This is a genomic window from Alteromonas sp. H02, assembly GCF_059682525.1.
Map to the genome: position 1 here is coordinate 172,751 of NZ_CM185021.1, position 57,671 is coordinate 230,421.

Sequence of the window (57,671 nt, forward strand, 5' to 3'; positions counted from 1 at the left end):
TTGGTACTGAAATCCGCAATGAGATATGTGAAAGCCCTTACCTCAACATGTTGCATGTTCAAGTGATGGTCTGTTTTTTGTGCTTCATGCGCCAAAATCGAAGTCGCGTTGAATGATGTAGTCACTGAATGAGGCTGTGGCTGGTGGAGCTCGAAGTGGCGGCATTAGAGAATCGTTTTTTGCTTCAAGAAGAGTCTGCTTGTCAAGGTGCGCCAAAATCTTATGGATAACAGCCGGATCCGTAATACAAGTAATAATTTTGACGTTGGTTTTTTCACAAGCCTCACAGACTGTGATGTCAATATTGAATACTCTTTTTAACCTTTGTGCCCACGACATGCTTCGCGCATGGTATGGTTTATCTGAATCTTTCAGATGCTCTGCTAAGCGAGGGCTATTCTTACCGCGTTGTGAAGCCGTTACCTCGGCACGCACCTTAGCATTGGGAGCAGTAAAGATACAGATGATCGTTTGGGGGCTCTCTATTATTCACGCCCTGAAGAGATGTGTGCACGAGCCTTTGAGGCCTATATTGAGGATTCAGTACCAAGGAATAAATTTTTAGTTCGAGGCTCTCTCCTCTCGGATGAAGCTCAGCTCGGGCTTTACCCGAAGGGGGATCAGCGACTTATTATTAATGAAATGTTTAGCCAATACTTTGGTGTCCTTGGCGCCGCTCTTCAACGTGAACATGTGACATAAAAAACCTAGTAGTTGGAATGTCCAACTACTAGGGGTCAGTTCAGCCAGCTTTTTTAAGCAGCTTTTTACTTTTTAGACAGAATGCAAAGTAGGGTAGTCGACGTAACCCTCAGGACCTGATGTATAGAAAGTATCTTGATCCGGTGTATTCAACTCGGCACCTTTATGAGTACGTTCTACAAAATCTGGGTTCGCAAGGATCGGCGTACCGAAAGCAACCGTATCAGTGTCTTTGCTTTCAATGGCAGCACTGGCTTCTTCTGCAGAATATCCCATATTGACCATTAAATGGCCTTTGTAATTTTCTCGTGCAACACGAACCACATCCGCTTGTTGCACACCCAAGAAATCTGCACGCATCAGATGCAAGTACGCCAGATTATATTGGCTCAGGTGCTTCGCTAGAAACTCTGTCAAACCAACAGGGTCACTGTCTTTCATGCTTTGAAAGCTATTAAGTGGTGATAAGCGTAAGCCGACACGTCCTGCACCAAATACACCAATAACAGCTTCAATGACTTCGGTTAAAAAGCGGGCTCGGTTTTCCATAGAGCCGCCGTATTCGTCAGTGCGCTGGTTAGAGCTATTACGAAGGAACTGGTCAATTAAGTAGCCATTGGCACCATGAATTTCAACGCCATCAAAGCCAGCAGCCTTGGCATTCTCAGCACCTTTACGGAAATCCTCAACGATCGCCGCGATACCTTCTGTTGTTAATGCTTCTGGTGTAGCATGCGGAACCTTGCCTTCAGGTGTATGAATCTCGCCATCAATTGCAATAGCGCTGGAAGATACAGAAGGCTTACCGTTGTTTAAGGCTGGATGTGCAGCTCGGCCTGGATGCCATATTTGCATGAAAATCTTACCACCCGCTGCGTGTACCGCGTCTGTGGTTAGCTTCCAGCCATCAACTTGCTCAGTGCTGTAAATGCCTGGGTCATTACCGAATGCAGAAGTACCTTCGGTAACCATTGTACATTCTGTGATCAACAAACCGGCAGAAGCGCGCTGAGCGTAATATTTAGCCATCAGCTCATTAGGTTGATGATTAATCGCTCGACAGCGTGTTAGCGGCGCCATGACAAAACGGTTTGGTAGTTCAAGTTCACCAAGACTGACTGGTGTAAACAAAGCTTCAGCTGAGTTAGACATTCTAAAATCCTTTGGAAGTTAATTTATCAATGACTACTAGATAGCACCGCAGTAACGTAATTCAACTCACTGCAAGATTTATCCTAAGTCTGTAGGTGAGTATAAGAAATATTAACGCTATGTACTACCCACTGTGTCAGCTGTATTTAAGGCCAGTTGCACGTGTGTCAAATGGGTACTTTTCAGGAATCAGTGAAGTAGTTGTCATCAAGATAGATGCAATATAACTGGTCTTTGGTACTGAAATCCGCAATGAGATATGTGAAAGCCCTTACCTCAACATGTTGCATGTTCAAGTGATGGTCTGTTTTTTGTGCTTCATGCGCCAAAATCGAAGTCGCGTTGAATGATGTAGTCACTGAATGAGGCTGTGGCTGGTGGAGCTCGAAGTGGCGGCATTAGAGAATCGTTTTTTGCTTCAAGAAGAGTCTGCTTGTCAAGGTGCGCCAAAATCTTATGGATAACAGCCGGATCCGTAATACAAGTAATAATTTTGACGTTGGTTTTTTCACAAGCCTCACAGACTGTGATGTCAATATTGAATACTCTTTTTAACCTTTGTGCCCACGACATGCTTCGCGCATGGTATGGTTTATCTGAATCTTTCAGATGCTCTGCTAAGCGAGGGCTATTCTTACCGCGTTGTGAAGCCGTTACCTCGGCACGCACCTTAGCATTGGGAGCAAACACGCCATAAAACCTCGTAAGGTTTAGCCTCGGCACTGGCACCAGTGCCGCGAGCTTGCCTATGAAATCCAAGGGAGTAAAAAAGACATGTGTGGTACCGTCTTGATAGGGAGTTTTCAGTTGATATCTTACTTTTCCTGAATCGGTTAGACTCAATCGTTGCTCGCTTAACGCTGGCCTTGAGATATATCTGCATAGCCTTTCCAGTTTGTCAGTTTGATGGCTGTCTGCAAACACCCCAGCGTGTAAGCTAAAACCGTTTATTTGAGCTAATTGACCGTAATGTTGTTCGTCTTTGGCAGGTAAGGTTTGCAAGGCAAAGACTTTTTTGCCTGTATCTGGTCCTACAGCAATGCGGTAATTGACAGAGGCTGCTTGCAAGGGCAGTAAACTATCTTCGTCATCCATGGGTAAATCGAGAAATGTGTTGTCCATATCCCGTTGAACGAGCCCGGCCTTCTCCAAGTAGGTCGCGATGCGATGGCTAATGACATTCACGAGGGTTTCCATATCATTGTGGTTTGATTATAAGAAATATTAACGCTATGTACTACCCACTGTGTCAGCTGTATTTAAGGCCAGTTGCACGTGTGTCAAATGGGTACTTTTCAGGAATCAGTGAAGTAGTTGTCATCAAGATAGACGCAATATAACTGGTCTTTGGTACTGAAATCCGCAATGAGATATGTGAAAGCCCTTACCTCAACATGTTGCATGTTCAAGTGATGGTCTGTTTTTTGTGCTTCATGCGCCAAAATCGAAGTCGCGTTGAATGATGTAGTCACTGAATGAGGCTGTGGCTGGTGGAGCTCGAAGTGGCGGCATTAGAGAATCGTTTTTTGCTTCAAGAAGAGTCTGCTTGTCAAGGTGCGCCAAAATCTTATGGATAACAGCCGGATCCGTAATACAAGTAATAATTTTGACGTTGGTTTTTTCACAAGCCTCACAGACTGTGATGTCAATATTGAATACTCTTTTTAACCTTTGTGCCCACGACATGCTTCGCGCATGGTATGGTTTATCTGAATCTTTCAGATGCTCTGCTAAGCGAGGGCTATTCTTACCGCGTTGTGAAGCCGTTACCTCGGCACGCACCTTAGCATTGGGAGCAAACACGCCATAAAACCTCGTAAGGTTTAGCCTCGGCACTGGCACCAGTGCCGCGAGCTTGCCTATGAAATCCAAGGGAGTAAAAAAGACATGTGTGGTACCGTCTTGATAGGGAGTTTTCAGTTGATATCTTACTTTTCCTGAATCGGTTAGACTCAATCGTTGCTCGCTTAACGCTGGCCTTGAGATATATCTGCATAGCCTTTCCAGTTTGTCAGTTTGATGGCTGTCTGCAAACACCCCAGCGTGTAAGCTAAAACCGTTTATTTGAGCTAATTGACCGTAATGTTGTTCGTCTTTGGCAGGTAAGGTTTGCAAGGCAAAGACTTTTTTGCCTGTATCTGGTCCTACAGCAATGCGGTAATTGACAGAGGCTGCTTGCAAGGGCAGTAAACTATCTTCGTCATCCATGGGTAAATCGAGAAATGTGTTGTCCATATCCCGTTGAACGAGCCCGGCCTTCTCCAAGTAGGTCGCGATGCGATGGCTAATGACATTCACGAGGGTTTCCATATCATTGTGGTTTGGTGCTTTAACGCACTTGAATTTGGACTGTCCACACTCCTGAGTGATAACGCCTTCCAAAAAGAGCATGTGAAAGTGAATATTGAGATTCAGTGCACTACCAAATCGCTGAATGTAAGTCACCGCTCCTGTGTTTGCTTGCTTCTTAAGATACCCAGCCCGATGCACAATATCGCAAGAAATAGCACGATGAATGATTTGCATGATTTTACTTAAGTGTTTGGGATACCTAGCTAGAAGTAGACGAAGCGGGATGGGTAAACTCAATACCCATTGGCGTACAGGGTAACCGTGAAGAACATCTTCAACTAACAACTTGGCACTTTCTGCCATCCTTCTTGCACCGCAACTTGGGCAAAATCCCCTGCGTTTGCAGCTGAACGCCAGCAGTTTCTCATGCTTGCAGTCGTCACAAACTACACGCAAAAAACCATGCTCAAGCCGACCACACCTAAGAAACTCTTCAAACTCTTTTACCACATGAAGTGGTAACGACTTCCCTTTTTGTGAAAGCTGCTTCTGAAATTCTGGGTAGTGGCGTTCGACCAATTGATACAGTAACGTCTGCTCTGGACGATGTCGTTTATAGGTATGAGAGTGAGTTACTAGCAATGGCGCCTTTATCTTGAATTGGCATCACAGTGTGTATATGATTTTAATGTAAATCTACTGATCAATAGGGTGGGAAATTTATAGTCTCAAGGTCCGAAAAACGTACAAAGCTGTCCTTAGACCGTAATCCAGCTAACGTCCGCGGCTGTTTAGATTATCAGTTATCTGCCCTCCATTCAGATCCACCTTGATGTCCTACTCTCGGGCAGATATCAGATAATCTTCGGTGGACGAAACCGCGGGATGTTACCCCTGTGGTTTGGCTATGGGGATTTCGATGGTGGATATGAGTCTGCTGTAGAGGATGATCGCCAAGATCACGTGTTTCCAGTGGTGCTTTGTTTCTATTTGCATCTGATTTTCACGTTTTTATTCAGCTCGGTTGTCTCGTTCTATTCATTGTCATGGGGTTTATAGCGTTTCAGGTAAAGCATCATCCTCACCAGTAAAGGCGCTTTTTTTATCTCTTTAAGCACCCCGCCTATTTAGGGGGCGCTCTTGGTAAGTATGCAGGTAGCCTGAGCCCCGACACCTTCATCGGTGATTGACATTGCCTGCACACGAAGGGGGCTGAGTCTGCCTTCGATTCATTGGCAGGATTTTTGATTTCTGGTGGCGGTGCTACGTGCAAGGCTTGTCTGGCCATATTGAGTTTGGCTTTACTGGCCAGTAACCCATAATGCCGGATACGATGAAACCCGGTTGGCAAGACATGCAATAAAAATCGACGCATGAACTCGTCACACGTCAGTTGCATCGTCCGGTGCATGTTGTTTCCTTTGCGCCGGTAATCCTTATAGGTGAACGAGACATGTGTTTCATCAATGGATTGGAGTCGGCGATTCGCAATCGCTACACGATGCGTATAACGCGACAGGTACTTCAGCACCGCTTGTGGTCCTGCAAACGGCGGTTTGGCATACACCACCCATTCCATGGATTGTTGCTGTTTGCACCATGCCATAAAGTGCCCGGCGTGTTCAAAGCCACTGGTCTGCGTCAACTCCCCGAAGCACAGTAACTGCGTCGATTCGTATAACTCACGTACGCCTTGCATATACAAACGGCGGAACAAGCGTGATAACACTCTGACCGGCAAGAAGAAGCCCTTTTTACACGCTTTCCATTGCTTAGCCTTATCCAGCCCGCCACCGGGCACAATGCAATGCACATGAGGATGATGCATCATCGAGGAGCCCCACGTATGCAACACCATAGTGGTGCCAACCTCAGCGCCTAAGTGTCGCGTATCACCGGCAATGGTCAGTAGCGTTTGTGATGCGGCTTTAAACAACAACTGATACATCTGTGCTTTATTGTAAAAGGCCAGTTGTGCTACCTCACCAGGTAAGGTAAACACCACATGGTAGTACTCTACGGGTAACAACTGCTGCTCTCTGGCTGCAAACCAGCGTTTGGCGCTTGACCCCTGGCACTTCGGACAGTGACGATTACGGCAGGAGTTATATGCGATGGCATCGGTATGACAGTGTTCGCAGTGCAGGTGATGAGCACCTAATTGGGCACTTCGACAACGCTCAATGGCTGACATCACTTTCAGTTGCGCTAAGCTTAAATGCCTATGCTGAGCGCTTTTATACTGCGTACCAGACAGACGAAACACATCCGCCACCTCAAGCGGTGGCCGTGAACAACTCGACATAACGTCACGCTCACAATGCCAGTGTATCTAACGGACTCACCACCTCACGCAAGAGTTTACTGGCGACTTGTGCATACAGCGCAGTGGTTTCCAGTTTACTATGCCCCAACAGCGTTTGAATGATACGAATATCGACTTTATCTTCCAGTAAGTGCGTGGCGAAACTGTGCCGTAAGGTGTGCATGGAGACTTTTTTATTCAGTCCTGCATCCAGACACGCAGATTGGCAGGCCCGACTGAGTTGGCGGGTGCCAATAGGGTTTAACGGATTCTGCCCTGGGAACAACCACCCTCCCGGTAGCATTAGGTGATGCGCTTTGGCATGTTTGTACCATTGGCGAAGTGTACTCAACAGCATTGGCGATAACATTGCCATTCTGTCTTTCTTCCCTTTACCTTGCTCAACGCGCAATAGCATGCGAGAACTGTCGATATCCGTCACTTTCAACATCGCCACTTCGCCAATCCGCAACCCCGCCCCATAAGCGACCGAGAAGGCAGCTTTGTATTTGATGCTATGTGTGGCATCAATCAGTTGCTTGACTTCCTCTTTACTCAAGACCGTCGGCAACTTCCTTGGCACCGGCACGGTGCTGACTTTGAGCATCACATCAGGTCGATTCAAGGACTTATGGAATAAGAACGTTAAACCCGATAACGTGGCATTGATGGTGATGTTAGATGTACCTTGCTCGGCCAATGCGAGTTGGAATTGGCGCAATTCTTCAGCCGTGGCATCCTCTGGCGAGCGTTTCAAAAAGGTAGCGAGTTTCTTCACGCCTCTGATGTAGCCTATTTGCGTTTTAGGACTGAGCCTACGCATGGTCATATCTTCAATCATGCGTTGGCGTATGGGGTTGGATCCTTCAAAGTAACTCATGGTTTCACTCCTGAGTGAATTCAGGGCGACATTGCCCTTCCTTCAGCTTAGAAGCGGAGAACGAGATCAGAATATAATTAATGAGGTGGGGGCGGCACTACTACCGCGGAGCGGTTTAGTCCAGTGACCATTATCAGTTTAGAGCTATATCGCTCTCTGATATTGGCTATTCTGCTTGCAGAGATAGGCAGACATAAAAAAGCCAGCGCAGAAGCGCTGGCAACACTGATTATTGTAATTGTAAACAGTGCGGGAGTGGGTACTGCTATCCCTGCATTTGTTCCAGTTCTTTGCCTTTGGTTTCGTTGATAAACTTCACAACAAAGATAACCGAAAGGAACGCGAAGATGGCATAAATGCCATATGCGCCACCTAAACCAATACCGGCAAGCAGTATCGGGAAGGTAATGGTAATGATAAAGTTAGCAGTCCACTGCACCAAGCCACTCACTGCAAGGCCTGAACCACGGATTTGGTTGGGGAACATTTCGCCCAGCATAACCCACATTACCGGTCCCCAGGACATGTTAAAGAAGAACACGTAAAGGTTTGCCGCTACCAGAGCTGTTGTACCCCAGTCTCCGAGGATCAGCTTGCCGTCCGGTCCTTGAGAGGCGTTTAAGAACGCTACAACCATAATCCCAAGGGTGACTGTCATGCCGATGGAGCCCCACTTAAGCAGTGGCTTTCGGCCAATTTTGTCGATCACCAGCAAGGTAATAATACAGGCAGCAATACTAATAGCACCGCTCAGTACGTTTATTAACAAAGCATCTGATTCGGAAAATCCGACTGCCTGCCAAAGTACTGCGCCATAGTAAAATACCACGTTGATACCCACCAGTTGCTGAAACGCTGCCAGGCCTAAACCCACCCATACGATAGGGCGGACTTTGTTGTGCGTTTTATCAATCGCTAATTGGCCTACGTTTCCACAGTTGTGGGTAGAAGGTGAGCTTGTTGGTGGTTGCGATATTATTATCGAAATGTTCCAGCAAAATGAACTTCAACCTCTTATTAAAGAAACCGCTGCAAAGTACAAAGAAGCAGAATAAATGAAGTTCTAATTACTTGATTGAAAAGCCGGCTTTTAGTCGGCTTTTTTGGTTAAAACGCCCCGAAAATACCGCACATAAATTCCCGTAAAAACTATATAGACAGGTCACAAATACAAATCCTCTATGCAATGAAAAAATATTTTTATTTTATCGAAAAAGGTTTGTTTTTTAACATCTTGCGTTCTATAAAAAGTCAACTGACGACGTATCAGTCAGTGTTGAAGGTACAAAATAACAACCACTCTCAACCTATGTTTGGCACACAAAAAAACAAGCAAGGTAGAAGAGAAAATTCGGGAAACCACCATGAATACATCCTTGTCTTTATTGACCAAAAACGTGCGCGGCGTACTAGCTGCATCAGCTGCGTTTTCAGTAATGGCTACGGCACCAGTCTACGCGCAAGAAGCAGAAGACAGTGCTAAAGCTGAAGATTATGAGCAAATAGCGGTAGTAGGCTCTCGTGCAGCGCCTCGTTCAGTTGCTGATTCAGCAGTACCAATTGACATTATTTCAGACGAAGAGTTTAAGCAGCAGGGTGCCACTGATATGGTATCTATGATGCAAACCGTTGTTCCTTCGTTCAACGTTAACGACCAGCCAATCAACGATGCATCAACACTAGTTCGTCCAGCTAACCTTCGCGGTATGGCGTCGGACCACACGTTGGTATTGGTAAATGGTAAACGTCGCCACCGTTCTGCGGTAATTACATTCTTAGGTGGTGGTTTGTCTGATGGTGCTCAAGGCCCTGATATTTCAGTTATTCCAGCAGCAGCATTAAAGCAAGTAGAAGTACTACGTGACGGTGCAGCGGCTCAGTACGGTTCTGATGCTATCGCTGGTGTAATCAACTTCGTGCTAAATGATGCGTCTGAAGGCGGTTCATTTGAAGCTCGCTATGGCTCATATTACGAAGGCGACGGCGACATGATTCAGATGGCGGGTAACATTGGCCTACCACTATCTGACAAAGGTTTTGTTAATTTATCTGCGGAATACCGTACAGCAGACGATACGTCGCGTAGTGTTCAGCGTGCAGATGCTGCTGGTCTGATTGACGCGGGCAACACGTTTGTTGCTGACCCTGCGCAAATCTGGGGTTCTCCTGAAATCAAGCACGACATCAAGCTATTCGCTAACCTAGGGTTAGAGCTATCTAACACAGCGGAAGCTTACATGTTTGGTAACTTTGCCGAGCGTGAAGTTGAAGGTGGTTTCTATTTTCGTAACCCTCACAACCGTGGCGGTGTAAACGACGGTGGTACAAACGAAGCAGGCGAACAACTATTGCTTGTTGGCGACTTAACAGGCGATATGTCGGGTAACTGTCCAACAGATATCGTAGTAGGGGACAACGTTTTAGAAAACCCGCGTTACATTAACGAAGTTCAGAATAATCCTGACTGTTTCGCATTTAACGAAATTCTACCTGGCGGTTTCACACCACGTTTTGGTGGTACAGTAACTGACATGTCGTTGGTATTCGGTACACGAGGCGAGCTAGACAATGATATCACCTATGACGTGAGCTTAAACTTAGGCCAAAACGAAGTTGATTTTGCTATTAGCAACACTATCAACCCGTCGTTAGGTCCAGATACACCGTTTGAGTTCAGCCCTGGTCGATACACGCAATCTGAACAAACGCTTGATATTGATTTTACAAAACCGTTCGATATTGGTTTGTACGAACCGCTATTCGTTGCAACAGGTTTCCAGTATAGAAACGAAAGTTACGAAAGCTTTGCAGGCGATACTGCATCTTATGAAATAGGTCCGTTGGCGACACAAGGTTTTGGCATTGGCTCAAATGGTTTCCCTGGCTTAGCGGCCAATAGTCAAGGCCGTGTGTCGCGCAACAACATTGCGCTTTACATCGATGCAGAAGCCTATATCACTGAAAACTTCATGCTTGCTGGTGCATTGCGTTATGAAGATTTCTCTGACTTTGGTGACACCACAAAAGGTAAAATTGCATTCCGCTGGCAGGCCCTTGAAAACATCGCGTTCCGTGGTGCGTTCTCTACAGGCTTCAAAGCACCAACACTTGGCCAAAGCAACGTACGTAACGTTACTACAGCATTCGGTACTGGCGGCCAGTTGATTGACCGTGCAACGCTTCCTCCAACGGATCCCGTATCTCAACTTAAAGGTGGTGAGCAGTTAACACCTGAAGAGTCTGAGAGCATCACATTCGGTGTTGTTGCTGACTTCGATAATGGCCTGTTCATTACCGCTGACTACTACAACATTGAGCTAACTGACCGTATTAGTACAGCGTCGGGTATTGCTCTGACTGAAGAAGATATTGCAACGCTACTTGCTCAAGGTATCAGCGATGCATCTAGCTTCTCTGAAATCAGCTTCTTCACCAACGATTTTGACACTACAACCGAAGGTGTTGATGTTGTAGCAAACTATTCGATGGATATGATGGGCGGTGAAACCAAGTTCTCACTTGCATATAACTGGACATCGACAGAAGTTGACCGCGCGTCGGATAATATCTCTGACTTCCGTATTCGCATGCTAGAAGACAACCTTCCAGCAGTACGTTACAGTGCAACGGCCAACCACACTAATGGCGACTGGCGTTTCCTTGCGCGAATGAACTACTACGGTAGCATCTTCGAAGATCACCTAGATTCTGCATTGCCAATTGACAAAGTAGGTTCTGAAATTACGTTCGACTTTGAAGTGGCATATAACTTTACTGAAGAGTTCACAGTAACTGTAGGTGCGAAGAACGCGTTTGATGAATACCCTGACGAAAACAATACTGATGCAGGTGGTATCACCTATGCACAGATTGCCGGCTCAGCGTATCCGACAACATCACCTATCGGTATTAACGGTGGGTTCTATTACCTAAGAGGTGTTTACACTTTCTAAGTAATAGCAAGGGGGCTTAGGCCCCCTTATATATTTTCGGCCTATGTTTGCGTAATAGCCGCCGATAAAAACGTGAAAAAAAACCAAAACATGGCATTATGAATGCCGTTGTAAGCAAATCGAAACACAAACATTTTAAAATTATGACGAGAAAGTCGACAGTAGCTGAAACCTTTTTAAAATACCGCTCGAAATTAATGCGTGCGGTAGGTTCTATTGTTGGCGCCGACGACATTGAAGATATCGTTCAAGAAGCTTTCATAAAAAGCTACGAGGCCGAATTAAAACAAGAAATACAGTACGAGCGTACTTACATGCTCAAGACAGCGCGCAACTTGGCGCTGAATCATATTGCTAAACATCGTGACTGGTCACAATACCAATGAAACGGTTCTCACTGTTTACCACCAGCATCATACGAACATGAGACTGACGCATAATCGACTCTATTTTCGTCGCTGGAGTTCGAGCATCAATAACGTGTGGTAAGTGCTGCTTAAAGTCAGTGAAGACCGCCATAGCAGATGATTTTACAGTAATGGTGTTTTCAACAACCGGCCATGCCAATGTATCGATAGCTTCGGTTTTATATAGATTTAAGGCGTGCATACCTTTCTCCTAATCAAAAATAAAAAATTCAGTTTTTTAATGATTAAGTGAAAGAAGGTGGCCCTCGAATAATGTTATCGCGCTGCCTAGTAAAGGCTTTTGCATCAATCGTTTTTCCAGCCGAAAACCGGTATTTTTCCAAGCCGCTGGTGATGTCGACAAACGAAATGCCATCATCAATGTCGTCGTCAGATACTTCAAAAGCGGAGCTTTCCCATTCGCTAATGAGGGTTGAGAGCGTATTTGCACTGTTCGACTGCCCCGCAATATTTTGCACACTTCTTCCCTCTCCCAATACGGAGACGGATACTAGTGATGAAAATAACGCTGGCAGAATAACGGCCAACAAAACGTACGAAACGCGCAAAGCGTACAACCTCTACTGAACTAAACAACATTGAAGCAAAGCAGTCACTTTTGTTACTGCCTATTTAAACTATAAGAGTATTTAGCGCGTTTAATAGAGGTGTTTAGCGCATTTTATCGACCATTAAACGACGCGCCTTCGAAAACTAACCGTGTCGCGACTCAGGTTTGGTGGGTTGTTTGCTGTACATTCGTTCTAAAAACAAGAACGAACACTCCCATTAAATGTGATGTTTAGCCAACGTAATTAGAAATACACTAGATTCAACTGATCCATAAGGTGTTTTTTCAGCAGTCATCTAGCGGTTGAGATAACGCGATTAACTGAAGGTCTAACCAACCTGATTGTAAGTAATAACGGAAGTGATATGAAACCAAGATGGTCCAGACCTATAGTTATTTTGCATTGGATATCTGCCATTGCCATTGTCGGCATGTTTGCTTCAGGGCTGTGGATGGTCGACCTCACATACTACAGCGACTGGTATAAGACGGCACCGCATTGGCACAAGAGTGTTGGATTAATTTTGCTTGCCATCACTGTTATTCGCTTAGTCACGCGCGTTGTTACTTCACGGCCGCCGTCACATGGCACCCCGTTAGAAAAAAGGTTAAGTCGCATAGGTCATGGGCTTCTGTACACCTTGATTATCATGCTATTCGCGAGCGGCTATTTAATTTCAACGGCCGATGGAAGAAGCATCGACGTATTTAATTGGTTTTCTGTACCTGCAATGGGCGAGTTCTTTGAAAATCAAGAAGACATTGCAGGAGAGGCCCATTTTTATATTGCGTGGTCAGTGATTGTATTGGCAATCATTCACGCGCTGGCTGCGCTGAAACACCACTTTATTAGTAACGATGACACACTGAAGCAGATGTTACGGCTTCGATGATATTGAGAAGAAAGGAGAAATGATGAAGAAGTTAACACTTGCCCTGGCCGCTGCGCTGTCTTTAAGCACCGCTAACGCCGCAGATTATGTGATTGATAGCAAAGGCGCCCACGCGTCTATCAACTTTAAAATTCAACACTTGGGCTACTCGTGGCTTACTGGTCGCTTCAACGATTTTAAAGGTACTTTTAGTTACGACGACGCAGCACCTGGTGCAGCAAAAATTATGGTGACTATCGATACCGACAGTATCGACTCAAACCACGCAGAGCGTGACAAGCACCTTAAAAGCGACGATTTCTTAAACGTTGACGACTTTCCAGAGGCGAAGTTTGTCAGCACAAAAATTGTCGATAAAGGCAATGGCATGATGGATGTAATGGGTGACTTCACGCTTCATGGTGTAACAAAGCCTATTACAATTGAAGCCAAAAAGATTGGCGAAGGCAAAGACCCATGGGGCGGCTATCGTGCAGGCTTTATGGGCACAACGACGATTGCACTTAAAGATTATGGCATCGACTATGATTTAGGCCCAGCGTCGCAAACGGTAGAATTAGAGCTTCACGTTGAAGGCGTGAAACAATAGCTATTTACATTTAGTCCCAGCGAACTAAATTTATGATTTAAGAAAGCCCCAAACATGGGGCTTTTTTTACATGTGGTTAGTGAAGCTTCAGCTTAGGGCTGATGGCCTGACTTAACTTCTTCACAAGGAGCTTTAGAGCACCTTTAATTTTTCCGTGTACTGCAAACTGGTGCATATTATACAAAGAAACGTAAACCAACTTAGCTAGACGCCCTTCAATGAACATACTGCTGTTTGACAGTGATCCCATTAAGCTTCCAACAGTGCTGTATTCACTCAAGTGAACCAGCGAACCATAGTCTTTGTAAGTGAAGTCCTTTGTACCTTTTTGGGTAAATAACGACGTTATATTGTGCGCAACGATGTCAGCCATTTGGTGAGCAGATTGCGCCCGAGGTGGCACCCACTTTCCATTTTCCTGCTGGAAGCCACAGCAGTCACCTAATACCCAGATATTTTTGTGCGTAGTGCTGCGAAGCTGCTTATCAACAAGAATTTGGTTGGCTCTGTTCGTTTCAAAAAGTTCTAGCTTTGTTATGAAGTCAGGTGCTTTTACCCCTGCAGCCCACACCATTAAATCAGCGTCAATCCGGCCACCGCCTTTGGTGATCAACCCTGTCGCGTCGGCTTCTGCCACCATGGTTTGCTCTTTAATGTCTACGCCCAACTTATGCAGCGCTTTTCTTGCAGAGTTTGCTATACGCTCAGGTAGCGCAGGCAATATACGCTCTCCGGCTTCCACAATAGTAATTTTAAGACGAGAAGCCGACATATCTGGCATTCCGTAAGCCTTAGACAAATTAGCCACATGGTGAAGTTGAGCGGCGAGCTCAGTACCTGTTGCTCCTGCCCCGACGATGGCGACATCAATTCTGGCGTCTTTGTCTTCTTGCTGATTAATGCGGATAAGCTGATTAAGAAGCGCTCGGTGAAAGCGTTCAGCTTGCTTTAACGAGTCGAGAAAGTAGCAATGCTCAGCAACCCCTGGCGTACCGAAGTCGTTACTCACGCTGCCAACCGCCAGCACTAACTGGTCGTAATGAATCTCGCGCTCAGGCAAAACCTGTGTCCCTTCCTCATCGATTAAAGGCGACAAGGTTATAGTTTGCGCCTGCGCGTTAAGCGAGCACATTTCACCTAATTGGAAGCGGTAGTGGTGAGTTGCAGCGTGAATAGCGTAGTCCACACCGTCTGAATGTTTATCAATTACGCCAGCGGCCACTTCGTGTAATAGCGGCTTCCAAATATGAGTTCGACTGCGGTCGACAAGGGTAATTTCGGCTTGTTTGAGTATAAGAAATATTAACGCTATGTACTACCCACTGTGTCAGCTGTATTTAAGGCCAGTTGCACGTGTGTCAAATGGGTACTTTTCAGGAATCAGTGAAGTAGTTGTCATCAAGATAGACGCAATATAACTGGTCTTTGGTACTGAAATCCGCAATGAGATATGTGAAAGCCCTTACCTCAACATGTTGCATGTTCAAGTGATGGTCTGTTTTTTGTGCTTCATGCGCCAAAATCGAAGTCGCGTTGAATGATGTAGTCACTGAATGAGGCTGTGGCTGGTGGAGCTCGAAGTGGCGGCATTAGAGAATCGTTTTTTGCTTCAAGAAGAGTCTGCTTGTCAAGGTGCGCCAAAATCTTATGGATAACAGCCGGATCCGTAATACAAGTAATAATTTTGACGTTGGTTTTTTCACAAGCCTCACAGACTGTGATGTCAATATTGAATACTCTTTTTAACCTTTGTGCCCACGACATGCTTCGCGCATGGTATGGTTTATCTGAATCTTTCAGATGCTCTGCTAAGCGAGGGCTATTCTTACCGCGTTGTGAAGCCGTTACCTCGGCACGCACCTTAGCATTGGGAGCAAACACGCCATAAAACCTCGTAAGGTTTAGCCTCGGCACTGGCACCAGTGCCGCGAGCTTGCCTATGAAATCCAAGGGAGTAAAAAAGACATGTGTGGTACCGTCTTGATAGGGAGTTTTCAGTTGATATCTTACTTTTCCTGAATCGGTTAGACTCAATCGTTGCTCGCTTAACGCTGGCCTTGAGATATATCTGCATAGCCTTTCCAGTTTGTCAGTTTGATGGCTGTCTGCAAACACCCCAGCGTGTAAGCTAAAACCGTTTATTTGAGCTAATTGACCGTAATGTTGTTCGTCTTTGGCAGGTAAGGTTTGCAAGGCAAAGACTTTTTTGCCTGTATCTGGTCCTACAGCAATGCGGTAATTGACAGAGGCTGCTTGCAAGGGCAGTAAACTATCTTCGTCATCCATGCCGATGCCAAAGCGGTTATATTTGACTGACACTTTGGGTAAGATTTCGGCTGTACGAGGAAGTCAGCCTCTTATGATCGATATTTTCAAATGGTCGCCTGATTCAACAATCGAAAGTGGCGAGCATATACTGAACTTTTCCTATAATTATCTGGTTTCACGGGGCGCAAGAGTCACGACCGTAGTCGGATATGACAGATGGGAAGATATCGAGTACGTAAAAGCCCTTGAAGCGATTAGACTTCGATCTGATTCGTTTTGTCTTCGCCTTGAATCATACGCATTTGAGGATATGTATGACGGGGAACACTTTGAGGAAGTAGTAACTGAGATATTAGAAACTTTGCAATTAAATCCAAAAAAATGCAACGTGATTCTGGATTTAGGGGATGTCTCCAATACTTCCGTAGTTGATATTTGTGAGAAAGTAGAGATGGCGAATAGATTATTGCTGCCATTTCAGTTTGATCACATTTCAATGTCAGGTTGCTCGCTGACTTCATTTATAACCGATATGGTTCCAGAGCCGGATACAAACGAGGTGATTTTAAGAAGAGAGTATGTGGCATGGAAAAGTCTTCGGGACTCTATGGATATAGGGTTTTCCGACTATGGAGTGGTGAATCCAAACTCTGCCGAAATTAGAACTCCACACGCGAATGGTAAAATTCGTTATACGATACCAGACAACTATTTTGTTGCGCGAGGGCATTCTCGAATGCATGGTAACAAAGGTGCGCAGATGTACGACCTTTCTCAGGCTGTGATTGATTCGGGGCACTATTTACTTCCTCCATTCAGCTGGGGTGACGGCCGCATAGACGACTGCGCTAACCGAAAAATGAAGGGTAACTTGAAGGATTGGGTTGCTATCGATACTTCCCACCACTTGCAGTTTGTCACAATGAGTGTGACTGAGTTTGAAAGAGAGCTACTTGTTCGTAACGAGGAGGAACATTCGTAACTCTGCAATCTACTCTTGGGTAACTATAGATAACTCCCCCACATCACTTGTGGGGGGAAGATTACATGTTGGATAAGACTTCATTAGGGATAGAAAACTTGGTAAGCATACATGCTATGCGAAACTTATCACCTTTTAAGGGGCCGTGCGTTTTTTCGATTTCACCCCGCTAACTCCAAAAGAAGTCTTAGAGCTTGAGAGTGTCAAGCTACAGATCTCAACTCAAAGTAGAAATGATGTAGTTGAAGCTCTTAACAATGACTCACTAAGTGAATACAATAGCTTTGATTCTTGGTCCCTATAGTTTAACCGGATAAAACCGTGGCCTCCTAAGCCGCTAATCGAGGTTCGAGTCCTCGTGGGGACGCCATTGAAGTATACATTTTTTCGTAAAATAATTTCACCATGCTTAGCCATCCCAAGTGAGATGATTTATTTGAAGCTAATCAGAAAGCTAAAGAACCAATAATGCCCTAAAGTTAGCTCAAACCTGAGCTTACAGTCTTGATGATTAGGTTAATATCTCACATGACATGGAGTTACGAGCGAACAAACGACGCTCGCTGTAGCTCGTTTCTGGACAGGAATGAGTTTCGGGCTTGTTCAACACTAGGGATTCAGTGTTGGCTTTACAGCATCTTAATCCTTACTTGTTATGTATATTTTTAATACAAAAAAGCCCACGTGCAAAAGTGGGCTTTAGATAAACATAACTCTATTAAGCTTCTGCTAACTCAGAGTCGAGTTGTGCAAAATCTGAAAAACTATTCTTCAGGTCTGTCCGCAAGGATTCTATTTCGAATTTCTTCAACGCTTGGGGCTTTCTTGAGGTGTCCTGCTTCACCTTGTGTGAGTTTGTCCACACCAAAGCCAACTTCACTCTTCCACCATTCATCAAGTTCGTCTCCGTGCTTGTTTTGTATTGCTTTGAGCATCGCTTCTTTAATGTTAAGTGAAGCAGCTCCTTCGTGTCCCGTCAAGGCAACTGCCAATATAACGTGACCACCCTTATTCTCTATGTAACCTCTAAGTGAAGCTAAAGTTCCACCCATTGATAAAGTATCGTCCAAGATAACATAATTACGACCTTGCTGTACAGCCCCATCGAAGAAAGGATATTGAGACAGACGATAAAATGCACCTTTACCTGTTCTCTGTGGCTTATTCGCTTGAACGATATCATCGCACAATTCAAGCTTTAGAGTTACGGCTAAATAATAAGCTAGAGCCGCTGGAATTTTATTGGTGCCAAACTCTTCGATAGCATGAACAGGGAGTATCAAGGCATTACTTTCCTGAACAATAGCTCGTAGTTCTGCAATTTTTTCTTTAGGAACAATATCTTTAACTAGTTGCAATGCTGCGTCATTGCTGCCATTTTTCTTTGCATCCTCATACCTTTCATGCTCCTTAGCCGAACCAAGAGGACAAAAGGTGAAAACTGGTGGAAAATTAGCCCATGCAACTCTAGTCTCTTCTTTTTTTAATCGTTCCCGGTATTCTGCGAGAGATACAACTTTACTAGGCATTCAAACTTCTACTACATCAAATCTTTCGGCATTCTACTAAAAAGTACGTTTGATGCATACATTCGGGTACATAACGCTTTCTTTTTAACAAATATGCGCTAATCAATGACTTTTAGAGCTTTTCTGTTTTCGTCAATAATATTGTTTGCATAGTATTCAGCGGCAGTTGTCACCGAATCGCCAATTAAGTCAGCAACTAGTTTGATGTCACCAGTAGCAGCGTAAATTTTAGAAGCAAAGGTGTGTCTGAAATCATAGTATCGCCCCTTCAGCTCAAACTGGGTACAGACCCTGAGGGATCCCCACGAATTTAATTCCATGTGCTTCCGGCCCATGCACTGTCTACTATGGAGCTGTACCATTTGAGTGCAGCTTTCCACTGTCGCATGGTAAACCTTATTCGGCAAGCAATAGCTCTAAGGCCAAGGTAGTGGAATGATAGCACGCTTCTGGTTTCGGTATTCGCTTGGAATTGGCGATGTTTGTTCGAAGAAACAAGCACCATACCCAGTAATATAGCAACCAGTGACGCTAATGTTGTCAGCAATATCAATATTGTAAGACGTTGCTTTTTAATACTTTTGTTTTGTTCATAGCCAAGCCCGAACTTGGTGCTTTTCATGTCCCTAAACCCTTCTTCAATTTGCATCCGCTGTCGATAAATACCGACCACTTGTTTTGATAACTGCCGATGAGAAGAGAGCGATGTTGCCAATAGCCAAGGATCTTTTGCACCCTGAGCATGTTTTTTTGAATGTCCTGAGCGCTTGAGCGAACCATCAGTGTTACGAGCGTGACGGCCTTTACTTTTTTGTTTAAATAAAACAAGCGTGCAGGCAAAAGGATTGCTTCTGACTATCTGGCTATTAGAGTATAAGAAATATTAACGCTATGTACTACCCAGAGTATAAGAAATATTAACGCTATGTACTACCCACTGTGTCAGCTGTATTTAAGGCCAGTTGCACGTGTGTCAAATGGGTACTTTTCAGGAATCAGTGAAGTAGTTGTCATCAAGATAGACGCAATATAACTGGTCTTTGGTACTGAAATCCGCAATGAGATATGTGAAAGCCCTTACCTCAACATGTTGCATGTTCAAGTGATGGTCTGTTTTTTGTGCTTCATGCGCCAAAATCGAAGTCGCGTTGAATGATGTAGTCACTGAATGAGGCTGTGGCTGGTGGAGCTCGAAGTGGCGGCATTAGAGAATCGTTTTTTGCTTCAAGAAGAGTCTGCTTGTCAAGGTGCGCCAAAATCTTATGGATAACAGCCGGATCCGTAATACAAGTAATAATTTTGACGTTGGTTTTTTCACAAGCCTCACAGACTGTGATGTCAATATTGAATACTCTTTTTAACCTTTGTGCCCACGACATGCTTCGCGCATGGTATGGTTTATCTGAATCTTTCAGATGCTCTGCTAAGCGAGGGCTATTCTTACCGCGTTGTGAAGCCGTTACCTCGGCACGCACCTTAGCATTGGGAGCAAACACGCCATAAAACCTCGTAAGGTTTAGCCTCGGCACTGGCACCAGTGCCGCGAGCTTGCCTATGAAATCCAAGGGAGTAAAAAAGACATGTGTGGTACCGTCTTGATAGGGAGTTTTCAGTTGATATCTTACTTTTCCTGAATCGGTTAGACTCAATCGTTGCTCGCTTAACGCTGGCCTTGAGATATATCTGCATAGCCTTTCCAGTTTGTCAGTTTGATGGCTGTCTGCAAACACCCCAGCGTGTAAGCTAAAACCGTTTATTTGAGCTAATTGACCGTAATGTTGTTCGTCTTTGGCAGGTAAGGTTTGCAAGGCAAAGACTTTTTTGCCTGTATCTGGTCCTACAGCAATGCGGTAATTGACAGAGGCTGCTTGCAAGGGCAGTAAACTATCTTCGTCATCCATGGGTAAATCGAGAAATGTGTTGTCCATATCCCGTTGAACGAGCCCGGCCTTCTCCAAGTAGGTCGCGATGCGATGGCTAATGACATTCACGAGGGTTTCCATATCATTGTGGTTTGGTGCTTTAACGCACTTGAATTTGGACTGTCCACACTCCTGAGTGATAACGCCTTCCAAAAAGAGCATGTGAAAGTGAATATTGAGATTCAGTGCACTACCAAATCGCTGAATGTAAGTCACCGCTCCTGTGTTTGCTTGCTTCTTAAGATACCCAGCCCGATGCACAATATCGCAAGAAATAGCACGATGAATGATTTGCATGATTTTACTTAAGTGTTTGGGATACCTAGCTAGAAGTAGACGAAGCGGGATGGGTAAACTCAATACCCATTGGCGTACAGGGTAACCACACCAGACACGACCAACAGCTTGACATTCGACTCCATGAATCACTCACCAATTGCAACATGACTATAGGGATATCGGCCAAGTTGAGAATTATTGATGGGCAATTTGGCAGACAATCAAAGAAAGCCTAGTCCTTGTGCCAGAGGTTTGCCAACGACGATGGATTGCGAGAGTAGAGTTTGTTGCGCGGCCGTTCACCGTTACTGATAATCAGACGTTAGTGGCCGCTAGAAGCAGAGGTGAATGACGACAAGAGGCGCCAGGTCAAAACGATAGAGGCAGGAACGAAGAAACCCCCGATCCAACACTATCGCGCCCTCCTGGCGATCTCGAAGTACAACATTCTGTATAAGAGAAGGGATAAAACCCCTCGTCGAGGGGCTGATCGGGAATACCAAAAAGGCCCTGCGCCAACTCGCCTAGCACGACCGGAGCACTGAGGCTCCTAGCATGGCGGGAGCTTAGCCTATCGGGCGAATACCCACTGATTTTCTGCACTTGGCCAACAAAGGCGAACTGAAAGAACGCGCTTTTTCAGCGCCTTGCTGCAGTTTTTCTTCAATCGCTGCAGGATTGGCCAACAGCTCGTTATAGCGCTCTCGAGCCTCCGCCAGCTCTCCGTTAACCAACTCAAACAATTGCTTCTTGGCTTCACCCCAAGCGATGCCATCGGCAAATGCCTGACGCATATCGACGGTTTGTTGCTCACTGGCAAAAGCCTGCCAAATTTGAAACACCGTGGAGCTATCGGGATCTTTCGGCTCTCCGGGCTCCAGCAAGTTGGTTTTAATTTTGTTGATGTGTTTTTTCAGTTGTTTTTCGGTCAAGAACAGGGGAATGGTATTGCCGTAGCTCTTACTCATTTTACGACCATCGAGGCCTTGCAACACCGCCACCTTGTCATCAACTACGGCTTCAGGAGCCACAAAGTGCTGGCCATAGTGATGATTAAAACGCGCCGCGATATCGCGAGCCATCTCGACGTGTTGAATTTGATCTTTGCCGACAGGTACTTTGTTGGCGTTAAACATCAAAATATCAGCTGCCATCAGCACAGGGTAGCTATACAAACCCATGGTCACGCCGTAATCCGTATCTTCACCCGCCTCTTGGTTGGCGGCAACGGCCGCCTTATAGGCGTGAGCACGATTCATTAAGCCTTTCGCAGCCATACAATTGAGCATCCAGCACAATTCTGGGATCTCTGGAATGTCAGATTGACGGTAAAACACCGAGTATAAGAAATATTAACGCTATGTACGAGTATAAGAAATATTAACGCTATGTACTACCCACGGCTAGCGCATTTTAATCCCAGATTCTAAAAGGGTTGAGCGGTAATCATCATCCAGCGCAGCCATTTTCCTTTTGGCTTTCATACTCGCTGTTTTTGTTTCATCTTGTTTAAATAAGGCCATGGCTATTTTTCGCATGACATTGAAGACCAGTGCGCCGTGTCCTTTACGGATCCTTGACTCGTCTTCTCTGAACGTCATATCCAACACCCAATGCATACTCTCGACTTGCCAATGGCTGCGTACACAATTTAAAGCTTGCTCTGCATTTAAACCCAGAGAGCTCACGTACCAGCGTGTTTCAACGCTATCAGTGTTTGTCGATTTTTCATGTATTTTTGATGTCACTTGAATAACGCTTTTTAGGCCGCTCCATTGATACTGTTTAGTTAGCCAGTTTTTCTGGATGAGTAGTTGCTGACAGGTTCTGGTTTCAATGCGCCCATGGCCTGCATTGATTTCTGTATGCGTCGAGTACACCTCGTCTGATAAGCCCTCCCGCACACTTTTATGCCACCACGCCGCCAGCTCTGCCTGCATACCTGAGTGATTGCCTTTAAGTGCCAAAATGTAATCGGCTTTTTGCTTCACAATTTGCAAGGCTATTTCACGCTGACATCCCATGGCATCCAAGGTAATAATACTGTTTTCTATTTCCAACATGCTCAGCAATTCAGGAATGGCAGTGATTTCATTGGTTTTGTTATCGACGGCCACTTGCCCGAGCACGAGTTGATGCTGACAACTCCAGGCGCTGACCGCATGCAGCGCGTTGTTTCTCTCTTTGGTGGAAAACGAACGACGGGCGGTTTTACCGTCAATCGCAATCACACCACACCCTGTTTCTTCAATAAGCGAGGATATCCACGCTTGAAAGGCTTTCTCGATTTCAGCGGGTTTTAATCGGCAAATCACCCGTGCAATGGTATCGTGACGTGGGATCCCTGCTTCAAAGGGCCGGTATTTGCGTAGCCAGTCAAGCTTGATATGACCAAACTGCTCAATGTCTTCCCAGCCTTCACTGCCTGACATTACCGCACTTATCGCCAGTAACAAGATGTCGAGTAAGTTATGTTTTTTACAGCGTTCAATACGCGGATCAGAAATGGGGGCAAAATGTTTCAGGAAAGTCGGGCTCATCAAAGTGACCAAGTAAGTGATTAGACCTCGATCTGATCGTCACTTAGGCTAAAAGTTCAATTTATAATGATCTTGCCGTGATGTACTACCCACTGTGTCAGCTGTATTTAAGGCCAGTTGCACGTGTGTCAAATGGGTACTTTTCAGGAATCAGTGAAGTAGTTGTCATCAAGATAGACGCAATATAACTGGTCTTTGGTACTGAAATCCGCAATGAGATATGTGAAAGCCCTTACCTCAACATGTTGCATGTTCAAGTGATGGTCTGTTTTTTGTGCTTCATGCGCCAAAATCGAAGTCGCGTTGAATGATGTAGTCACTGAATGAGGCTGTGGCTGGTGGAGCTCGAAGTGGCGGCATTAGAGAATCGTTTTTTGCTTCAAGAAGAGTCTGCTTGTCAAGGTGCGCCAAAATCTTATGGATAACAGCCGGATCCGTAATACAAGTAATAATTTTGACGTTGGTTTTTTCACAAGCCTCACAGACTGTGATGTCAATATTGAATACTCTTTTTAACCTTTGTGCCCACGACATGCTTCGCGCATGGTATGGTTTATCTGAATCTTTCAGATGCTCTGCTAAGCGAGGGCTATTCTTACCGCGTTGTGAAGCCGTTACCTCGGCACGCACCTTAGCATTGGGAGCAAACACGCCATAAAACCTCGTAAGGTTTAGCCTCGGCACTGGCACCAGTGCCGCGAGCTTGCCTATGAAATCCAAGGGAGTAAAAAAGACATGTGTGGTACCGTCTTGATAGGGAGTTTTCAGTTGATATCTTACTTTTCCTGAATCGGTTAGACTCAATCGTTGCTCGCTTAACGCTGGCCTTGAGATATATCTGCATAGCCTTTCCAGTTTGTCAGTTTGATGGCTGTCTGCAAACACCCCAGCGTGTAAGCTAAAACCGTTTATTTGAGCTAATTGACCGTAATGTTGTTCGTCTTTGGCAGGTAAGGTTTGCAAGGCAAAGACTTTTTTGCCTGTATCTGGTCCTACAGCAATGCGGTAATTGACAGAGGCTGCTTGCAAGGGCAGTAAACTATCTTCGTCATCCATGGGTAAATCGAGAAATGTGTTGTCCATATCCCGTTGAACGAGCCCGGCCTTCTCCAAGTAGGTCGCGATGCGATGGCTAATGACATTCACGAGGGTTTCCATATCATTGTGGTTTGGTGCTTTAACGCACTTGAATTTGGACTGTCCACACTCCTGAGTGATAACGCCTTCCAAAAAGAGCATGTGAAAGTGAATATTGAGATTCAGTGCACTACCAAATCGCTGAATGTAAGTCACCGCTCCTGTGTTTGCTTGCTTCTTAAGATACCCAGCCCGATGCACAATATCGCAAGAAATAGCACGATGAATGATTTGCATGATTTTACTTAAGTGTTTGGGATACCTAGCTAGAAGTAGACGAAGCGGGATGGGTAAACACAATACCCATTGGCGTACAGGGTAACCGTGAAGAACATCTTCAACTAACAACTTGGCACTTTCTGCCATCCTTCTTGCACCGCAACTTGGGCAAAATCCCCTGCGTTTGCAGCTGAACGCCAGCAGTTTCTCATGCTTGCAGTCGTCACAAACTACACGCAAAAAACCATGCTCAAGCCGACCACACCTAAGAAACTCTTCAAACTCTTTTACCACATGAAGTGGTAACGACTTCCCTTTTTGTGAAAGCTGCTTCTGAAATTCTGGGTAGTGGCGTTCGACCAATTGATACAGTAACGTCTGCTCTGGACGATGTCGTTTATAGGTATGAGAGTGAGTTACTAGCAATGGCGCCTTTATCTTGAATTGGCATCACAGTGTGTATATGATTTTAATGTAAATCTACTGATCAATAGGGTGGGAAATTTATAGTCTCAAGGTCCGAAAAACGTACAATGCAGCCCCTCATACTTTAGCTTCCAACCAACTGAGCCTTTTCATTGCCTTGGCAGAAAAGCTGATTTCCAACCTTAGAATGCAAATAGCCAAATAAAGGCGCGGTTTTTATTGTCGCGGCTACCAATCGGCTGGATAAACTTGATGAAGCATTATTACGTTCAGGAAGGCTTGATCTTCATGTCCATGTTCCTTTCCTGGATAAAAATGCCCGGCGCTGGTTTATCGAAAAGTTCTTGCAGTACGACGTTTACGAAGAGGCTATAGATGTTGATTTAATCGTATCACTAACGGCTGGTATGAGCGGTGCAGATTTAGAGAAGGTTCATCGGGAGACAGTGCTTCAGGCTCTAAGTAAGAATACTGGCAAAATTGGTCAAAGTACGTTACTGGAAGAAATTAATATTCTTAAATATGGCGCTAAACGGACACTTGATAAGTGCGCAAAAATGCTGGCAGAAACCGCCTTTCATGAGGCTGGTCATGCGGTTATCTCAAAAGTTCTGATGCCAGAGAGAATAATTGAACAAATAAGTATTGTGCCCAGAGAACAAGCTTTAGGAATGGTGGCCTACAACAGGGAACAAGAAATTGATTACACGAAAGCTTTTTGGTTCTCGCAGACATGTGTAGCGTTAGCTGGTCGAGCGGCCCAGGTAAAACAGTTCGGAGATGAAGGATTAGATACCGGTGCCAGCAGTGATTTGAGGCAGGCCATGTGGTCTGCCTGGAATCCTGTTGCCAAATACGGAATGCATCCCGATAGTTACAACTTAGACACCACAGTGTTACATGAATGGAGCGGAGACGTTTACTTTCAATCTCAGACTGAAAAATTAATCAAAGAGTGGCTGGATGAAGCAACCCTGAAAACTGATCAATTAGTTGACCAATACTGGGAGCAAATAAGCAAGGTTGCACAAGCTTTACTGGAAGAAGAAGTGTTATCAGAAGCGCAATTTAAGTCGTTAATAGAGTAGAACAGTAAAAGTGGAACAAGTTCTATTTTTTGAGGCTTTGATAAACCGATATCCAATCATCAACGCTCACTTTGCTGACCAACTCGCCAATTAAGTTGTAGGGAATGTGTTTGGGGTTTTTAAAACGGATACAACTTTTACCCATATCCAGCTTAGTAGGTACCGCTTCGGCGTAACGGACCCGAAACCAGCTTTCGAGCTCAGGCATTGCATAAATGCCCATATGATAAAAGCCATAATGGCTTTTCTGTGCCGCCAGGTTCATAAAGGGTAATGGCAATTCTGGGTTGCAAAGTTGAATCAGGTGATTTTAGGCGGGACTTATTTTATCGCTTAAATGTGTACCCTATTACCATTCCCTGTTTAAAAGAAAGGCAGGGAGATATCCCTTTATTAATTGAGAGTTTCATTGATCAATATAAAGTTAAATATCATAAAGAAGTAAAGGGGGTCACTGATCATGCCATGGTCCAACTAGAGCGGTACGAATGGCCAGGAAATATTCGTGAGCTTGAAAATGTCATAGAGCGGGGTGTTTTGCTTTGCGAAAATGGGGGTTATATTGAGTTAGAACATTTGTTTGCGATGATGAATATTGATGAGAAATCTGAGGCAACAGTCAGTGAGCGTGGTCAGTTGAAACCATTAAAAAAAGGTATTCATAAGCAATTTGTTGATATGTTTTTTGAAACTCAAAATAATTTGTTTGAAATTGAAGAAACGATTCTTAAAGAGGCCGTTAAAAGGTCAAACGGTAATTTGTCTGCTGCGGCTAGAAAGTTAGGGGTGACTCGTCCTCAATTAGCGTACAGGCTTGGCAAAATTGAAGAAGACAAATAATGACTTGGCGGCTGGCGTTTTATTTTAGTGTTTTACTTGTTGATCTCGATATTGTTGAGGGGTCACGCCGAACCACCGCTTGAAACTACGCCTAAAGTTTGCTGGGTCACTGTAGCCAAAAATAACCGATAAGGTGTCTATTGTAATGGCGCTTCTGCGTAAATAACTGCTGGCCTGAAATGCGTAGACATCATCTTTTATTTTTTGAAACGATGTTTGTTGATCTTTCAGTCGCCGGATAAGTGTTCGGGGTGTCAGACTAAATTGCTTCGCAGTCTGTTCAAGTGTTGGAGAGTAACTTAGGTTGGCTGATAGGTAATCATAAATTTCAGTGCTCAGGTTTATGTCACGCTGGAGCTGGTGGTACGCTTCCTGGCATTGCTCTAATGCGATTTCGTACATGTGTTTGTCTGCATTAGGGTTTGGCGTGTTTTTTAATGCTACGGGGAGTCGAATCTCAAGGTAGCCTGAATTGAAATAAATAGGGCAGTGAAAATACTGTTGGTAGCTGTCAACATAACTTGGCGCGAAGCTGTTCATGTATAAACTGGCCTCTCTCATCGGTCGCCCCAGGATAAATTCGATAACATGTTGTAATAACATGAGCATGGCTTCAATAAAAATTGTGTGTGCTGCTCTAAGGTTATCGGTCAGCGTGAGACGAATAATATAGTGCTCGCCTTGGGTAAGGGGGATATACAAAATAAAGGGTGTACGAATTTGACTGTAACGCTGAAAAATACTGATGGCGTCTGATAAAGTAGGGCTGTTGATAGCAGCCCAGCCAACTGGTCCGTGGGTTGACGGGTGTAAAAATGAGCCAAGTAAGAGGCCAATAGCCGGGTTATGGCTTAGTTTTCTTGTATTTAGGATGCAGGTAATAAATTGATCGAGGGTAACATGATCGTCTTCTTGTAATGCGTGAGTGCTCAGGCCAGTGCCCTCTAAAATTTGTTCGGGAGTAATGCCTTTATTAGCTAATTCCCGAATAGCTATTTGTATATAGCTAACAGGGAGTATAATCGACTGGGCCACAAGTGCTTCTCGTATTGATTAGGTTGTAGCATTGTCACAAAATGACATGGCGGTGTCAAATAATGACAGTTATCGGTCTTTTTTATATTTGTTTTAATTATGTGCTAAGAAGTAAAAGCTAAATAAACAGGAGACATTATGAGTACACAAGACACATCTGCAAGTGATGCATATTTTGAATCACTTAGACAAGCACCCACACTAGCAATTCCTACCGTATTGTTATTTATAGGCGTTATGGCTGGCTTGGGGACAGTTTGGTACTACGCGTTAGAGGGATCTCTACCCATGTGGCAAGGAGCCATTATCAACGGTTTTTTAACGTATGGCTTATTTAGTGTGATTCATGATTCATCGCATCATTCTCTTTCTAGTATAAAACCTGTCAATGAAACAATCGGTGCGATTGGGTTATTTTTCTTATTTCCATATGCACCCATGGTGGCCTTAAGATGGGTGCACAATCAACATCATATCTATACCAATGGGCCAAAAGATCCCGACCTTTTCGAGCACGAATCTCCCTGGTGGCAGGTGCCGTTTAGATGGTCATTTTTTGATGGGTGGTACATTTACTATTTCTTAAAACATGGGGGTAAAGTAATCCAACGCCATATGGTACAGTTGATTACTTATTATTCATCATTAGCGCTACTATTTGTTGCTGCTTTGTATTTTGGATTTGGTTACGAGTTGTTCATGTTGTGGTTTATCCCTTCTCGTATTACCTTGCTATTGATCGCGATTGTATTTGTTATATTGCCTCATTACCCTGCAACGGTTAGTCAAACAGAAGATAAATACATGGCGACAACCATGCGTATGGGTTGGGAATGGTTGTTGACACCCTTATTGGTTTACCAAAACTATCATCTAATCCATCATTTGTGGCCAGAAATACCGTTTTATAAAATGCATAAAGCATGGTACATAAAATATGATGAGTTAAATGCACAAAACTTAAGTAAGCAAACAGCGTTTGGTTTAGTGCCTGAAAATATTGAATCTCATAAAAACTTTGATCATTCAAAGTATGAGCCTCAAGTGTAGAGTTAGACGTTAATTATAAAAAAGCCCCTTTTGAAGGGGTTTTTTTATGTGTGTTTAAGTGTGCTTAGTTAAGGTTTAATAAACATTTTAAGTGCATGGTCTGATTTTTCATAAAACGTGCTGAACGCCTGATCGATATGGTCGAGTGTATAGGTGTGAGAAAAATATTCAGATGGGTTAATAACACCGCGTTCCATTAAACGAATGCCTTCCCACATGTAAGGTTGCACATTAGCAAAACCATTCATGTGAAGGCTTATATCTCGTAAAAACACATCAGCCAAGACCAGATTGAAATCCTGATCGCAAAAGACACCAATAGCCGCAATGGTCCCGCCTGGTCGAATGATATCCAGGCACATTTGAAGTGTTTCCGGGTAGCCAACAACCTCAATAACTTTGTCAAAACCCCGTCCGTTAGTATGGGTTAACGCTTGTTCTTTCCAATTTTCATTACTTGAATTGATTATAGTTGCGCCTTTTTTTTCAGCAATGCTAAGGCGATAATCAAGCTGGTCAATACAAACGAGTTGACCGGCTGATTTGCCGAGAGCGATATCCATGGTCAGCAAGCCGGTAGGGCCACAACCGATAATGGCAACGTTTTCACCGGGTTGAATATCAGCGAGTTTATTCGCAATAATGGCGGAAGGTAAATTGCAAGACAAAGTGAGTGCAGAAGCATCATCAAGGGCATCAGGAACTTTTATAGCATGGCCATCGGCGTGGGGCAAAATAAGGGCTTCGGTATGTGTGCCGTTCAAGTCACCAAAGGGTACGCCGAAACCATACACCGCTTTTTGGGTGGTTTCACAATGTGCAGTTTGACCGACTTCGCACATATAACATTCACCGCAAGAGCATGAATAAGCCATAGAAATTCGGTCGCCGACTTTAAACTTACCAACGCCCCGGCCGACTTCGCGAACGTGGGCTATTAATTCATGACCTATTTGTGAATGGCCCGGTTCCAACATGGCATCTAGAGCGCCACGGTATACATGTAAGTCAGAACCACAAATTGACGTTGCATCAACCTCCACTAAAACTTGATGAGATTCATTAATTTCGGGTTCGGGTTTCTCGCCACAACGAATATCTTGGGGGCCGTAATAGATCGCTGTTCTCATAGGATTTTCCTTTTATTGGTTTAGTATTAAGGCAGTAACATGAATTTTTCAGAGCGTTAAATCATCATTTAGTTAACTCTTTATAAACAGGTTGATTAAATAATGAATGGGTTAAGCCTGATGATGTTTTTTTTGAGGCAAAAGTTATTTCATGGATAATATGATGCTAGGATTAAGCACATACTGTACCAGTTTGTTATTTGTAATTTGATATATTGACTGTTACCGTAGAGTATTAAGAAGAGCTTACATAGAAAATACTGTGCTGAGTTTCGAAAGGGTTGTCGTACCGTTTATGGGTATGGGTGAAGATAGCCTTGCAGTACAAGGAGAATGGCGTCGAAATGAAAAATAAGTAAACTCTGATTTTTTAGAATTTGCTAAGTAAATGATGTAAGTCATGGTTGGATAGGGTTTTATTGATATAGTTTACCAACTCATGCAGCAAAGCAAGCTGAGAAAATTAATGATGTAACCAAATTAAAAATGGTGAGATAAGGAGAATAAAAAATGGGCAAACAGAGTGATATTGATTTTGCAAGCTACCTGATAGACGATAAAGAACATGGTATTTATCGCTCAGATAGAAAAGTGTTTACAGATCCAGAGATTTTTGAATTAGAAATGAAGTACATCTTTGAAAAAAACTGGATGTACTTATGCCATGAGAGCCAAATCAAAGAAAAAGGTGACTTCTTTACGACCTATATGGGTCGCCAACCTGTGATTATTACTCGGGATAAACAAGGTGAAATCCATGGGTTCATCAATGCATGTACTCACCGTGGTGCGCAGCTTGTTAATACGGCTCGTGGTAACAAAAGGTCGTTTACATGCCCTTTCCACATGTGGTCCTTTAGTACGGATGGCACACTAATGGATTGTGGCGAAAGCAAAGGAAATGTCGGTTACAGTGACGATTTCAGTAAAGACGATTTAGGTCTCCAGAAAATTGGTAACATCGAAAGTTACCGTGGTTTCGTTTTTGGTGTGCTGGATGATAATGCCTGCACGCTGGCAGAATTTTTACGTGATGCAAAACAAATGATTGATTTGTTGGTTGATCAATCGGAAGAGGGGCTGGAAATTTTACCCGGTGCCACCACTTATACTTATAACGGTAACTGGAAATTACAAGCTGAAAATGGTGTAGACGGTTATCACCTCGAAGCTATTCACGGTAACTATGTGATGACCATTGCTAACCGCGCCAAGTTAAAAGGGAAGGCTGATAAAGTTAAATCTGTTGCTGTGGGTGAATTGGCAAATGGCACAACAGAAATGCCAGCAGGCTATTTTTCATATGGTAATGGCCATGTCACTCTTTTCGGGGAGCTGCCGAATCCACAAGATCGACCCCTTCACTTAGGGGGTAGAATGCCCGAGATTATTGAGAAGTTCGGTGAGGATAGAGGTAATTTTATGGGCAGTTATTTACGTAATACGTGTCTTTATCCAAATGTCTTTATCATGGATCAAATGAGCACACAAATTCGTCACTTCCGTCCAGTTGCCGTGAATAAAACAGAAGTAACGACCTATTGTATTGCGCCTGTTGGAGAGAGTGATGAGGCACGTGAGCGTCGTATTCGTCAATACGAAGATTTCTTTAATGCAACCGGTATGGCGACACCGGATGATTTAACGGCTTTTAACAACAGCCAGTTAGGTTTTATGGGTGAAAAGGCTAAGTGGAGTGATATGTCACGTGGTGCCAAGAATGTGGTTGAAGGTGCCAGTGACTTCGCTAAAAGAGTAGGTGTTAACCCTGATGAATGTGGCATTAACCTTGAAGATGAGGGCTTAATGATTGCGCAACACAGACAATGGGCAGAAATGATGACTAAGGCACAAGCGGAGGAGAAGTAAGATGGATGTTGCATTAAAAGACCAAGCGATAGATGTCATTATTAATGAGTCTGCTGCTTTAGATCATAGGCAGTGGGACGAGTGGATTGATTTGTATACGGAAGATGCCACCTATTGGATGCCTGCATGGGTTGATGAACATAATTTGACGAATGATCCTGCGCGTGAAATCTCACTGATTTACTATAATGATCGTTCTGGAATTGAGGATAGAATTTTTAGAATCCGTACCGAGTTATCTTTTGCGACGACTCCGTTACCCAGAACATGCCACATTAATACAAATTTTAGAGTCTCTGAAAATGATGCAGGCGAAATAGTTGTTCACTCTTCATGGGTGACACATTGCTACAGCTTGAAGACTTCGCGAGAAGCGTTCGGTGTTCAAGAACATCGTTTGCGTAAAACAGAAGAAGGTCTAAAAATTTGCTATAGAAAAATCACCTTGCATAACGACATGGTGGATACCGTATTGGACGTTTATAACGTTTAGATTGATTTCTGTGTAAAAGAAGAATCCCGCGCCCTTTATCAAACAAAGGCGTGGGATTTTTTTATGTCTAAAAATAGTTTGCAAAGAAGATGACATTTAAAGTCTTAATAGAAAATACCGATGAAGTTTTTGGGTGCAGTGAAGGGCAACATATTTTATCCGCCATGTCTAAGATGGGGAAAAAAGGTATTCCATCGGGGTGTCACGGCGGCGGCTGCGGTGTTTGCAAAGTAAAAATTGAGTATAAGAAATATTAACGCTATGTACTACCCACTGTGTCAGCTGTATTTAAGGCCAGTTGCACGTGTGTCAAATGGGTACTTTTCAGGAATCAGTGAAGTAGTTGTCATCAAGATAGACGCAATATAACTGGTCTTTGGTACTGAAATCCGCAATGAGATATGTGAAAGCCCTTACCTCAACATGTTGCATGTTCAAGTGATGGTCTGTTTTTTGTGCTTCATGCGCCAAAATCGAAGTCGCGTTGAATGATGTAGTCACTGAATGAGGCTGTGGCTGGTGGAGCTCGAAGTGGCGGCATTAGAGAATCGTTTTTTGCTTCAAGAAGAGTCTGCTTGTCAAGGTGCGCCAAAATCTTATGGATAACAGCCGGATCCGTAATACAAGTAATAATTTTGACGTTGGTTTTTTCACAAGCCTCACAGACTGTGATGTCAATATTGAATACTCTTTTTAACCTTTGTGCCCACGACATGCTTCGCGCATGGTATGGTTTATCTGAATCTTTCAGATGCTCTGCTAAGCGAGGGCTATTCTTACCGCGTTGTGAAGCCGTTACCTCGGCACGCACCTTAGCATTGGGAGCAAACACGCCATAAAACCTCGTAAGGTTTAGCCTCGGCACTGGCACCAGTGCCGCGAGCTTGCCTATGAAATCCAAGGGAGTAAAAAAGACATGTGTGGTACCGTCTTGATAGGGAGTTTTCAGTTGATATCTTACTTTTCCTGAATCGGTTAGACTCAATCGTTGCTCGCTTAACGCTGGCCTTGAGATATATCTGCATAGCCTTTCCAGTTTGTCAGTTTGATGGCTGTCTGCAAACACCCCAGCGTGTAAGCTAAAACCGTTTATTTGAGCTAATTGACCGTAATGTTGTTCGTCTTTGGCAGGTAAGGTTTGCAAGGCAAAGACTTTTTTGCCTGTATCTGGTCCTACAGCAATGCGGTAATTGACAGAGGCTGCTTGCAAGGGCAGTAAACTATCTTCGTCATCCATGGGTAAATCGAGAAATGTGTTGTCCATATCCCGTTGAACGAGCCCGGCCTTCTCCAAGTAGGTCGCGATGCGATGGCTAATGACATTCACGAGGGTTTCCATATCATTGTGGTTTGGTGCTTTAACGCACTTGAATTTGGACTGTCCACACTCCTGAGTGATAACGCCTTCCAAAAAGAGCATGTGAAAGTGAATATTGAGATTCAGCGCACTACCAAATCGCTGAATGTAAGTCACCGCTCCTGTGTTTGCTTGCTTCTTAAGATACCCAGCCCGATGCACAATATCGCAAGAAATAGCACGATGAATGATTTGCATGATTTTACTTAAGTGTTTGGGATACCTAGCTAGAAGTAGACGAAGCGGGATGGGTAAACTCAATACCCATTGGCGTACAGGGTAACCGTGAAGAACATCTTCAACTAACAACTTGGCACTTTCTGCCATCCTTCTTGCACCGCAACTTGGGCAAAATCCCCTGCGTTTGCAGCTGAACGCCAGCAGTTTCTCATGCTTGCAGTCGTCACAAACTACACGCAAAAAACCATGCTCAAGCCGACCACACCTAAGAAACTCTTCAAACTCTTTTACCACATGAAGTGGTAACGACTTCCCTTTTTGTGAAAGCTGCTTCTGAAATTCTGGGTAGTGGCGTTCGACCAATTGATACAGTAACGTCTGCTCTGGACGATGTCGTTTATAGGTATGAGAGTGAGTTACTAGCAATGGCGCCTTTATCTTGAATTGGCATCACAGTGTGTATATGATTTTAATGTAAATCTACTGATCAATAGGGTGGGAAATTTATAGTCTCAAGGTCCGAAAAACGTACAATGCAGCCCCTCATACTTTAGCTTCCAACCAACTGAGCCTTTTCATTGCCTTGGCAGAAAAGCTGATTTCCAACCTTAGAATGCAAATAGCCAAATAAAGGCGCGGTTTTTATTGTCGCGGCTACCAATCGGCTGGATAAACTTGATGAAGCATTATTACGTTCAGGAAGGCTTGATCTTCATGTCCATGTTCCTTTCCTGGATAAAAATGCCCGGCGCTGGTTTATCGAAAAGTTCTTGCAGTACGACGTTTACGAAGAGGCTATAGATGTTGATTTAATCGTATCACTAACGGCTGGTATGAGCGGTGCAGATTTAGAGAAGGTTCATCGGGAGACAGTGCTTCAGGCTCTAAGTAAGAATACTGGCAAAATTGGTCAAAGTACGTTACTGGAAGAAATTAATATTCTTAAATATGGCGCTAAACGGACACTTGATAAGTGCGCAAAAATGCTGGCAGAAACCGCCTTTCATGAGGCTGGTCATGCGGTTATCTCAAAAGTTCTGATGCCAGAGAGAATAATTGAACAAATAAGTATTGTGCCCAGAGAACAAGCTTTAGGAATGGTGGCCTACAACAGGGAACAAGAAATTGATTACACGAAAGCTTTTTGGTTCTCGCAGACATGTGTAGCGTTAGCTGGTCGAGCGGCCCAGGTAAAACAGTTCGGAGATGAAGGATTAGATACCGGTGCCAGCAGTGATTTGAGGCAGGCCATGTGGTCTGCCTGGAATCCTGTTGCCAAATACGGAATGCATCCCGATAGTTACAACTTAGACACCACAGTGTTACATGAATGGAGCGGAGACGTTTACTTTCAATCTCAGACTGAAAAATTAATCAAAGAGTGGCTGGATGAAGCAACCCTGAAAACTGATCAATTAGTTGACCAATACTGGGAGCAAATAAGCAAGGTTGCACAAGCTTTACTGGAAGAAGAAGTGTTATCAGAAGCGCAATTTAAGTCGTTAATAGAGTAGAACAGTAAAAGTGGAACAAGTTCTATTTTTTGAGGCTTTGATAAACCGATATCCAATCATCAACGCTCACTTTGCTGACCAACTCGCCAATTAAGTTGTAGGGAATGTGTTTGGGGTTTTTAAAACGGATACAACTTTTACCCATATCCAGCTTAGTAGGTACCGCTTCGGCGTAACGGACCCGAAACCAGCTTTCGAGCTCAGGCATTGCATAAATGCCCATATGATAAAAGCCATAATGGCTTTTCTGTGCCGCCAGGTTCATAAAGGGTAATGGCAATTCTGGGTTGCAATGATAACCGGCAGGGAACAGTTGATGGGGCACCACATAGCCAATCATGTTTTAGTTGATGCATTCGCTAAATCTGGCTGGCAGGTTATCCAGTATTGTCTGGCGTAACTGTGATATTACCCGCTGCTTTTCCACGGGTAGGGCGGTAATGTACTGGTCTACCGATGTGTAACTCTGTGCGTCGGACATAGTCGCTCCTGGCTAACTTAGGTTAGATTGCTTAACCACTATGCCTTAAAGGTTGTCCTGATTACCAGCAAGGTGTTGCAGGAATTGGAATGCCTGTCGAGGGCTCATGGTTTCCGGCAGGAACTCAGTCTGGCCCATCTCTTTGAGCAATTTAGTAAACTCGGCACTGCCGCCGGCGTAGCCCATTTTCCACTGTTTGAAAATAGGGGCGGTGATTTCCTCATAGCTGATAATAGTGATTTCGTCATGGCGGGGGTCATCAGCAATATCCAGGTAAAGCTCGTTAACGGCGCTGCGTTCGCCTTCCAGCGCCTGCAAAAAATATTGTTGTTCGTAAGAAAGCATACCGCAAATGCCCTCGGCCTGATTGTTACGGCGGGCGGTGTCGAGAATGGATTTCAGATCGCTAAGTGACATTTCCCGCGAGGCATGGCTGTAGTACACCAATCTCACTAACTTCATTTTTACTTTCCTTTTTTCTAAACTGCGTAATTGTTTGCGTAACTGCAGGCAACGACTATCTTTCAAATATAGCAGAGTTTTCAGAAACGGTAGTGTTGGGTAAATGTATGGAAAATCCAGTGTTTTTGGTTGGTCAGAGTCCAGACTTAGCGGCATTTTTGCCGGATAACACAATGCACTGCGAAAAATTAACCAGCCTGAGAAACGCTAAAAAGACACTGCGCAGTTGTAAGCCCTCACTGGTTATACTCTGTGTAGGCTCCGATGATGATATTTCCCTCTGTCAGTCGGTAGCCCAGTATATTCGTCAGGGGCTGGTTAACCAGGATACCCGTATCATTCTTATGCATAACCCCACTCAGCAACTGGACGAAGTAGTCTGGCTGGAAGAGTACCAAATCAATGCCTGTTTAACGGCGTCTGAAGCGAAAGCCAAGTTTAATGCCAGTGTGCTCAAACGGGAGCTGGCCACTTTTGAGTATATTGAAAACACCTACCGTCAGCACGATGCAGAAACAGAATTGCTGGTGTGTATCACACGCTTTTCACGAGGCGACGAAAAGCTCACGGCGCTGCTTTCAACCTTCTCAAATGCGCTGGCGAGATTATGCCATGCCCACTGCAGTTTCGAAATTTACCTGGAAAACACATCGCGTTTTCGGGTGCGCGGTTCCGATACTGCCAGCAACGATCTGGCAAAAACTATGCAGGCATTGTTATCAGAGGGCGGGCTGCCGGCCAGCCTTGCTCAGGCCATTGAGGAACAGCACCCACAAATTCATCTGCTGGATGAAAGCGTTAGGCTGGAGCCGGTCACCCAACCAATGACAACCCATATAGGTAGTTATCTGGCATTCCCCATCGTGGTGTATAAACGGGTAGTGTGTTTATTGCTTTACCTGATCCCCGAACAGGAGATGGATAGGGTTTCCATGAAGCAGATTACGATTATCAATAAGGCCGCCGAGCAGCTTACGGTGTTGTTAGAGCGCAAACAGGCTGAGTCGAGCCTGAAGAAACAATATACCCGTCTGCGGGATACGCTGCTGGAGCTTAAATCCACTAAACAGGCATTGGCACACAACGAAAAGCTCGCCAGTATCGGGCGTATGGCAGCGGGCATCGCTCACGAAATTAATAATCCACTGTCATTTGTGATCAGCAACTTCTCCTCAATGGATAGCTATCTGGATAACATTATTCAGTTGCAGTCCATGCAGAGTGAGCTGTTAACTGCCATAGACATTCAGCAGGATCAAAAAGCGGCTCATCTCAAACAAAGTCTCAGTGAATTTGAGGAGCAGGCGGGTATACCGTTTATTTTGGAAGATATCAGAGCAATCGTCGCTGATTCTTTTAATGGTCTGCAACGGGTTAAAAATATCATTAGCGACTTACGCTCTTTTTCTCATAATCAGACCGGAGAAAAAGAGGTTTGTGATTTCTCTGTGCTGCTGGATGACACTCTGAAGATGATGCGATATGACCTGGATAACAAGGTCAGTATCCAGCGGGATGTTGAGTTTAATGGCGTGTTGCATACGCACTCAGGTCTCATTGAGCAGGTACTGGTGAATCTGATTAAAAACGCCGTTCAGGCAATGGAGACGGCAGAAACGGCTGAGCCGGTTATTCAAATAAGCGCTGCAGAGATAGATAATACGCTGCACATTCGGATTAGGGATAATGGGCCGGGCATGACAGCCGACATCCAGCAGAAAATATTTGAACCCTTCTTTACCACCAAACCCATTGGCGAGGGAACCGGGCTGGGTTTATCGGTGGTTTATAACATCATGCAGCGACTGGAGGGTTCTATTCAATGCGCCAGCGAGCCGGGCGTATTCACCGAATTTACCTTGCAATTGCCTTTGCAGCAGGACGGTGAGTCAGAGGAGTAATCGTTGCTACGGTTAACGCTTTGTTATTAGTGCTGGTTAGGACGTAAGCCCAAGGCCCGGTAAATTCTGATTTTACTTGAGTGCCAGTGATTTTTCGGCAGCGCAGGGGCCTGCGCAATCAGTGCGTCGTAGTCGATGTCCTTATCAAGTAGCGGTTTCACATGAGCGCAGTACACCCTGGACGGATTGAGGTGACTTACGCGCCAGAGTGAACGTTTATACTGATTGGGGTGACATACCGGGTAGGGCGATGTCAGTTGCTTTTTCACCGACACAATTAAATCAGCCACATAGAGTTGCCCGGTTGGCAGGTGGAGTAAGGATAGGTCGTGGTCGGTATGACCAGGGGTGTATAGCACCTGCCAGTCTGCAAATAATGGCAACCGCTGCTCGTCGCTGAGTCGGATATCCGGCTCAAAGGACGGCTTATACCAGATGTGCCGCTTGGGTTTACCTAACTTACCCGCTACCCACCAGGTCAGCGCCACATCAATGGCATGAGCGGCTCTGCCGGCGATGCCACGATACCAGCCCGGCGCTTTGGGGTGACATGCGAGTAACGCCCCACTTCGTTGTTGTAATAACCGCGCGCCACCGGCGTGATCAGGGTGCATGTGGGTAACTACAATGAGTTTTAGCGCAGTCAGTGGCAAGCCAATTTCATCACGAATATAGTGACAAACGGTTTCCACATCGGCGCGGCTGCAGCCATCGAGCAACATTAGCCCCGCCTGGTCTTCTACCAGATAAATATTTTCGATATAGCCGGCAATGGCACGAAGTTGCATAAACACCTGCTGTTTTAATCAGTCGGGTGATGTTAGCAGAGAGTTTCTGGTCCAACCACTATTTGGCGTTATGTACCGGGTTAGCATAGTTGGCTATCAGATAGCTGTGGGCCTGTTCGGGTAGCTCCGCGAGCTTGGCGGCAAAGCGATCGCGACAGGCCTGCGAGAGCTCGTCGCAGCTTTGGTTGGCGGCCAGATAGTTAATCGGATATAGCTGGTAGTTGTGGTGGATTTGCTGGTCGATATGTTTAGCCAGTGCTTCCGGTGTTTCGAAATCCTCGGTGACCACATCACCAAAGTTTACGCTCACCCGGCACTTATTGCCGATGATGCCCTGGATAATACTGTCGATATCTTCAAATTCTGTTTTGTTGTAACTACCGAGGTGCTCGCGCTGATAGAGCTCGTTGGCTTTAGCAATATCACAGGGATCGTTTTCGTAGGAAATGGCAACCGGCACGATATTTAATGTTTTCATGTACTCACCGAAGGCGAGTTTCTGTTGCTTGCCAGCCATGTAAAACATTTTCAGGATCGCCGGGTCGGTCAGGTCCATGCCGTCTTTGGCGCGCCCTTCGCGCTGAGCTATCCATATCGACTGCTGGTGGTTTAATGAGTCTTTAATAAAATTCGACAGCTGGGTGAGTGCTTTAAGTAACTCCCGCGGGCCCTTGGCTGAGCGTTTTACCACGAACCCTTTGTTGAGCTTCATTAACTCGGTGGCACTGGGCTTTTTGAGCAGGTTATCACCAAATGCGATCAGCGCAGTTTCGTGGCCGGCCCGGTGCAGGGCAAAATTAACCAGTGCTGGATCCATCGCGATATCGCGGTGATTAGAAATAAAAATATAAGCCTGGTTGGGGTCGAGTTTATCCAACCCTTTTACGGTGATGCCCTGACTGGTGCGCTGTAGCAGCGATTGCATAAACACACCCACTTCGTTTTGAATGTGGGCAACGGTTTTAAGCTTTCGCCACTTTAGTCGCATCAACACTTTTACCAGCGGGCTCAGCAACGACGACAGCCAGCGCGGGCTGTGTTCAAACCGGTGATTAACTATAGCGTTGATAAATTCCTGATCGTTAATCAGTCGCTCAATGGACGCGGGAACCTCTGCGTCGTTAAACGGGCGAATGTCGTGATACGGATCGGCGTTATCGGTCATAATGCTGCTATGGTTATTGTTGCTGAGAAAAAGCGCACATTGTACGCACATTCAGCGAATTGGGTAGTGTTGATACAATTATTCCCGGTCAAAATGACCATTTCATTAAGAGAAAACTAACTTACCTGCAGGCCTTGAAGTGGCGGATTGCATTCCCTATACTCGGACGCAATCTGATTGCAAAAGCCAACTAGGCTGCAATTAACGATACTTGTCGGAGTGCTTCGCTATTCCTTACGGAATGCAAGCTGAGACCGCGAAAGCGGGATCCGTTGAACCTGATCAGGCTAATACCTGCGAAGGGAACAAGGCAATATTACCTACAGTACAATACAGCACCGAAAGGTTTTGTTTTGGTTGTGGTAATCGTCTTTTTAAACACTCCTGACAAGCATTTTTCTCACTTCCAAAAGGAATAAATGCTATGTCAACACGACGTCAACAGCGCGAACAAGCACAACATTTTATTGAGCAATTAAGCGGCGAGAGCTTTACCGGTTCAAGGCGGGTTTATCTGCATGGCTCAGACCAGACTGTTCGCGTTCCTATGCGCAGTATTGCGCAGTCAGACAGCCTGCTCGGTGGCGATGCTGCCAATCCGGTTTATCAAGCTAATGAGCCGGTACTGGTTTACGATACCTCAGGCCCCTATGGCGATCCGGATATCAACATCAATGTGCACAATGGCTTGCAAGGAGTCAGGGAGCAATGGATTGAGCAGCGCGGCGATTGCGAGGCAGTGGCAGTGTCAGCATCACAGTTTACCCGCGAAAGCCAGCTTGATGAGCATGCCCGCGCATTACGGATGCAGGTGGAACGCCCGATAAAAACCGCTAAATCCGGTCAATGTGTTACCCAGCTTCACTATGCCCGGCAGGGGATCATAACGCCGGAAATGGAGTTCATTGCCATTCGGGAGAATATGGGCCGGGCACAGGTTCGTGATGAAGCGCTGTTACAACAGCACAAAGGGGAAAACTTCGGCACCGCATTACCGGAGCAGATTACGCCGGAGTTTGTTCGGGCTGAAGTGGCCGCCGGGCGAGCCATTATTCCGGCAAATATTAATCACCCGGAGTCTGAACCAATGATTATTGGTCGCAATTTTCTGGTTAAGGTGAATGCCAATATTGGTAATTCTGCGGTCACCTCTTCCATTGAAGAAGAGGTCGAAAAACTGGTGTGGGCAACCCGCTGGGGCGCAGATACCATCATGGACTTATCAACCGGTCGCAATATTCACGAAACCCGGGAGTGGTTGCTTCGCAACAGCCCGGTCCCCCTCGGTACCGTGCCCATTTATCAGGCGCTAGAAAAAGTGAACGGTGTCGCGCAGGACCTCACCTGGCCACTGTTTCGTGACACGCTTATTGAACAAGCGGAACAAGGTGTGGATTACTTTACGATACACGCCGGTGTGTTGTTGCGGTATGTACCAATGACGGCAAACCGGGTCACGGGCATTGTATCCCGTGGCGGCTCCATTATGGCTAAGTGGTGCCTGAGTCATCACGCTGAAAGCTTTTTGTACGAGAACTTCAGAGAAATCTGCCAGATTTGTGCGGCTTATGATGTGTCGCTGAGTTTGGGAGATGGTTTGCGTCCAGGTTCGGTAGCCGATGCCAACGATGAGGCGCAGTTTGCCGAGTTGCATACCCTCGGTGAGCTCACCAAAATTGCCTGGGAATATGACGTACAGGTGATGATTGAGGGGCCCGGACATGTGCCCATGCACTTAATTAAAGCCAATATGGAAGAGCAGTTAGACCATTGTCATGGCGCGCCTTTTTATACCCTGGGCCCGCTTACCACTGATATTGCGCCAGGTTATGACCACTTTACGTCGGGGATTGGTGCCGCCATGATTGGTTGGTTTGGCTGTGCAATGCTCTGCTACGTCACGCCCAAAGAGCACCTGGGCCTGCCGAATAAAGAAGATGTTAAACAGGGGCTTATCACGTATAAGATTGCCGCCCACGCGGCCGATTTGGCGAAAGGGCACCCGGCAGCGCAAATTCGGGACAACGCCATGTCCAAAGCCCGCTTTGAATTTCGCTGGGAAGACCAGTTTAATCTGGCACTAGACCCGGGGACCGCGCGGGCATACCACGATGAAACCCTTCCCCAGGCTGCTGGTAAAGTGGCTCATTTTTGTTCCATGTGTGGCCCCAAATTTTGCTCGATGAAGATTTCCCATGAAGTCCGTGAAGCGGCTGCTAAGGAGTCTAGGGGAGAGGCGATCGCGGTGAATGTCACGCCTCACCAAACTACCGCCGAGCAGTTGGATGGTATGCGCGCCAAATCAGCCGAATTCAACCGGCGCGGCGCTGAGCTCTATCATCCGGCCGTCAGCACCGGGGATAGCGATCATGACAGCCACTGAACAGCGTCCAGTAGTCTGGTGTATCGGCGGGTCTGACAGTGGCGGAGGCGCGGGGATTCAGGCCGATACGCTCACACTTCACGATTTAGGTTGCCATGCCTGCACGGTTGTCACCGCAATAACGGCGCAGAACTCCGTGGCGGTTGAGCAGGTGGCGGCAGTTGCTTGCGGGTTACTAAGCAGTCAGGGGCAGGCATTACTACAGGATATGGTGCCACAGGCCATCAAAATCGGCTTGTTGTGTAACGACGAACAGGTGGGTGTAGTCATCGGGCTTATTAACCAGGTACGCGAGCGCAATGACCAGGTTCGGGTGATTTGGGACCCGGTACAAGTGGCGACTACCGGCGCCAAAATGGCCAGCGTTTCTGCCCGGGGCTGTCGCGCTCTGTTAGCCTGCGTTGACCTGTGTACACCGAATAGTGACGAAGAGCAGTATTTGCTTGCCAGCGTCGGTGGCGAGTTGGATGCAGAGCACTTGTTGAAAACGAGGCTGCTCTGCACCGGGGGGCATAGCTCAGCAGAACAGGCGGAAGACCGGCTGTACACTACACCGACGCATTGGTGTTATAGCAGTATTCGGCAGCCGGCGACTCACCAGCATGGTAGTGGCTGCACGTTTGCCAGTGCTATCGCAGCCGCCTTGGCGCTGGATTACCCATTACACGATGCCGTTTGTGTTGCTAAAGCCTATGTCAATATGGGGCTGGCAAAGGGGTATGCGGCTGGCGCTGGTGCCGGGCCGTTAGCCCGCTGTGGTTGGCCCACTGATGAGCGTTTCTTTCCCACGGTGCGCCAGCTGCCCGCGGATGCTGATTTTACTGTACCGCCTGAAGGGTTTGCGCCGCTGACATGTCGTCAGCTCGGCTTATACCCGGTGGTAGATAGTCTTGAGTGGTTAGCTTTGTTACTCCCCCTGGGGCTTAACATTATCCAGTTACGTATCAAGCAACCCGTGGCTGACCTTGCCAAGCAGATCCGCCAGGCAGTCAACATGGCTGCATCTTACCAAACCCGATTGTTTATCAATGATCATTGGCAGCTGGCCATTGAGTGCGGCGCTTATGGTGTTCATCTGGGACAGGAAGATTTGCAAGCCGCGGATTTAGGCGCGATATACAGGGCCGGGCTGCGGCTGGGCATTTCTACTCATGGCTATGCCGAATTATGCCGGGCCAGACAGTTCAGACCCTCCTATATTGCCCTCGGCCACATTTTTGCTACCCAAACTAAAAAGATGCCTTCCAAACCCCAGGGATTAGCCCGGCTGCGGCGATATCAAACACTCGCTGGTGATACCCCCACGGTGGCCATTGGTGGTATCAGTCAGGCCAGGTTTGCCGATGTGGTTGATACCGGGGTTAGTGGTGTGGCGGTGGTTAGCGCCATTACCCGCGCAGCCGAGCCGCTGGCTGCGGTGAACAGGCTAAAGGAGACGTATGACCGTGTTAAGCAGAGATGATTACGGCAGATACAGCCGGCAATTGCTGGTGGCGGAGATGGATGAGGTAAAGCAACAGGCTTTAAGTCACGCCGAAGTGGTGATTGTTGGGCTTGGTGGCCTCGGCTGTGCTGTGGCGCCGTATCTGGCCGGCGCTGGGGTTGGCAGGCTAAGACTGGTCGACGGTGATGAGGTTGAGCTGAGCAACCTGCCTCGACAGCCGCTTTACGGTGAGCCGGATATCGGTGAGGCCAAGGCCAGCGTGGCAAGCCAGCGCTTGCGTGACATAAACCGGACGCTGAGTGTGCAATGCCATGCCACAAGACTGGTTAAAAGTAATGCAGAAAGTTTGTTACGAGGGGCGTCGGTAGTGCTCGACTGTACTGACAATATGGCTTCGCGGCAGTTAATTAATCAGGTTTGTTATCAACTTGGCATACCGCTTATATCCAGCGCTGCCAGTGGCATGCAGGGGCAATTACTGCTGTTACATCCACATCAGGCTCATGGGTGTTATCGGTGCTTATATGCGCCTGCGCAAAGTGAGCCCAATACGTGCCTTGCCCAGGGGGTCCTGGGACCGGTTGTAGGCATTGTTGGCATCATGCAGGCGCTGCAGACCCTGCTGTTTATTACTGCTATGGCCCCACTGAACTGGGGGGAATTACGGCTTTTCGATGGCCTTAGTGGTCAGTGGCAAGCCCTTAAATTACCGCCTCTTGAGGGGTGCCCGGTATGTGGAGAGAACAATGCAGATTACAGTTAATGACAAAGTAACGGAAGTGGTTGAAGGCCTGAGCCTGAAGCAGCTTATTGAAGACCTTTCGGTGGACGAAAACGGGCTAGCCCTGGCGGTGAATCAGCAGGTGATAAACCGCACATTATGGCCCCAGCATGCCTTGCATGCTGATGACCAAGTAACACTTTTCACAGTTGTTGCCGGGGGGTAGCTAATGCTTAAGATTGCAGATAAAACCTTTTCATCCAGATTGTTCACCGGCACCGGCAAGTTTGCCAGCGCTGCTATTATGCAGCGGGCCATTGCGGCCAGTGGCAGTGAGCTGACCACGCTGGCGTTAAAGCGGATGGACCTCTCGCACCGCTCAGATCAATTACTGGCCCCCTTACAGCAGCTAGGCGTGCAGTTACTGCCAAATACCGCAGGGGCTCGCACAGCAACGGAGGCCGTTTACGCGGCTGAGCTGGCGCGCGAGGCGCTTCAAACCCACTGGGTGAAGCTGGAAATACACCCGGATCAGCGCTATTTACTGCCAGATCCTATGGAAACACTTAAAGCCGCAGAGCTATTGGTTAATCAGGGGTTTGTGGTGTTGCCTTATTGCCCGGCCGATCCCGTGTTGTGTAAACGACTGGAGGAGGTTGGCTGTGCGGCAGTGATGCCGCTGGGCGCGCCGATTGGTTCTAATCAGGGGCTGCAAACCCGCGAGTTCCTGCAAATAATTGTTGAGCAGGCCAGAGTGCCGGTGGTGGTGGATGCGGGCATAGGTGCACCAAGTCACGCGGCCGCCGCAATGGAAATGGGTGTGGATGCAGTGCTGGTTAATACTGCAATGGCTGCAGCGCATGATCCCATTGCTATGGCGGAAGCGTTCAATCATGCAGTCAGAGCCGGACGACAGGCGTTTGAAGCCGGCCTGGCTGGTGGACATAAAATGGCTGTGGCCACCAGTCCGCTGGAAGCGTTTCTGGAGGATTTATGAGTTTTGCAGACACACTGGCGGCCACCGACTGGGATGATATACGGCTGCGCATTTATGCCACTACCGCTAAAGAGGTGGAAGCCGCGCTTAATGCGCCACACGTAACCTTGCAACATCTACCGGCGTTGTTGTCGCCGGCCGCCGAATCTTATCTGCCGGTATTGGCCAGTCGCGCCAGGCAACTTACCCGTTGCCGGTTTGGTCATACCATGCAGTTTTTTGTGCCTTTGTACTTATCAAATCTCTGTGCCAATGAGTGTACCTATTGCGGTTTCTCGGCGAGTAATGCGATTCGCCGCAAAACCCTGTCTGAAGAAGAGGTAACTGCAGAAGTCGCGGCAATTAAAGCTATGGGCTTTGACAGCATATTACTGGTGACCGGGGAGCACGAGCGTAACGTCGGTATGGACTATTTTCGCAGGGTGTTGCCGCTGATCAAACCGCATTTCAGTTATGTGGCGATGGAAGTGCAGCCGCTGGCTGAGAGTGACTACCAGACGCTGAAAACCCTGGGCGTTGATGCAGTGATGGTGTATCAGGAGACTTATCAACGACGCCGCTATGCCGAATATCACACGCGCGGCAAAAAACAGGATTTTGACTGGCGGCTGCTAACGCCGGAACGCCTGGCCTGGGCCGGTATGGATAAAATCGGTCTGGGTGCATTAATCGGGTTAAACGACTGGCGTGTGGACAGCTACTTTACGGCGCTGCATCTGGACTATCTGCAATCCCGTTACTGGCGCAGCCGTTACAGCTTGTCGGTACCGCGACTGCGGCCTTACACGGGCGACAAAGTGAGTACGCTGGATATGACTAATCGCCAGTTATTGCAGCTTATTTGCGTACACCGGCTGCTGAATACAGATGTCGAGATTAGTTTATCAACCCGCGAGTCCGCAGCCCTGAGAGACAAGCTGATGCCCTTTGGTATCACCAGTCTGAGCGCAGCATCCAGCACGCAACCAGGCGGCTATTCAGCCACAGATGAAGCACTTGAGCAGTTCAGCACCGATGATAAACGTTCACCTGAAGCGGTCGCAGACGCCGTTGCACAGCTAGGCATGACACCGGTATGGAAGGACTGGAGCCAGGCCTTTTCTGGCTGAAAGTGTCTGGCTAATTCGTTGTACTGGAAGGTTTCTGGTAGGTACTTGGTTAAATTTGTATTACTATTTTAGGGTGTGATTTTTCTAGTAACATGATGGCGGTTTTATCTTTGCGTTAGAGCAGTCAGACGAACAGTGCAAAGAGTAATGGAAAAAATTACTGCAGTATTTAAACATTCGTTATTGGTATTAACCTGGCTGGTGCTATGGCGTCTGTCGGTTTTTACTGAGTATGCTCCCCATGCCAGTATCTGGTTTCCGCCCGCTGGTTTTACGTTTACCTGTTTTCTGTTGCTCAGATGGCAGGCACTGCCTGCCATGTTTATTGCCTCTGTGTTGTCTACTGGTTGGGAAAGCCTGGTATTTAATGATCAGCGCTCGTTGGAACAGCTGCTGATTGCCGGCAGTCATTTTGCCTTGCTGCATTGCCTGGTTTACGGCGTGAGTGCCAACTTGCTGCGCGGCTCGATTGACCGGATAAGCCATCATAATTTATACGCGCCGGTGATGCGGTTTTTACTGACGGTGGCTACTGCCAGCCTGGTTATGGCAACCGCCGGCGTACTGTTATTGTTTGGCGGGCCACAACTGGAGTCGTTTTTAGCCACCAGTCTGGCCTGGTGGATTGGCGATATGTCCGGGATCCTGGTGCTGGTACCAGTTTTTATCGGTATTGTGAATCGTATCTATCCGCGCCGGGGATTGCTGTCTGCGCTCAACTTCCAGCCTAAAACCGAGAGTCGCTTTAGTTCTTTTGCCGGCAAGCTGGTACTTAGCTGGGTGCTGATGGTAGGGGTAGTCGTACTGGCAGACTATTACCAGTCGTCGGAAATTGCCTGTCTGATTTTCTTTCTGACCCTGCCACAAATGTGGATCGTTTTTACCGAGTCGCCCATTCGGATGGCTGTCAGTCTGGCTATACTCAGCTTCCTGCTGGCGCTGCTGGTAAGTATTTTAGGGGTTTCTGAACAGGCCTATATTTATCAGGTGGCTATCAATGTGATTGCCTGCAGTGCTTACTTTGCCATGTCTGTACCCGCGTTGGTGGCAGATAACCGCGAATTACATATTGAAGCCAAAACCGACTTCCTTACCAAAGCGGTTATGCGCCAGCATTTTATTGCGCTGACTGAACAACACCTTAAACAGGCTAAACGCTATGGTCACCAAACCTCGCTGTTGTTGTTCGACGTGGATAAATTTAAACAAATCAACGACCGATTTGGCCATCTGGCTGGTGACGAAGTGCTTCGCGAGCTGGCCATCCTGGTACGCAGTAAAATTCGCAGCAGTGACATCTTCGGTCGCTTCGGCGGTGACGAATTTATGCTGCTGCTACCACAAACCTCCATAGAAAATGCGTTCTCAGTGGCTGAAGCGATTCGTTAGGGAATTGCAGAGCTTACTTTTTCAGAGCCCGAACTGACTGTGTCCTGTAGTTTTGGAGTTGCCAGGGTAGATGAATGTGAAGGCTTTCAGAAGGCGTTTGATGAAGCCGACAGACAACTGCTAAAAGCTAAGCGCGAAGGGCGAAATCAGACAGCTCTGCGTTTCGCAGAGAACTAAAAAGCCCGGCTAGCATGACGCTAACCGGGCTTATACCATATATGGTATTATTACAGTTCTATACCTGCCAGGTGGAAGAAAAAGGCATATTCCTTCGCCCGTTGCTCATAACGCTTGAAGCGACCTGAGGCACCGCCGTGACCGGCTTCCATATCGGTAATGAATAGCAGCAGATTGTCATCGGTTTTGTAATCCCGCAGTTTAGCTACCCACTTCATCGGTTCGAAGTACTGAACCTGTGAATCATGCAAGCCAGTGGTGACAAACAGGTGCGGGTAATCCTGCTTTTTCACCTGATCGTAAGGTGAATAGGAAAGCATATACTCATATTCTTCTTTATTGGCCGGGTTACCCCACTCGGTGTATTCGCCGGTAGTCAGTGGAATACTGGCATCACTCATGGTGGTTACCACATCCACAAAGGGCACATGGGCGGCGATTGCGGTGTACAGTTCAGGAGCCATATTGGCCACAGCGCCCATTAATAAGCCACCGGCACTACCGCCTTCTGCAAATACGCGACTCGGGTCGGCATAACCTTGTTCAATCAGCCCTTTAGTAACGTCAATAAAGTCGGTAAAGGTGTTCATTTTGTTGCCCATCTTACCGTCTTCATACCACTGGGTACCCAGCATCTGGCTACCGCGGATATGGGCAATGGCAACGACAAAGCCCCGGTCCAGCATCGATAACCACGATGAAACGAAGGTAGGGTCCATGGTTGAACCATATGAGCCATAACCGTACTGGAACAGCGGGTTAGTACCGTCTTTTTTGAAGGTCGATTTTCGATAAACCAGTGAAACCGGTACTTTCTTACCATCGCGAGCAGTAGTCATCAGGCGTTCTGACTGGTAGTCAGCTGCGTTAAAGTCATCGCCAACCTTGTTTTGCTTTTTCAGTTCGCTTTGCAGCGTTTCTAAATTAATATCGAAGGTACTGGGTGGCGTGGTCAACGACGCGTAATAAATTCTGACAGTATTGGTGTCACTCTGGGTATTGCCGGTAAAACCTGCGGTATAAATCGGATCTTCGGTGGGGATGGTGCGCAGTGAACCGTCTTTCAGCGACATGGCTTCAAGGCGCAGATAGCCATTTTCCTTGGCTTTATATACCAGGTAGTCCTGCAAAACTTCGAGGCTGCTGATGTATATGTCAGGATTATGAGCTACCACTTCCTGCCAGGCGCTGCGGTCCTGGGTGCTTTCGGCTGCGACTTTCATAATGCGGTAATTATCAGCCTGCCAGTTGGTTAACACATAATAGTCGTCGCCATGTTTTTCGACGGAATACTCATGGTCCGGCTCGATGGGATAAAATGGCGTTGGGGTGGCCTCTGCATTGTTGGCATCGATCAGCGTTACACCAGACATGTCGGTATTGCTATGGTTAATGAAGATAACTTCACCGTCTTTACTTTTCCCTAATGAAGTATAGAAAGTGGTGTCGGTTTCTTCGTAAACCAATTCGTCATCGGCCTGATCAGTTCCCAGGGTGTGGCGGAAGACCTGCGAGCCCAGTAAGGTTTGCTTATCACGTTTAATGTAATACAGCGTTTGGTTATCGTTAGCCCAGTAAACCTGGCCCGTGGTGTCGGTCAGGGTATCGGCATATAACTCACCGGTAGCAATGTTTTTCACGTATACCGTGTATAAGCGGCGACTGACTGTATCCACAGAGTAGGCCAGTAACTCATTATTCGGGCTGGCTTCAAAGGAGCCAATACTGAAATAGCTCTCGCCTTCGGCCATTTTATTGCCGTTGAGTAATACGGTTTCTTCACCGTCCGGTTGCTGTTTGCGAACATAAATCGGGTATTCGCCGTCGCCCACATAATGCGTCTGGTACCAGTAGCCATTCTTTTTATAAGGTACAGAAGAGTCATCTTTTGGGATGCGGGCGATCATTTCCTCATAGAGGGTGTCGGTTTGTTTTTCGAGCGGCGCAAGTACGGCATCAGCGTAGCTGTTTTCTTTTTCCAGGTGCGAAAGCACCTCTGCATCAGTGCGGGAATCGTCGCGCATCCAGTAATAATCATCTACCCGGGTATCGCCGTGAGCAGTTAATTCATAGGATTCTTTTTTCGCCACCGGTGGGGCAATGGATGTCGATAAATTCATAGGTGTTGCGGGTTCTATTTGTTTTTCTGGCATTTTGTCGTCGCTACAGGCTGTAAGCAGCACGGTAGCAACAGACAGAGAAAGAAGCATTTTATTCATGGTTTTAAAGTAATTACTGTCGTTGTTGTTATGTAAGAACAAGTAAGTTATCAGTGAATGTGAGTTATAAACAGGTTTTATAAGACGAAATAGCGGTTTATTTGGTTGCAAAGTATTTCAGGCATAGTGAAAATCAAAGCCAGGATAGATAGCGACTTTATGGTTTGTGATGGAAACACTGTTAACTGCCGGCATCCTCGACCTATATACGGCGCTGGGACTCATTTTACTGGCTGGATTTACTTCATTTGTTACCGGCACCATGGGATTGGGCGGCGGCATGTTGTTGCTGGTGGTGATGGCATCCGTAATGCCCATTGCTGCGTTAATTCCTGTGCATGGCCTGGTGCAGTTGGGCTCTAATGCCAGTCGCGCGGTGATGACTTTTAAATATCTCGACCGGGCGATGTTTAAGTACTTTGCGTTAGGTACGATCCTGGGGGCGATAGCCGCCTCCTTCGTGGTAGTGCAACTGCCACTGGCGATTATCCAACTGGCCATCGCCGTCTTTTTACTGCTAATGGTGTGGGGGCTTAAACCCAGTCCGCGGGAGATGTCGCGCCCGGGCCGCATCATCGCCGGTGCGCTAACCACCTTTCTAAGCATGTTTGTAGGTGCCAGTGGCCCTATGGTAGCTTCGGTAGTATACCGTAACGGCTATAACAAAATGACCCATACCTCCACATTTGCTAACTGCATGACCTTTCAGCACAGTTTAAAAGCGGTGGTGTTTACCATGGTGGGGTTTTCGTTCTGGCAATGGTTGCCTCTGGTCGTGGCGATGATTGTCAGCGGTGCGATTGGCACCTGGCTAGGCCTGAAACTGCTAAATCGCATTCCGGCCGACAAGTTTAAACTGGCTTTTAAAATCATATTATCGGTGCTGGCGGTGCGCTTGTTGTATCAGGGGTTTATGAGCCTTTAAGTTTAATGTTGTAGCGCTGTAGCTTTCTGTATAGTGTGCGAGTACTTACATCAAGCTTATTGGCAAGCTCGTCGGGGCTGCCATCAAAGTGCTTACAGATTTTTTCCAGATACACTTGTTCGGCTTGTTCGAGCGGCATAATGTCTTCTGCTATGGCCTGTGTTTCAGTCGGGCCGACACCCAAGATCTGCGGCGGTAGGTCGCTTATCAGTATATCGTCATCGTTAGACATCAACGCGGCCTGCTCTACAATACTCTTGAGCTCGCGGATATTGCCCGGAAAGCTGTATTGCGACAGGGTTTGTAATGCCCGTTCGCTAAAGTGTTTATGACGATGTTCGCTACCAGCCAGAAAGTGCTTACACAACAGCGGAATATCTGATTTTCGTTCGCGTAATGCAGGCAGGTAAATCGGAAAGCCGGCTATACGAAAATACAAATCCTGACGAAACTCGCCTTTTTCGACCATGGCCAGCAGGTTTTTGTGGCTCGCACACACCAGACGGAAGTCAGCCTTTTTCTGTTTTAAACCGCCAACCGGTCGGTAGCACTGGGTTTCCAGTAAGCGCAACAGTTTTACCTGCATATTGAGCGGTACGTCACCAATCTCGTCGAAGAACACGGTGCCGCCGTTGGCCACTTCTATCAGGCCCTTCTTACTGTTAGTTGCGCCGGTAAACGCGCCTTTTTCATAGCCAAACAGCTCAGACTCAAACAGGCTCTCGTTTAATCCGGTACATTCAATCACCACAAAGGGTTTGTCTTTACGACGGCTCGATTGGTGAACGGCCTGGGCAACCAGTTCTTTACCTGCACCGGTTTCGCCTTGCAGTAATACGGCAATTTCCGACTGCGCAGCACGGTTGATGCGGTTAAGCATTTGTTTAAAGTTGTCTGAACCGCCAATCATTTTGTTTTTCTGCGAGTCGGCGGCGGCATAGCTAATGCGATCGAGTATTTCCAGATAGCCAATGGTCATGCCGTCTTCATCACGTACCGGTTTCATCAGGATATCGCAGTAGGTTTTACCCTCATTCGTATTATGGATGTGCACCACACTACTGGGACGATTCGTTTTCTGACACTGAGCCAGAGGGCACTCTTCACCGCGCTTATCACAGGGCGCATCATTGCGGTGGGATACCGCATAGCAAGTACTGTTACCAATGATGACTTCGGTATCGTAGGTTTCACGATAAGCATCGTTAACCGCCTGAATAACGTAATCATTGGTAATGAATATCGCCGGTTTATCAATGGCGTTAATCATTGACTGAATAAGCGATGCGTTCATAACACCCTTCTCCTGAGACAAATATGGCAGCTGAAAGCTGAGCTTGTTTGTCAAATTTGACACAGCTCAATGTGCTGTACAAGCCGTTTAATCAATAAATATATTAAAAATCTAATATAAAACATCATCCTACTACGTTTACACCACAATGGCACGAATATTGGTAAATAAGTTGTTAATAGAGCGACTTGTTAACAGAAAGACTTGTTCAACGGATTTGTTAGCGACCAGTGTGGCAGGACTAGCAGAGCCAATAACGATAAAAGAGAATGATTATGGCAAAAATAGTGGTGTTAGGTGCAGGAACCGGTGGTATGCCAGCGGCGTATGAAGTAAAAGAAGCGCTGGGCGCGGGTCATGAAGTAATGGTGGTTAACGAACGGGAAGAGTTCAGGTTTGTACCTTCCAACCCCTGGGTTGCAGTGGGGTGGCGAGAAGCCGGTGCGGTGACTATGCCTATCGAAAAGTATCTGGCCAAAAAGAAAATTGCGTTTAAATGCGCCCGGGTCGACAAGATTGATGCCGAGGCCAATCAACTGGTCACCGGCGAGGGTGAGATCATTGATTATGACTATCTGATTATTGCTACCGGTCCGCGTTTAGCCTTTGACCAAATCGAAGGGGCGGGCCCCGGTGGATTCACTCAGTCCGTTTGTACATTGGATCATGCTGAGCATTGCTATGCCGATTTTGAGAAGCTGGTGGCGAACCCTGGTCCGGTAGTGGTGGGTTCGTTTCAGGGGGCCAGTTGCTTTGGCCCGGCCTACGAATATGCCTTTATTCTGGATAAAGCGCTGCGCGACGCCAAGATTCGTCACAAAGTGCCCATGACGTTTGTGACCAGTGAACCTTATATCGGTCATTTGGGGCTGGGCGGCGTAGGCGACTCAAAATCAATGCTCGAATCAGAACTGCGCAACCGCAATATCAAATGGATCTGTAACGCGCAGGTGGATAAAGTTGAAGAAGGCATGATGCACGTATCTGAGCTCAATCGAAAAGGCGAGGTGGAATTTACCTACGAGGAGCCCTTTAACCATTCCATGCTGATCCCGCCTTTCGGTGGCGTGCCGGCAGTGGCTAATGTGGAAGGGCTGTGTAATCCCAAAGGGTTTGTCATCACCGATGAATTCCAGCGTTCTCCCAAGTACCCTAATATCTTCTCGGGTGGCGTTTGCGTGGCTATCCCGCCGGTTGAGGCAACACCGGTACCCACCGGTACGCCCAAAACCGGCTATATGATTGAAACCATGATGACGGCCATTGCGCATAATATGAAATCCATCATTGTGGACGATAAGCCGCCTTCAACAAAAGGCACCTGGCATGCAATTTGTTTGGCTGATATGGGCGACACCGGTGCCGCGTTTGTGGCCATGCCGCAAATTCCGCCGCGAAACGTTACCTGGTTTAAAAAGGGTAAATGGGTGCATCTGGCGAAGATTGCCTTTGAAAAATATTTTATGCGTAAGATGAAAACCGGTACCAGCGAACCTGTATACGAGAAATACGTGTTGAAGGCACTGGGCATCGAAAGACTGGAGCAGGATGACAAATGATCAGACTCACGAAGAAAGCAGTGTTAATAGGGGGCTTATTGCTTCCTCTGGCCGCTCAGGCCGGGCAGTTGAGCGAGGCAGAGTTTAAAGCCCAGGCAAAGCAAAAAGCGATGCAACTGGGCAAAACTCTTAAACAGAATCTGCAAAAGGCCGTCAAAGAAGGCGGATTACCGAATGGTGTAGGGGTATGTAAGGACATCGCGCCGGCCATAGCGGCAGAACTCAGTACCGACGGCTGGCAGGTAGGACGCACCGCGCTGAAAGTACGCAATCCGCAAAACCGTGCAGACAGCTGGGAGCAATCATCGCTGATGGCCATGGTGAAAGGGCTCGAAGAGGGGTTGGAGCCCGGCGCCCTGGCAACAGTTCATGTTGATGAAGCGGCCGGAACATACCGTTTTATGGCGCCCATTATAACCGGCGGCTTATGCCTGAATTGCCATGGCGCAGAGCTGGCGGAACCAGTGAAGGAAGCCATTAAACAGCAATACCCGGACGATGAGGCAACTGGCTTTGCCGCGGGAGACTTGCGCGGTGCTTTTACGGTGACTTATCAGGCTGGAGAATAACATGGCAAAGGGCTCTCTTAGTGCGCTGCTGGTGACACTTTGTCTGACATGGCCAGCGGCAAATGCGCTGGCCGCTGATGAGCGTATGGCAGTAACGCTTAACGAGGAGCAAAAAACGTTTGTGCTCGGCCATATGCGCGACATGCTTGAAGCGTTAACCGATACCCAGCAATTACTGCTGGAGGGCAAACGGGACGAGCTTCGCCAGCGTATCGCTAATCTGCAATCGAGCGAGCAGGCGAATCGTCCCAAAGGCTTGGGCCAGCAAATACCACCGGCTTTTCGTGCGATGGCGCAAAGCATGCGGCCGCACTGGCAGGCAATCCAAAATCCGGACCTGAGCGAGGAAGAAGTCCGTCAGCAGGCGGTGGATTTAATGCGCGTGTGTAATGCCTGTCATCGCACTTTCTCTCTTCAGTAAAGCCCTTTCGGCATCGAGAATGATGAGCGGGCAGCATGCTCGCTTACCCAACCAGCCACTGCCCAATGCTCTTCAACCAGAGCCTTTTCAGTTAGTTGATAGCGATCAAAATTTAACCGCCGGTATTGCTGTATCTTCATGCGACTTCTCTGATAACGATGTTTGTCAGTTCTGACAGGCTACTGACAAATATGTCAGCCAGGCGCCACGCTGCTTAGCAGATTTCCACCCGCCGAACTAGTGGGGTTTTATTAATTTAATAATATCAGTTAGTTAATTGTTTTATTCCGGTTGGCGCAAGTTATGCAGAGTGCAATTTATAAAGTGTAAAAAGCCCTGGGCCTGTTGGCTTCTCAGGTAGCAATTATTACAGACCTGCAGCATGGGTCATTCCGACCACGCTGCAGAAAGAACCCGGTTTAGTATTTAGAAATATCAAAGGAGAGTCCCATGAGCGATACGTTGATAGAACTATCGCGGTTACAATTTGCTTTAACAGCAATGTTCCACTTTATCTTTGTCCCGCTGACCCTTGGCCTGACATTCCTGTTAGCCATTATGGAGTCGGTGTATGTGATGACCGGTAAAGAAATCTACAAACAAATGACCCAGTTCTGGGGCAAGTTGTTTGGGATTAACTTTGCCATTGGCGTTGCGACCGGGCTAACGATGGAGTTCCAGTTTGGTATGAACTGGTCTTATTATTCTCACTACGTGGGCGACATTTTTGGCGCTCCGCTGGCCATTGAAGGGTTAATGGCATTCTTTTTAGAATCGACCTTTGTGGGGCTGTTCTTCTTTGGCTGGGACAAAATGTCTAAAGTGAAGCATTTAATGGCAACCTGGCTAGTGGCCATTGGCTCAAACTTCTCTGCGCTGTGGATTTTGATTGCCAACGGCTGGATGCAGTTTCCGGTGGGGGCAAGCTTCAATACCGATTCTATGCGCATGGAAATGACCAGCTTCAGCGAAGTGATTTTTAACCCGGTAGCCCAGGTTAAATTTGTCCACACTGTCTCTGCAGGCTATGTCACCGGTGCCATCTTTGTACTGGCTATTTCCAGTTACTATCTGCTCAAGCATAAACATATTGCCTTTGCCCGTCGCTCTTTTGCGATTGCGGCCAGCTTTGGCTTAGCGGCTACCTTGTCGGTAATTGTGTTAGGTGACGAAAGCGGTTACGAGCTGGGCGACGTGCAAAAAGTAAAACTGGCGGCTGTGGAAGCCGAGTACGAAACTCATCCGGCTCCAGCGGCGTTTACCGTGTTCGGTATTCCTAATGACGAAGAAGAGAAAATGGATTTCGCTATTCAGATCCCGTGGGCCATGGGGATTATTGCGACCCGTTCACTGGATGAAGAAGTGATGGGGATCAAGGATCTTAAAGAGATACACCGGGTACGTATCTTGTCAGGCGTGCAGGCGCAGAAACAGCTGGAAAAAGTGAAAGATGGCACAGCAACGCCTGCGGAGCTTGAGATGTTTGAACGCAACAAAGACGATTTAGGTTATGCGCTGTTGCTGGAACCTTTCACTGACGACATTACTCAGCCTACCCCAGAAGCGCTGGAGAAAGCGGTGGATTACAGTATCCCTCCGGTAGCACCGCTGTTTTACTCATTCCGCCTGATGGTGGTCGCAGGCTTTTTGATGCTGGCACTGTTTATTGCGGCATTTTATTACAGCACTAAGCACCGTATTACTCAGCCCCGCTGGTTGTTAAAAGCGGCAGTATGGTCACTGCCATTGCCATGGATTGCCTGTGAAGCCGGTTGGTTTGTGGCCGAGTATGGCCGTCAGCCTTGGTCTATCGCCGAAGTGCTACCAGTACATACCGCGGTGTCTAATCTGTCTGTTTCAGACGTAGTGACTACGCTGGTGGCTTACACCCTGTTCTACGCCACGATGTTTGTGATTGGCTTCTATCTGATGAAGAAATACGCCAAAAAAGGGCCGGTTCCACCGGAAGATGATAACAAACTGGATGATGCTATTGGCCTGGGTACTCAAGGAGCAAACGCATGATTGATTATGAAGTACTACGAGTAATTTGGTGGGTGCTGGT

The 57,671-nt window shown here is 46.6% G+C and carries 55 protein-coding genes, 1 tRNA gene, 5 pseudogenes and 1 riboswitch (1 of these 62 cut by a window edge); of the genes and pseudogenes, 31 read left to right on the plus strand and 30 right to left on the minus strand.

Annotated features, from left to right (window positions below):
- Positions 1–84: 84 nt before the first annotated feature.
- Complete coding sequence (locus AC566Q_RS00780) at positions 85–435, minus strand: hypothetical protein (RefSeq protein ID WP_499612741.1); 351 nt, start codon at positions 433–435, stop codon at positions 85–87.
- A gap of 36 nt (positions 436–471) precedes the next feature.
- On the opposite strand from AC566Q_RS00780, the gene AC566Q_RS00785 reads away from it, so the two are divergent.
- Positions 472–702, plus strand: coding sequence for an LPD1 domain-containing protein (locus AC566Q_RS00785; RefSeq protein WP_499612742.1), 231 nt, complete (start codon positions 472–474; stop codon positions 700–702).
- A gap of 72 nt (positions 703–774) precedes the next feature.
- Here the strand turns inward: AC566Q_RS00785 and AC566Q_RS00790 are convergent, their stop codons facing one another.
- The 6 genes and pseudogenes from AC566Q_RS00790 to AC566Q_RS00815 form a co-directional block, all read right to left on the minus strand.
- Complete coding sequence (locus tag AC566Q_RS00790) at positions 775–1,854, minus strand: alkene reductase (protein WP_024024787.1); 1,080 nt, start codon at positions 1,852–1,854, stop codon at positions 775–777.
- 318 nt (positions 1,855–2,172) lie between these two features.
- On the minus strand, positions 2,173–3,039 hold the full coding sequence (locus tag AC566Q_RS00795) for a transposase (RefSeq protein WP_499611482.1): 867 nt from the start codon (positions 3,037–3,039) through the stop codon (positions 2,173–2,175).
- 246 nt (positions 3,040–3,285) lie between these two features.
- Positions 3,286–4,800: a transposase gene (locus AC566Q_RS00800; RefSeq protein WP_069945706.1), complete on the minus strand. Its 1,515-nt coding sequence runs from the start codon at positions 4,798–4,800 to the stop codon at positions 3,286–3,288.
- Positions 4,801–5,269: 469 nt separating this feature from the next.
- A complete protein-coding gene (locus AC566Q_RS00805) occupies positions 5,270–6,451 on the minus strand; it encodes an IS91 family transposase (RefSeq protein WP_241155730.1) in 1,182 nt (393 codons plus the stop codon).
- 10 nt (positions 6,452–6,461) lie between these two features.
- The gene (locus tag AC566Q_RS00810; protein WP_483414985.1) at positions 6,462–7,331 is read right to left on the minus strand and encodes a tyrosine-type recombinase/integrase; all 870 of its coding nucleotides are present in this window, start codon (positions 7,329–7,331) and stop codon (positions 6,462–6,464) included.
- Positions 7,332–7,596: 265 nt separating this feature from the next.
- Positions 7,597–8,244: pseudogene (locus AC566Q_RS00815) on the minus strand (MFS transporter); the annotation flags it as partial.
- Position 8,245: 1 nt separating this feature from the next.
- On the opposite strand from AC566Q_RS00815, the pseudogene AC566Q_RS00820 reads away from it, so the two are divergent.
- The 3 genes and pseudogenes from AC566Q_RS00820 to AC566Q_RS00830 all read left to right on the plus strand — a co-directional run.
- Positions 8,246–8,386, plus strand: a pseudogene (locus AC566Q_RS00820) (thioredoxin domain-containing protein); the annotation flags it as partial.
- A 309-nt stretch (positions 8,387–8,695) separates the two neighbouring features.
- Complete coding sequence (locus tag AC566Q_RS00825; protein WP_202264406.1) at positions 8,696–11,284, plus strand: TonB-dependent receptor plug domain-containing protein; 2,589 nt, start codon at positions 8,696–8,698, stop codon at positions 11,282–11,284.
- Positions 11,285–11,427: 143 nt separating this feature from the next.
- Positions 11,428–11,667 (plus strand): annotated as a pseudogene (locus AC566Q_RS00830) (RNA polymerase sigma factor); the annotation flags it as partial.
- On the opposite strand, the gene AC566Q_RS00835 reads toward AC566Q_RS00830, so the two are convergent.
- Together AC566Q_RS00835 and AC566Q_RS00840 are read right to left on the minus strand one after the other, a co-directional pair.
- Entirely contained in the window at positions 11,639–11,893 is a 255-nt protein-coding gene (locus AC566Q_RS00835) for a CBS domain-containing protein (protein ID WP_499612744.1), read from the minus strand. The pseudogene AC566Q_RS00830 and the gene AC566Q_RS00835 overlap by 29 nt on opposite strands.
- Before the next feature lie 43 nt (positions 11,894–11,936).
- Positions 11,937–12,170, minus strand: coding sequence for a hypothetical protein (locus AC566Q_RS00840; RefSeq protein WP_014977718.1), 234 nt, complete (start codon positions 12,168–12,170; stop codon positions 11,937–11,939).
- 457 nt (positions 12,171–12,627) lie between these two features.
- Between AC566Q_RS00840 and AC566Q_RS00845 the strand changes: the two genes are divergently transcribed.
- Together AC566Q_RS00845 and AC566Q_RS00850 are read left to right on the plus strand one after the other, a co-directional pair.
- Positions 12,628–13,155: a cytochrome b gene (locus tag AC566Q_RS00845; protein ID WP_014951191.1), complete on the plus strand. Its 528-nt coding sequence runs from the start codon at positions 12,628–12,630 to the stop codon at positions 13,153–13,155.
- Positions 13,156–13,177: 22 nt separating this feature from the next.
- Positions 13,178–13,744 carry a YceI family protein gene (locus AC566Q_RS00850; RefSeq protein WP_474829213.1) on the plus strand — a complete coding sequence of 189 codons (567 nt, stop codon included), beginning with the start codon at positions 13,178–13,180 and terminating at the stop codon, positions 13,742–13,744.
- A 76-nt stretch (positions 13,745–13,820) separates the two neighbouring features.
- Here AC566Q_RS00850 and AC566Q_RS00855 read toward each other — a convergent pair whose 3' ends face one another.
- On the minus strand, positions 13,821–15,056 hold the full coding sequence (locus AC566Q_RS00855) for an NAD(P)/FAD-dependent oxidoreductase (RefSeq protein ID WP_499617634.1): 1,236 nt from the start codon (positions 15,054–15,056) through the stop codon (positions 13,821–13,823).
- Positions 15,057–15,253: 197 nt separating this feature from the next.
- A complete protein-coding gene (locus tag AC566Q_RS00860) occupies positions 15,254–16,063 on the minus strand; it encodes a transposase (RefSeq protein WP_499612746.1) in 810 nt (269 codons plus the stop codon).
- Between AC566Q_RS00860 and AC566Q_RS00865 the strand changes: the two genes are divergently transcribed.
- Positions 16,035–16,994, plus strand: a complete 960-nt coding sequence (locus tag AC566Q_RS00865; RefSeq protein WP_499612747.1) for a beta family protein — start codon at positions 16,035–16,037, stop codon at positions 16,992–16,994. The genes AC566Q_RS00860 and AC566Q_RS00865 overlap by 29 nt on opposite strands.
- A gap of 294 nt (positions 16,995–17,288) precedes the next feature.
- Positions 17,289–17,364, plus strand: a tRNA-Arg gene (locus AC566Q_RS00870).
- Between the two features lie 394 nt (positions 17,365–17,758).
- On the opposite strand, the gene AC566Q_RS00875 is transcribed toward AC566Q_RS00870, so the two are convergent.
- The 7 genes from AC566Q_RS00875 to AC566Q_RS00905 form a co-directional block, all read right to left on the minus strand.
- Positions 17,759–18,523, minus strand: coding sequence for a phosphoribosyltransferase (locus AC566Q_RS00875; protein ID WP_171338247.1), 765 nt, complete (start codon positions 18,521–18,523; stop codon positions 17,759–17,761).
- Between the two features lie 98 nt (positions 18,524–18,621).
- Complete coding sequence (locus AC566Q_RS00880) at positions 18,622–18,843, minus strand: hypothetical protein (RefSeq protein WP_499612750.1); 222 nt, start codon at positions 18,841–18,843, stop codon at positions 18,622–18,624.
- Positions 18,834–19,382 carry a transposase gene (locus AC566Q_RS00885; RefSeq protein ID WP_499617635.1) on the minus strand — a complete coding sequence of 183 codons (549 nt, stop codon included), beginning with the start codon at positions 19,380–19,382 and terminating at the stop codon, positions 18,834–18,836. Before AC566Q_RS00885 ends, AC566Q_RS00880 begins: the two co-directional genes overlap by 10 nt.
- 265 nt (positions 19,383–19,647) lie before the next feature.
- Complete coding sequence (locus AC566Q_RS00890; RefSeq protein ID WP_022992087.1) at positions 19,648–20,742, minus strand: IS91 family transposase; 1,095 nt, start codon at positions 20,740–20,742, stop codon at positions 19,648–19,650.
- A 548-nt stretch (positions 20,743–21,290) separates the two neighbouring features.
- Positions 21,291–22,061, minus strand: a complete 771-nt coding sequence (trpS, locus tag AC566Q_RS00895) for a tryptophan--tRNA ligase (RefSeq protein WP_499611490.1) — start codon at positions 22,059–22,061, stop codon at positions 21,291–21,293.
- Between the two features lie 66 nt (positions 22,062–22,127).
- Positions 22,128–23,264 (minus strand): ISAs1 family transposase, encoded by a 1,137-nt coding sequence (locus AC566Q_RS00900; protein WP_112403874.1) that lies wholly within the window; start codon positions 23,262–23,264, stop codon positions 22,128–22,130.
- Between the two features lie 279 nt (positions 23,265–23,543).
- On the minus strand, positions 23,544–25,058 hold the full coding sequence (locus tag AC566Q_RS00905; RefSeq protein WP_492225539.1) for a transposase: 1,515 nt from the start codon (positions 25,056–25,058) through the stop codon (positions 23,544–23,546).
- Positions 25,059–25,264: 206 nt separating this feature from the next.
- Between AC566Q_RS00905 and AC566Q_RS00910 the strand changes: the two are divergent.
- Together AC566Q_RS00910 and AC566Q_RS00915 are read left to right on the plus strand one after the other, a co-directional pair.
- A pseudogene (locus tag AC566Q_RS00910) lies at positions 25,265–25,336 on the plus strand (AAA family ATPase); the annotation flags it as partial.
- 54 nt (positions 25,337–25,390) lie between these two features.
- Positions 25,391–26,134: an ATP-dependent metallopeptidase FtsH/Yme1/Tma family protein gene (locus AC566Q_RS00915; RefSeq protein ID WP_024024474.1), complete on the plus strand. Its 744-nt coding sequence runs from the start codon at positions 25,391–25,393 to the stop codon at positions 26,132–26,134.
- Between the two features lie 22 nt (positions 26,135–26,156).
- On the opposite strand, the gene AC566Q_RS00920 is transcribed toward AC566Q_RS00915, so the two are convergent.
- Complete coding sequence (locus tag AC566Q_RS00920; RefSeq protein WP_499612751.1) at positions 26,157–26,414, minus strand: DUF1801 domain-containing protein; 258 nt, start codon at positions 26,412–26,414, stop codon at positions 26,157–26,159.
- Here AC566Q_RS00920 and AC566Q_RS00925 point away from each other — a divergent pair.
- The gene (locus tag AC566Q_RS00925; protein ID WP_499612753.1) at positions 26,408–26,974 is read left to right on the plus strand and encodes an AAA-type ATPase lid domain-containing protein; all 567 of its coding nucleotides are present in this window, start codon (positions 26,408–26,410) and stop codon (positions 26,972–26,974) included. The genes AC566Q_RS00920 and AC566Q_RS00925 overlap by 7 nt on opposite strands.
- A gap of 24 nt (positions 26,975–26,998) precedes the next feature.
- Here the strand turns inward: AC566Q_RS00925 and AC566Q_RS00930 are convergent, their stop codons facing one another.
- The gene (locus tag AC566Q_RS00930; RefSeq protein WP_499612755.1) at positions 26,999–28,009 is read right to left on the minus strand and encodes an AraC family transcriptional regulator; all 1,011 of its coding nucleotides are present in this window, start codon (positions 28,007–28,009) and stop codon (positions 26,999–27,001) included.
- 138 nt (positions 28,010–28,147) lie between these two features.
- On the opposite strand from AC566Q_RS00930, the gene AC566Q_RS00935 reads away from it, so the two are divergent.
- Positions 28,148–29,059 carry a fatty acid desaturase gene (locus tag AC566Q_RS00935; RefSeq protein ID WP_499612757.1) on the plus strand — a complete coding sequence of 304 codons (912 nt, stop codon included), beginning with the start codon at positions 28,148–28,150 and terminating at the stop codon, positions 29,057–29,059.
- Between the two features lie 68 nt (positions 29,060–29,127).
- Here the strand turns inward: AC566Q_RS00935 and AC566Q_RS00940 are convergent, their stop codons facing one another.
- A complete protein-coding gene (locus AC566Q_RS00940) occupies positions 29,128–30,189 on the minus strand; it encodes an alcohol dehydrogenase (RefSeq protein ID WP_499612759.1) in 1,062 nt (353 codons plus the stop codon).
- Between the two features lie 510 nt (positions 30,190–30,699).
- Between AC566Q_RS00940 and AC566Q_RS00945 the strand changes: the two genes are divergently transcribed.
- The 3 genes from AC566Q_RS00945 (at position 30,700) to AC566Q_RS00955 (ending at position 32,808) form a co-directional block, all read left to right on the plus strand.
- A complete protein-coding gene (locus AC566Q_RS00945; RefSeq protein ID WP_499612761.1) occupies positions 30,700–32,058 on the plus strand; it encodes an aromatic ring-hydroxylating oxygenase subunit alpha in 1,359 nt (452 codons plus the stop codon).
- A gap of 1 nt (position 32,059) precedes the next feature.
- Positions 32,060–32,551 carry an aromatic-ring-hydroxylating dioxygenase subunit beta gene (locus tag AC566Q_RS00950; RefSeq protein WP_499612762.1) on the plus strand — a complete coding sequence of 164 codons (492 nt, stop codon included), beginning with the start codon at positions 32,060–32,062 and terminating at the stop codon, positions 32,549–32,551.
- Positions 32,552–32,640: 89 nt separating this feature from the next.
- Positions 32,641–32,808: a 2Fe-2S iron-sulfur cluster-binding protein gene (locus AC566Q_RS00955; protein ID WP_499612764.1), complete on the plus strand. Its 168-nt coding sequence runs from the start codon at positions 32,641–32,643 to the stop codon at positions 32,806–32,808.
- Positions 32,809–33,011: 203 nt separating this feature from the next.
- Here AC566Q_RS00955 and AC566Q_RS00960 read toward each other — a convergent pair whose 3' ends face one another.
- Positions 33,012–34,526, minus strand: coding sequence for a transposase (locus AC566Q_RS00960; RefSeq protein ID WP_069945706.1), 1,515 nt, complete (start codon positions 34,524–34,526; stop codon positions 33,012–33,014).
- A 206-nt stretch (positions 34,527–34,732) separates the two neighbouring features.
- Here AC566Q_RS00960 and AC566Q_RS00965 point away from each other — a divergent pair.
- A pseudogene (locus AC566Q_RS00965) lies at positions 34,733–34,804 on the plus strand (AAA family ATPase); the annotation flags it as partial.
- Between the two features lie 54 nt (positions 34,805–34,858).
- Positions 34,859–35,602 carry an ATP-dependent metallopeptidase FtsH/Yme1/Tma family protein gene (locus tag AC566Q_RS00970; RefSeq protein WP_024024474.1) on the plus strand — a complete coding sequence of 248 codons (744 nt, stop codon included), beginning with the start codon at positions 34,859–34,861 and terminating at the stop codon, positions 35,600–35,602.
- A gap of 22 nt (positions 35,603–35,624) precedes the next feature.
- On the opposite strand, the gene AC566Q_RS00975 is transcribed toward AC566Q_RS00970, so the two are convergent.
- The 3 genes from AC566Q_RS00975 to AC566Q_RS00985 are packed head-to-tail and all read right to left on the minus strand — an operon-like array spanning position 35,625 to position 36,545.
- Positions 35,625–35,942 carry a DUF1801 domain-containing protein gene (locus tag AC566Q_RS00975; protein ID WP_020745968.1) on the minus strand — a complete coding sequence of 106 codons (318 nt, stop codon included), beginning with the start codon at positions 35,940–35,942 and terminating at the stop codon, positions 35,625–35,627.
- 3 nt (positions 35,943–35,945) lie between these two features.
- Positions 35,946–36,083, minus strand: coding sequence for a hypothetical protein (locus AC566Q_RS00980; RefSeq protein ID WP_198033587.1), 138 nt, complete (start codon positions 36,081–36,083; stop codon positions 35,946–35,948).
- A gap of 45 nt (positions 36,084–36,128) precedes the next feature.
- Positions 36,129–36,545 (minus strand): BLUF domain-containing protein, encoded by a 417-nt coding sequence (locus AC566Q_RS00985; RefSeq protein ID WP_024024473.1) that lies wholly within the window; start codon positions 36,543–36,545, stop codon positions 36,129–36,131.
- A 107-nt stretch (positions 36,546–36,652) separates the two neighbouring features.
- On the opposite strand from AC566Q_RS00985, the gene AC566Q_RS00990 reads away from it, so the two are divergent.
- A complete protein-coding gene (locus AC566Q_RS00990) occupies positions 36,653–38,446 on the plus strand; it encodes a sensor histidine kinase (protein ID WP_499612767.1) in 1,794 nt (597 codons plus the stop codon).
- A gap of 26 nt (positions 38,447–38,472) precedes the next feature.
- Here AC566Q_RS00990 and AC566Q_RS00995 read toward each other — a convergent pair whose 3' ends face one another.
- Both AC566Q_RS00995 and AC566Q_RS01000 read right to left on the minus strand, forming a co-directional pair.
- The gene (locus AC566Q_RS00995; protein ID WP_105936887.1) at positions 38,473–39,234 is read right to left on the minus strand and encodes an MBL fold metallo-hydrolase; all 762 of its coding nucleotides are present in this window, start codon (positions 39,232–39,234) and stop codon (positions 38,473–38,475) included.
- Between the two features lie 58 nt (positions 39,235–39,292).
- Entirely contained in the window at positions 39,293–40,399 is a 1,107-nt protein-coding gene (locus AC566Q_RS01000) for a 1-acyl-sn-glycerol-3-phosphate acyltransferase (protein WP_499612769.1), read from the minus strand.
- A gap of 205 nt (positions 40,400–40,604) precedes the next feature.
- A riboswitch (TPP riboswitch) is annotated at positions 40,605–40,721 on the plus strand.
- 102 nt (positions 40,722–40,823) lie between these two features.
- Between AC566Q_RS01000 and thiC the strand changes: the two genes are divergently transcribed.
- From thiC to AC566Q_RS01035, 7 genes are all read left to right on the plus strand, one after another.
- The gene (thiC, locus tag AC566Q_RS01005) at positions 40,824–42,782 is read left to right on the plus strand and encodes a phosphomethylpyrimidine synthase ThiC (RefSeq protein ID WP_105936889.1); all 1,959 of its coding nucleotides are present in this window, start codon (positions 40,824–40,826) and stop codon (positions 42,780–42,782) included.
- Positions 42,769–44,244 carry a thiamine phosphate synthase gene (thiE, locus tag AC566Q_RS01010; protein WP_170308579.1) on the plus strand — a complete coding sequence of 492 codons (1,476 nt, stop codon included), beginning with the start codon at positions 42,769–42,771 and terminating at the stop codon, positions 44,242–44,244. The genes thiC and thiE overlap by 14 nt, the downstream gene beginning before the upstream one ends.
- Positions 44,222–44,989, plus strand: a complete 768-nt coding sequence (locus AC566Q_RS01015; RefSeq protein WP_105936891.1) for a HesA/MoeB/ThiF family protein — start codon at positions 44,222–44,224, stop codon at positions 44,987–44,989. Before thiE ends, AC566Q_RS01015 begins: the two co-directional genes overlap by 23 nt.
- Complete coding sequence (gene thiS / locus AC566Q_RS01020; protein ID WP_170308580.1) at positions 44,973–45,173, plus strand: sulfur carrier protein ThiS; 201 nt, start codon at positions 44,973–44,975, stop codon at positions 45,171–45,173. The genes AC566Q_RS01015 and thiS overlap by 17 nt, the downstream gene beginning before the upstream one ends.
- Positions 45,174–45,176: 3 nt before the next feature.
- Positions 45,177–45,944, plus strand: a complete 768-nt coding sequence (locus tag AC566Q_RS01025; protein WP_105936892.1) for a thiazole synthase — start codon at positions 45,177–45,179, stop codon at positions 45,942–45,944.
- Positions 45,941–47,053 (plus strand): 2-iminoacetate synthase ThiH, encoded by a 1,113-nt coding sequence (gene thiH, locus AC566Q_RS01030; protein WP_105936893.1) that lies wholly within the window; start codon positions 45,941–45,943, stop codon positions 47,051–47,053. Before AC566Q_RS01025 ends, thiH begins: the two co-directional genes overlap by 4 nt.
- 147 nt (positions 47,054–47,200) lie before the next feature.
- The gene (locus AC566Q_RS01035) at positions 47,201–48,442 is read left to right on the plus strand and encodes a GGDEF domain-containing protein (protein WP_499612773.1); all 1,242 of its coding nucleotides are present in this window, start codon (positions 47,201–47,203) and stop codon (positions 48,440–48,442) included.
- Between the two features lie 227 nt (positions 48,443–48,669).
- Here the strand turns inward: AC566Q_RS01035 and AC566Q_RS01040 are convergent, their stop codons facing one another.
- Complete coding sequence (locus tag AC566Q_RS01040; RefSeq protein WP_499612775.1) at positions 48,670–50,838, minus strand: S9 family peptidase; 2,169 nt, start codon at positions 50,836–50,838, stop codon at positions 48,670–48,672.
- Positions 50,839–51,007: 169 nt separating this feature from the next.
- Between AC566Q_RS01040 and AC566Q_RS01045 the strand changes: the two genes are divergently transcribed.
- Positions 51,008–51,763 carry a sulfite exporter TauE/SafE family protein gene (locus AC566Q_RS01045; RefSeq protein ID WP_105936895.1) on the plus strand — a complete coding sequence of 252 codons (756 nt, stop codon included), beginning with the start codon at positions 51,008–51,010 and terminating at the stop codon, positions 51,761–51,763.
- Here AC566Q_RS01045 and AC566Q_RS01050 read toward each other — a convergent pair.
- On the minus strand, positions 51,750–53,057 hold the full coding sequence (locus AC566Q_RS01050; protein ID WP_240622069.1) for a sigma-54 interaction domain-containing protein: 1,308 nt from the start codon (positions 53,055–53,057) through the stop codon (positions 51,750–51,752). The genes AC566Q_RS01045 and AC566Q_RS01050 overlap by 14 nt on opposite strands.
- A 275-nt stretch (positions 53,058–53,332) precedes the next feature.
- Between AC566Q_RS01050 and AC566Q_RS01055 the strand changes: the two genes are divergently transcribed.
- From AC566Q_RS01055 to AC566Q_RS01065, 3 genes are read left to right on the plus strand one after another with little or no spacing between them, the layout of a single operon-like run.
- Positions 53,333–54,616 (plus strand): NAD(P)/FAD-dependent oxidoreductase, encoded by a 1,284-nt coding sequence (locus AC566Q_RS01055; RefSeq protein ID WP_499612777.1) that lies wholly within the window; start codon positions 53,333–53,335, stop codon positions 54,614–54,616.
- Entirely contained in the window at positions 54,613–55,185 is a 573-nt protein-coding gene (locus tag AC566Q_RS01060; RefSeq protein ID WP_499612779.1) for a Tll0287-like domain-containing protein, read from the plus strand. Before AC566Q_RS01055 ends, AC566Q_RS01060 begins: the two co-directional genes overlap by 4 nt.
- A gap of 1 nt (position 55,186) precedes the next feature.
- Positions 55,187–55,606: a hypothetical protein gene (locus AC566Q_RS01065; RefSeq protein WP_499612781.1), complete on the plus strand. Its 420-nt coding sequence runs from the start codon at positions 55,187–55,189 to the stop codon at positions 55,604–55,606.
- Here AC566Q_RS01065 and AC566Q_RS01070 read toward each other — a convergent pair.
- Entirely contained in the window at positions 55,600–55,746 is a 147-nt protein-coding gene (locus AC566Q_RS01070) for a hypothetical protein (protein WP_499612783.1), read from the minus strand. The genes AC566Q_RS01065 and AC566Q_RS01070 overlap by 7 nt on opposite strands.
- 310 nt (positions 55,747–56,056) lie before the next feature.
- On the opposite strand from AC566Q_RS01070, the gene AC566Q_RS01075 reads away from it, so the two are divergent.
- Both AC566Q_RS01075 and cydB read left to right on the plus strand, forming a co-directional pair.
- A complete protein-coding gene (locus AC566Q_RS01075) occupies positions 56,057–57,631 on the plus strand; it encodes a cytochrome ubiquinol oxidase subunit I (RefSeq protein ID WP_499612785.1) in 1,575 nt (524 codons plus the stop codon).
- Positions 57,628–57,671: the beginning of a cytochrome d ubiquinol oxidase subunit II gene (gene cydB / locus AC566Q_RS01080; RefSeq protein WP_499612787.1), read on the plus strand. The gene runs 1,093 nt beyond the window's last position; only the first 44 of its 1,137 coding nucleotides appear in the window; the start codon lies at positions 57,628–57,630; the stop codon falls past the right edge of the window. The genes AC566Q_RS01075 and cydB overlap by 4 nt, the downstream gene beginning before the upstream one ends.

Excerpts from the sequence above, each read along its gene's own strand:
- AC566Q_RS00790 (WP_024024787.1), bottom strand. The coding sequence starts at position 1,854 with ATGTCTAACTCAGCTGAAGCTTTGTTTACACCAGTCAGTCTTGGTGAA.
- AC566Q_RS00805 (WP_241155730.1), bottom strand. The coding sequence starts at position 6,451 with ATGTCGAGTTGTTCACGGCCACCGCTTGAGGTGGCGGATGTGTTTCGT.
- AC566Q_RS00810 (WP_483414985.1), bottom strand. The coding sequence starts at position 7,331 with ATGAGTTACTTTGAAGGATCCAACCCCATACGCCAACGCATGATTGAA.
- AC566Q_RS00825 (WP_202264406.1), top strand. The coding sequence starts at position 8,696 with ATGAATACATCCTTGTCTTTATTGACCAAAAACGTGCGCGGCGTACTA.
- AC566Q_RS00835 (WP_499612744.1), bottom strand. The coding sequence starts at position 11,893 with ATGCACGCCTTAAATCTATATAAAACCGAAGCTATCGATACATTGGCA.
- AC566Q_RS00845 (WP_014951191.1), top strand. The coding sequence starts at position 12,628 with ATGAAACCAAGATGGTCCAGACCTATAGTTATTTTGCATTGGATATCT.
- AC566Q_RS00850 (WP_474829213.1), top strand. The coding sequence starts at position 13,178 with ATGAAGAAGTTAACACTTGCCCTGGCCGCTGCGCTGTCTTTAAGCACC.
- AC566Q_RS00865 (WP_499612747.1), top strand. The coding sequence starts at position 16,035 with ATGCCAAAGCGGTTATATTTGACTGACACTTTGGGTAAGATTTCGGCT.
- AC566Q_RS00875 (WP_171338247.1), bottom strand. The coding sequence starts at position 18,523 with ATGCCTAGTAAAGTTGTATCTCTCGCAGAATACCGGGAACGATTAAAA.
- AC566Q_RS00880 (WP_499612750.1), bottom strand. The coding sequence starts at position 18,843 with ATGGAATTAAATTCGTGGGGATCCCTCAGGGTCTGTACCCAGTTTGAG.
- AC566Q_RS00890 (WP_022992087.1), bottom strand. The coding sequence starts at position 20,742 with ATGCAAATCATTCATCGTGCTATTTCTTGCGATATTGTGCATCGGGCT.
- AC566Q_RS00900 (WP_112403874.1), bottom strand. The coding sequence starts at position 23,264 with ATGAGCCCGACTTTCCTGAAACATTTTGCCCCCATTTCTGATCCGCGT.
- AC566Q_RS00925 (WP_499612753.1), top strand. The coding sequence starts at position 26,408 with ATGGCAATTCTGGGTTGCAAAGTTGAATCAGGTGATTTTAGGCGGGAC.
- AC566Q_RS00935 (WP_499612757.1), top strand. The coding sequence starts at position 28,148 with ATGAGTACACAAGACACATCTGCAAGTGATGCATATTTTGAATCACTT.
- AC566Q_RS00940 (WP_499612759.1), bottom strand. The coding sequence starts at position 30,189 with ATGAGAACAGCGATCTATTACGGCCCCCAAGATATTCGTTGTGGCGAG.
- AC566Q_RS00945 (WP_499612761.1), top strand. The coding sequence starts at position 30,700 with ATGGGCAAACAGAGTGATATTGATTTTGCAAGCTACCTGATAGACGAT.
- AC566Q_RS00950 (WP_499612762.1), top strand. The coding sequence starts at position 32,060 with ATGGATGTTGCATTAAAAGACCAAGCGATAGATGTCATTATTAATGAG.
- AC566Q_RS00955 (WP_499612764.1), top strand. The coding sequence starts at position 32,641 with ATGACATTTAAAGTCTTAATAGAAAATACCGATGAAGTTTTTGGGTGC.
- AC566Q_RS00975 (WP_020745968.1), bottom strand. The coding sequence starts at position 35,942 with ATGATTGGCTATGTGGTGCCCCATCAACTGTTCCCTGCCGGTTATCAT.
- AC566Q_RS00980 (WP_198033587.1), bottom strand. The coding sequence starts at position 36,083 with ATGTCCGACGCACAGAGTTACACATCGGTAGACCAGTACATTACCGCC.
- AC566Q_RS00985 (WP_024024473.1), bottom strand. The coding sequence starts at position 36,545 with ATGAAGTTAGTGAGATTGGTGTACTACAGCCATGCCTCGCGGGAAATG.
- AC566Q_RS00990 (WP_499612767.1), top strand. The coding sequence starts at position 36,653 with ATGGAAAATCCAGTGTTTTTGGTTGGTCAGAGTCCAGACTTAGCGGCA.
- AC566Q_RS00995 (WP_105936887.1), bottom strand. The coding sequence starts at position 39,234 with ATGCAACTTCGTGCCATTGCCGGCTATATCGAAAATATTTATCTGGTA.
- AC566Q_RS01000 (WP_499612769.1), bottom strand. The coding sequence starts at position 40,399 with ATGACCGATAACGCCGATCCGTATCACGACATTCGCCCGTTTAACGAC.
- thiC (WP_105936889.1), top strand. The coding sequence starts at position 40,824 with ATGTCAACACGACGTCAACAGCGCGAACAAGCACAACATTTTATTGAG.
- thiE (WP_170308579.1), top strand. The coding sequence starts at position 42,769 with ATGACAGCCACTGAACAGCGTCCAGTAGTCTGGTGTATCGGCGGGTCT.
- AC566Q_RS01015 (WP_105936891.1), top strand. The coding sequence starts at position 44,222 with ATGACCGTGTTAAGCAGAGATGATTACGGCAGATACAGCCGGCAATTG.
- thiS (WP_170308580.1), top strand. The coding sequence starts at position 44,973 with ATGCAGATTACAGTTAATGACAAAGTAACGGAAGTGGTTGAAGGCCTG.
- AC566Q_RS01025 (WP_105936892.1), top strand. The coding sequence starts at position 45,177 with ATGCTTAAGATTGCAGATAAAACCTTTTCATCCAGATTGTTCACCGGC.
- thiH (WP_105936893.1), top strand. The coding sequence starts at position 45,941 with ATGAGTTTTGCAGACACACTGGCGGCCACCGACTGGGATGATATACGG.
- AC566Q_RS01035 (WP_499612773.1), top strand. The coding sequence starts at position 47,201 with ATGGAAAAAATTACTGCAGTATTTAAACATTCGTTATTGGTATTAACC.
- AC566Q_RS01040 (WP_499612775.1), bottom strand. The coding sequence starts at position 50,838 with ATGAATAAAATGCTTCTTTCTCTGTCTGTTGCTACCGTGCTGCTTACA.
- AC566Q_RS01045 (WP_105936895.1), top strand. The coding sequence starts at position 51,008 with ATGGAAACACTGTTAACTGCCGGCATCCTCGACCTATATACGGCGCTG.
- AC566Q_RS01050 (WP_240622069.1), bottom strand. The coding sequence starts at position 53,057 with ATGAACGCATCGCTTATTCAGTCAATGATTAACGCCATTGATAAACCG.
- AC566Q_RS01055 (WP_499612777.1), top strand. The coding sequence starts at position 53,333 with ATGGCAAAAATAGTGGTGTTAGGTGCAGGAACCGGTGGTATGCCAGCG.
- AC566Q_RS01060 (WP_499612779.1), top strand. The coding sequence starts at position 54,613 with ATGATCAGACTCACGAAGAAAGCAGTGTTAATAGGGGGCTTATTGCTT.
- AC566Q_RS01065 (WP_499612781.1), top strand. The coding sequence starts at position 55,187 with ATGGCAAAGGGCTCTCTTAGTGCGCTGCTGGTGACACTTTGTCTGACA.
- AC566Q_RS01070 (WP_499612783.1), bottom strand. The coding sequence starts at position 55,746 with ATGAAGATACAGCAATACCGGCGGTTAAATTTTGATCGCTATCAACTA.
- AC566Q_RS01075 (WP_499612785.1), top strand. The coding sequence starts at position 56,057 with ATGAGCGATACGTTGATAGAACTATCGCGGTTACAATTTGCTTTAACA.